Origin of the sequence: Microbacterium sp. EYE_78, from assembly GCF_023149035.1 — a bacterium.
Lineage (GTDB): Bacteria > Actinomycetota > Actinomycetes > Actinomycetales > Microbacteriaceae > Microbacterium.
Window position 1 is genome coordinate 845,808 of record NZ_JAHXMY010000001.1, and the last position, 57,001, is coordinate 902,808.

Annotated in this window: 53 protein-coding genes and 1 tRNA gene (1 of these 54 running past the window's edge); 31 read left to right on the forward strand and 23 right to left on the reverse strand. The window is 69.7% G+C overall.

What is annotated here, in order from left to right:
- Window positions 1–73: transfer RNA gene (locus tag KZX17_RS04055), tRNA-Ile, on the reverse strand (it extends 1 nt beyond the left edge of the window).
- Window positions 74–187: 114 nt separating this feature from the next.
- Here KZX17_RS04055 and KZX17_RS04060 point away from each other — a divergent pair.
- Entirely contained in the window at window positions 188–898 is a 711-nt protein-coding gene (locus KZX17_RS04060) for a VIT family protein (protein WP_248170622.1), read from the forward strand.
- A gap of 21 nt (window positions 899–919) precedes the next feature.
- Here the strand turns inward: KZX17_RS04060 and KZX17_RS04065 are convergent, their stop codons facing one another.
- The 7 genes from KZX17_RS04065 to dnaA all read right to left on the reverse strand — a co-directional run bounded on the left by KZX17_RS04065 (window position 920) and on the right by dnaA (window position 10,839).
- Window positions 920–1,327 carry a DUF3566 domain-containing protein gene (locus KZX17_RS04065; RefSeq protein ID WP_248170621.1) on the reverse strand — a complete coding sequence of 136 codons (408 nt, stop codon included), beginning with the start codon at window positions 1,325–1,327 and terminating at the stop codon, window positions 920–922.
- Window positions 1,324–3,915, reverse strand: coding sequence for a DNA gyrase subunit A (gyrA, locus tag KZX17_RS04070; protein ID WP_248170620.1), 2,592 nt, complete (start codon window positions 3,913–3,915; stop codon window positions 1,324–1,326). Before gyrA ends, KZX17_RS04065 begins: the two co-directional genes overlap by 4 nt.
- A gap of 44 nt (window positions 3,916–3,959) precedes the next feature.
- Complete coding sequence (gene gyrB / locus KZX17_RS04075) at window positions 3,960–6,002, reverse strand: DNA topoisomerase (ATP-hydrolyzing) subunit B (protein WP_248170619.1); 2,043 nt, start codon at window positions 6,000–6,002, stop codon at window positions 3,960–3,962.
- A gap of 123 nt (window positions 6,003–6,125) precedes the next feature.
- Complete coding sequence (locus KZX17_RS04080) at window positions 6,126–6,632, reverse strand: DUF721 domain-containing protein (RefSeq protein ID WP_374107901.1); 507 nt, start codon at window positions 6,630–6,632, stop codon at window positions 6,126–6,128.
- Entirely contained in the window at window positions 6,625–7,791 is a 1,167-nt protein-coding gene (gene recF / locus KZX17_RS04085) for a DNA replication/repair protein RecF (RefSeq protein WP_248170617.1), read from the reverse strand. Before recF ends, KZX17_RS04080 begins: the two co-directional genes overlap by 8 nt.
- 41 nt (window positions 7,792–7,832) lie before the next feature.
- Window positions 7,833–8,975: a DNA polymerase III subunit beta gene (gene dnaN, locus KZX17_RS04090; protein WP_248170615.1), complete on the reverse strand. Its 1,143-nt coding sequence runs from the start codon at window positions 8,973–8,975 to the stop codon at window positions 7,833–7,835.
- Between the two features lie 439 nt (window positions 8,976–9,414).
- Complete coding sequence (gene dnaA, locus KZX17_RS04095) at window positions 9,415–10,839, reverse strand: chromosomal replication initiator protein DnaA (RefSeq protein ID WP_248170613.1); 1,425 nt, start codon at window positions 10,837–10,839, stop codon at window positions 9,415–9,417.
- A 305-nt stretch (window positions 10,840–11,144) separates the two neighbouring features.
- Here dnaA and rpmH point away from each other — a divergent pair, with 305 nt between their 5' ends.
- From rpmH to KZX17_RS04145, 10 genes are all read left to right on the forward strand, one after another.
- Window positions 11,145–11,282, forward strand: coding sequence for a 50S ribosomal protein L34 (rpmH, locus tag KZX17_RS04100; RefSeq protein WP_064002918.1), 138 nt, complete (start codon window positions 11,145–11,147; stop codon window positions 11,280–11,282).
- 10 nt (window positions 11,283–11,292) lie between these two features.
- Window positions 11,293–11,631, forward strand: a complete 339-nt coding sequence (rnpA, locus tag KZX17_RS04105; protein WP_248170612.1) for a ribonuclease P protein component — start codon at window positions 11,293–11,295, stop codon at window positions 11,629–11,631.
- A 68-nt stretch (window positions 11,632–11,699) separates the two neighbouring features.
- On the forward strand, window positions 11,700–11,984 hold the full coding sequence (gene yidD / locus KZX17_RS04110) for a membrane protein insertion efficiency factor YidD (protein WP_248171659.1): 285 nt from the start codon (window positions 11,700–11,702) through the stop codon (window positions 11,982–11,984).
- A gap of 7 nt (window positions 11,985–11,991) precedes the next feature.
- Window positions 11,992–13,083, forward strand: coding sequence for a membrane protein insertase YidC (gene yidC / locus KZX17_RS04115; RefSeq protein ID WP_248171658.1), 1,092 nt, complete (start codon window positions 11,992–11,994; stop codon window positions 13,081–13,083).
- Between the two features lie 19 nt (window positions 13,084–13,102).
- A complete protein-coding gene (locus KZX17_RS04120; protein ID WP_248170611.1) occupies window positions 13,103–13,606 on the forward strand; it encodes a R3H domain-containing nucleic acid-binding protein in 504 nt (167 codons plus the stop codon).
- Complete coding sequence (gene rsmG / locus KZX17_RS04125) at window positions 13,599–14,249, forward strand: 16S rRNA (guanine(527)-N(7))-methyltransferase RsmG (protein ID WP_248170610.1); 651 nt, start codon at window positions 13,599–13,601, stop codon at window positions 14,247–14,249. Before KZX17_RS04120 ends, rsmG begins: the two co-directional genes overlap by 8 nt.
- Before the next feature lie 1,367 nt (window positions 14,250–15,616).
- Entirely contained in the window at window positions 15,617–16,540 is a 924-nt protein-coding gene (locus KZX17_RS04130) for a ParA family protein (protein WP_248170609.1), read from the forward strand.
- Complete coding sequence (locus tag KZX17_RS04135) at window positions 16,540–17,586, forward strand: ParB/RepB/Spo0J family partition protein (RefSeq protein WP_248170608.1); 1,047 nt, start codon at window positions 16,540–16,542, stop codon at window positions 17,584–17,586. Before KZX17_RS04130 ends, KZX17_RS04135 begins: the two co-directional genes overlap by 1 nt.
- 51 nt (window positions 17,587–17,637) lie before the next feature.
- A complete protein-coding gene (locus tag KZX17_RS04140) occupies window positions 17,638–17,973 on the forward strand; it encodes a tryptophan synthase subunit alpha (RefSeq protein ID WP_248170607.1) in 336 nt (111 codons plus the stop codon).
- 55 nt (window positions 17,974–18,028) lie between these two features.
- Window positions 18,029–19,249 (forward strand): hypothetical protein, encoded by a 1,221-nt coding sequence (locus KZX17_RS04145; protein WP_248170605.1) that lies wholly within the window; start codon window positions 18,029–18,031, stop codon window positions 19,247–19,249.
- Between the two features lie 53 nt (window positions 19,250–19,302).
- Here the strand turns inward: KZX17_RS04145 and trxA are convergent, their stop codons facing one another.
- The 4 genes from trxA to KZX17_RS04165 form a co-directional block, all read right to left on the reverse strand.
- On the reverse strand, window positions 19,303–19,626 hold the full coding sequence (gene trxA, locus KZX17_RS04150) for a thioredoxin (RefSeq protein ID WP_248170603.1): 324 nt from the start codon (window positions 19,624–19,626) through the stop codon (window positions 19,303–19,305).
- A 74-nt stretch (window positions 19,627–19,700) separates the two neighbouring features.
- Complete coding sequence (trxB, locus tag KZX17_RS04155) at window positions 19,701–20,693, reverse strand: thioredoxin-disulfide reductase (RefSeq protein ID WP_248170602.1); 993 nt, start codon at window positions 20,691–20,693, stop codon at window positions 19,701–19,703.
- An 85-nt stretch (window positions 20,694–20,778) separates the two neighbouring features.
- Window positions 20,779–22,395, reverse strand: a complete 1,617-nt coding sequence (murJ, locus tag KZX17_RS04160) for a murein biosynthesis integral membrane protein MurJ (RefSeq protein WP_248170601.1) — start codon at window positions 22,393–22,395, stop codon at window positions 20,779–20,781.
- The gene (locus tag KZX17_RS04165) at window positions 22,395–24,521 is read right to left on the reverse strand and encodes a DUF6049 family protein (protein WP_248170600.1); all 2,127 of its coding nucleotides are present in this window, start codon (window positions 24,519–24,521) and stop codon (window positions 22,395–22,397) included. The genes murJ and KZX17_RS04165 overlap by 1 nt, the downstream gene beginning before the upstream one ends.
- A gap of 127 nt (window positions 24,522–24,648) precedes the next feature.
- Between KZX17_RS04165 and KZX17_RS04170 the strand changes: the two genes are divergently transcribed.
- Both KZX17_RS04170 and KZX17_RS04175 read left to right on the forward strand, forming a co-directional pair.
- Window positions 24,649–26,172, forward strand: a complete 1,524-nt coding sequence (locus tag KZX17_RS04170) for a methyltransferase (RefSeq protein WP_248170599.1) — start codon at window positions 24,649–24,651, stop codon at window positions 26,170–26,172.
- Window positions 26,173–26,219: 47 nt separating this feature from the next.
- A complete protein-coding gene (locus KZX17_RS04175) occupies window positions 26,220–27,647 on the forward strand; it encodes a CCA tRNA nucleotidyltransferase (RefSeq protein WP_248170598.1) in 1,428 nt (475 codons plus the stop codon).
- Window positions 27,648–27,650: 3 nt separating this feature from the next.
- Here KZX17_RS04175 and KZX17_RS04180 read toward each other — a convergent pair whose 3' ends face one another.
- Together KZX17_RS04180 and KZX17_RS04185 are read right to left on the reverse strand one after the other, a co-directional pair.
- Window positions 27,651–28,046 carry a hypothetical protein gene (locus KZX17_RS04180; protein WP_248170597.1) on the reverse strand — a complete coding sequence of 132 codons (396 nt, stop codon included), beginning with the start codon at window positions 28,044–28,046 and terminating at the stop codon, window positions 27,651–27,653.
- A 95-nt stretch (window positions 28,047–28,141) separates the two neighbouring features.
- Complete coding sequence (locus tag KZX17_RS04185) at window positions 28,142–28,789, reverse strand: FMN-dependent NADH-azoreductase (RefSeq protein WP_248170596.1); 648 nt, start codon at window positions 28,787–28,789, stop codon at window positions 28,142–28,144.
- A 72-nt stretch (window positions 28,790–28,861) separates the two neighbouring features.
- On the opposite strand from KZX17_RS04185, the gene KZX17_RS04190 reads away from it, so the two are divergent.
- The 4 genes from KZX17_RS04190 (at window position 28,862) to KZX17_RS04205 (ending at window position 32,748) form a co-directional block, all read left to right on the forward strand.
- Window positions 28,862–29,191 (forward strand): helix-turn-helix domain-containing protein, encoded by a 330-nt coding sequence (locus KZX17_RS04190; RefSeq protein ID WP_248170595.1) that lies wholly within the window; start codon window positions 28,862–28,864, stop codon window positions 29,189–29,191.
- Between the two features lie 69 nt (window positions 29,192–29,260).
- Window positions 29,261–30,574 carry a GAF domain-containing protein gene (locus tag KZX17_RS04195; RefSeq protein WP_248170593.1) on the forward strand — a complete coding sequence of 438 codons (1,314 nt, stop codon included), beginning with the start codon at window positions 29,261–29,263 and terminating at the stop codon, window positions 30,572–30,574.
- A 226-nt stretch (window positions 30,575–30,800) separates the two neighbouring features.
- Window positions 30,801–32,351, forward strand: a complete 1,551-nt coding sequence (locus KZX17_RS04200) for an aldehyde dehydrogenase family protein (RefSeq protein ID WP_248170592.1) — start codon at window positions 30,801–30,803, stop codon at window positions 32,349–32,351.
- 10 nt (window positions 32,352–32,361) lie between these two features.
- Entirely contained in the window at window positions 32,362–32,748 is a 387-nt protein-coding gene (locus tag KZX17_RS04205; protein WP_248170590.1) for a DUF779 domain-containing protein, read from the forward strand.
- Window positions 32,749–32,811: 63 nt separating this feature from the next.
- On the opposite strand, the gene KZX17_RS04210 is transcribed toward KZX17_RS04205, so the two are convergent.
- Window positions 32,812–33,351 (reverse strand): hypothetical protein, encoded by a 540-nt coding sequence (locus KZX17_RS04210; RefSeq protein ID WP_248170588.1) that lies wholly within the window; start codon window positions 33,349–33,351, stop codon window positions 32,812–32,814.
- Window positions 33,352–33,552: 201 nt separating this feature from the next.
- Here KZX17_RS04210 and KZX17_RS04215 point away from each other — a divergent pair, with 201 nt between their 5' ends.
- The 5 genes from KZX17_RS04215 (at window position 33,553) to KZX17_RS04235 (ending at window position 39,391) form a co-directional block, all read left to right on the forward strand.
- A complete protein-coding gene (locus KZX17_RS04215) occupies window positions 33,553–34,530 on the forward strand; it encodes a glycosyltransferase family 2 protein (RefSeq protein WP_248170587.1) in 978 nt (325 codons plus the stop codon).
- The gene (locus tag KZX17_RS04220; RefSeq protein ID WP_248170585.1) at window positions 34,527–35,885 is read left to right on the forward strand and encodes an alpha-2,8-polysialyltransferase family protein; all 1,359 of its coding nucleotides are present in this window, start codon (window positions 34,527–34,529) and stop codon (window positions 35,883–35,885) included. Before KZX17_RS04215 ends, KZX17_RS04220 begins: the two co-directional genes overlap by 4 nt.
- 5 nt (window positions 35,886–35,890) lie before the next feature.
- On the forward strand, window positions 35,891–37,078 hold the full coding sequence (locus KZX17_RS04225) for an acylneuraminate cytidylyltransferase (RefSeq protein WP_248170584.1): 1,188 nt from the start codon (window positions 35,891–35,893) through the stop codon (window positions 37,076–37,078).
- A 100-nt stretch (window positions 37,079–37,178) separates the two neighbouring features.
- Entirely contained in the window at window positions 37,179–38,051 is an 873-nt protein-coding gene (locus tag KZX17_RS04230; protein WP_248170582.1) for an N-acetylneuraminate synthase family protein, read from the forward strand.
- Window positions 38,048–39,391 (forward strand): DUF6716 putative glycosyltransferase, encoded by a 1,344-nt coding sequence (locus KZX17_RS04235; protein ID WP_248170580.1) that lies wholly within the window; start codon window positions 38,048–38,050, stop codon window positions 39,389–39,391. Before KZX17_RS04230 ends, KZX17_RS04235 begins: the two co-directional genes overlap by 4 nt.
- Here KZX17_RS04235 and KZX17_RS04240 read toward each other — a convergent pair.
- Window positions 39,381–40,295 (reverse strand): LysR family transcriptional regulator, encoded by a 915-nt coding sequence (locus tag KZX17_RS04240; RefSeq protein WP_248170579.1) that lies wholly within the window; start codon window positions 40,293–40,295, stop codon window positions 39,381–39,383. The two genes, KZX17_RS04235 and KZX17_RS04240, sit on opposite strands and share 11 nt — an antisense overlap.
- A 144-nt stretch (window positions 40,296–40,439) precedes the next feature.
- Between KZX17_RS04240 and KZX17_RS04245 the strand changes: the two genes are divergently transcribed.
- Both KZX17_RS04245 and KZX17_RS04250 read left to right on the forward strand, forming a co-directional pair.
- The gene (locus KZX17_RS04245) at window positions 40,440–41,822 is read left to right on the forward strand and encodes an MFS transporter (RefSeq protein WP_248170578.1); all 1,383 of its coding nucleotides are present in this window, start codon (window positions 40,440–40,442) and stop codon (window positions 41,820–41,822) included.
- Window positions 41,819–42,565, forward strand: coding sequence for a 3-hydroxybutyrate dehydrogenase (locus KZX17_RS04250; protein ID WP_248170577.1), 747 nt, complete (start codon window positions 41,819–41,821; stop codon window positions 42,563–42,565). The genes KZX17_RS04245 and KZX17_RS04250 overlap by 4 nt, the downstream gene beginning before the upstream one ends.
- A gap of 88 nt (window positions 42,566–42,653) precedes the next feature.
- On the opposite strand, the gene KZX17_RS04255 is transcribed toward KZX17_RS04250, so the two are convergent.
- From KZX17_RS04255 to KZX17_RS04265, 3 genes are all read right to left on the reverse strand, one after another.
- The gene (locus KZX17_RS04255) at window positions 42,654–43,769 is read right to left on the reverse strand and encodes a hypothetical protein (RefSeq protein WP_248170575.1); all 1,116 of its coding nucleotides are present in this window, start codon (window positions 43,767–43,769) and stop codon (window positions 42,654–42,656) included.
- The gene (locus KZX17_RS04260) at window positions 43,766–44,659 is read right to left on the reverse strand and encodes a hypothetical protein (protein ID WP_248170574.1); all 894 of its coding nucleotides are present in this window, start codon (window positions 44,657–44,659) and stop codon (window positions 43,766–43,768) included. The genes KZX17_RS04255 and KZX17_RS04260 overlap by 4 nt, the downstream gene beginning before the upstream one ends.
- 91 nt (window positions 44,660–44,750) lie before the next feature.
- Window positions 44,751–45,215, reverse strand: coding sequence for a VOC family protein (locus KZX17_RS04265; protein ID WP_248170572.1), 465 nt, complete (start codon window positions 45,213–45,215; stop codon window positions 44,751–44,753).
- 93 nt (window positions 45,216–45,308) lie between these two features.
- Here KZX17_RS04265 and KZX17_RS04270 point away from each other — a divergent pair, with 93 nt between their 5' ends.
- The 6 genes from KZX17_RS04270 (at window position 45,309) to KZX17_RS04295 (ending at window position 49,210) form a co-directional block, all read left to right on the forward strand.
- Window positions 45,309–46,277, forward strand: coding sequence for a YafY family protein (locus KZX17_RS04270; protein WP_248170571.1), 969 nt, complete (start codon window positions 45,309–45,311; stop codon window positions 46,275–46,277).
- 112 nt (window positions 46,278–46,389) lie between these two features.
- Entirely contained in the window at window positions 46,390–46,755 is a 366-nt protein-coding gene (rpsF, locus tag KZX17_RS04275; RefSeq protein ID WP_308194503.1) for a 30S ribosomal protein S6, read from the forward strand.
- A gap of 5 nt (window positions 46,756–46,760) precedes the next feature.
- Window positions 46,761–47,279, forward strand: a complete 519-nt coding sequence (locus KZX17_RS04280) for a single-stranded DNA-binding protein (RefSeq protein ID WP_248170570.1) — start codon at window positions 46,761–46,763, stop codon at window positions 47,277–47,279.
- Window positions 47,280–47,332: 53 nt separating this feature from the next.
- Window positions 47,333–47,587 carry a 30S ribosomal protein S18 gene (rpsR, locus tag KZX17_RS04285; protein WP_005054609.1) on the forward strand — a complete coding sequence of 85 codons (255 nt, stop codon included), beginning with the start codon at window positions 47,333–47,335 and terminating at the stop codon, window positions 47,585–47,587.
- An 11-nt stretch (window positions 47,588–47,598) separates the two neighbouring features.
- On the forward strand, window positions 47,599–48,051 hold the full coding sequence (rplI, locus tag KZX17_RS04290) for a 50S ribosomal protein L9 (protein ID WP_248170569.1): 453 nt from the start codon (window positions 47,599–47,601) through the stop codon (window positions 48,049–48,051).
- A gap of 139 nt (window positions 48,052–48,190) precedes the next feature.
- Window positions 48,191–49,210: a WD40 repeat domain-containing protein gene (locus KZX17_RS04295; protein WP_248170567.1), complete on the forward strand. Its 1,020-nt coding sequence runs from the start codon at window positions 48,191–48,193 to the stop codon at window positions 49,208–49,210.
- 278 nt (window positions 49,211–49,488) lie between these two features.
- Here the strand turns inward: KZX17_RS04295 and KZX17_RS04300 are convergent, their stop codons facing one another.
- Window positions 49,489–51,462 carry an LPXTG cell wall anchor domain-containing protein gene (locus KZX17_RS04300; protein WP_248191809.1) on the reverse strand — a complete coding sequence of 658 codons (1,974 nt, stop codon included), beginning with the start codon at window positions 51,460–51,462 and terminating at the stop codon, window positions 49,489–49,491.
- Between the two features lie 110 nt (window positions 51,463–51,572).
- A complete protein-coding gene (locus tag KZX17_RS04305) occupies window positions 51,573–52,622 on the reverse strand; it encodes a hypothetical protein (RefSeq protein WP_248170564.1) in 1,050 nt (349 codons plus the stop codon).
- 610 nt (window positions 52,623–53,232) lie between these two features.
- Between KZX17_RS04305 and dnaB the strand changes: the two genes are divergently transcribed.
- Window positions 53,233–54,603 (forward strand): replicative DNA helicase, encoded by a 1,371-nt coding sequence (dnaB, locus tag KZX17_RS04310; RefSeq protein WP_248170563.1) that lies wholly within the window; start codon window positions 53,233–53,235, stop codon window positions 54,601–54,603.
- Between the two features lie 39 nt (window positions 54,604–54,642).
- On the opposite strand, the gene KZX17_RS04315 is transcribed toward dnaB, so the two are convergent.
- Complete coding sequence (locus tag KZX17_RS04315) at window positions 54,643–56,037, reverse strand: NAD(P)/FAD-dependent oxidoreductase (RefSeq protein ID WP_248170561.1); 1,395 nt, start codon at window positions 56,035–56,037, stop codon at window positions 54,643–54,645.
- Window positions 56,034–56,915 (reverse strand): UbiA family prenyltransferase, encoded by an 882-nt coding sequence (locus KZX17_RS04320; protein WP_374107922.1) that lies wholly within the window; start codon window positions 56,913–56,915, stop codon window positions 56,034–56,036. Before KZX17_RS04320 ends, KZX17_RS04315 begins: the two co-directional genes overlap by 4 nt.
- Between the last annotated feature and the right edge of the window lie 86 nt (window positions 56,916–57,001).

Sequence of the window (57,001 nt, forward strand, 5' to 3'; positions counted from 1 at the left end):
GGGGCTACCAGGACTTGAACCTGGGACCTCTTCATTATCAGTGAAGCGCTCTAACCGCCTGAGCTATAGCCCCGTCGTTGCCGGCTCACGCCTGCAACCTCCAAGACTTTACCCGAAGAGGGCGCCGTTTGACGAATCCGGACGGACGGCGACCCGGGGCATCCCGGTGTTCTGGTTCACTGGCGTCATGAGCGCCCCCACCCACGTCGAACCGCACGCCGCGAACATCGGTCAGCGTCTCAACTGGCTGCGGGCGGGGGTGCTCGGGGCGAACGACGGCATCGTGTCGGTTGCGGCCGTCGCGGTCGGCGTGGCCGGCGCAACCGCGGACCTCGGTCCCATCGTCACGGCATCGTCGGCAGCCCTCGTGGGCGGTGCGATCTCCATGGCCCTCGGCGAATACGTCTCGGTGAGCAGCCAGCGCGACACCGAGCGCGCACTCATCGAGAAGGAGAAGCGCGAGCTCGCCGAGATGCCTGAGCAGGAACTGGCCGAGCTGACCGAGCTCTACCGCGAGAAGGGGCTCTCGGACGAGACGGCTCGGCGGGTGGCGGAGGAGCTGACGGCCCACGACGCGCTCGGTGCGCACCTCGATGCGGAACTCGGTATCGACCCCGACGAGCTGACCAGCCCGTGGCAGGCAGCCCTCTCGTCCGCGATCTCGTTCACGCTCGGAGCGCTGCTGCCGTTCCTGGCGATCCTGCTGCCCCCGGCGGAATGGCGTGTGCCCACGACGTTCGTCGCGGTGCTGATCGCGCTCGCACTCACCGGGACCATCTCAGCCGTGCTCGGTGGCGCCGGCAAGGTCCGCGCCGTCACCCGGCTCGTCGTCGGCGGCGCACTGGCCCTCGCCGTCACCTGGGCCCTTGGGCTGCTGCTGGGCACGTCCGTCCTGTGACGGGATGCCGCGGCATCCCGCTCAGTTCGAGGTGAAGCCGACGAGCAGTCCGCCGGTGACCTTGACCATCAGGTTGTAGATGCCGGCCATGACCGCGCCGAGCACCGTCACGACGATCAGGTTCAAGATCGCGACGACGGCCGCGAACGCCATCACCTGCGGCAGGTTGATCACCGAGGCGAGCGTGAAGCCGCTGTCGCCGTTGATCGCGCTGAGCAGCTCGTCGACCTGGCCGATGAGGCCGGTCGAGCTGATCACGAGGTAGACGAGGAACGTCGAGACCACGGTGACGATGGCGAGCGCCACCGCCGCGAGGAACGACAGCTTCACAGCCGACCAGAAGTCGAGGTACACGAGCCGCAGGCGGACCTGCTTCGCGGTCGTCCGGCTCGAGGACTTCTTGGCCAGCTTGTCGGCTACGGAGCTCATGCGTCACTCTCTTCGGGGGTCTCGGGGGCCGCAGTGGTGTCCGCGTCGGCAGGGTTCACCGCGTCGGCGGGGGCGTCGGGATCGGCGACGTCGGCCAGTCCACGCTCGCCGTTGCGTGCGATCGCAAGGATCCGGTCATCGTCGTCGGGCCGGGCGAAGACCACACCCATCGTGTCGCGGCCCTTCGCAGGCACCTCGGCAACGGCCGAGCGTACCACCTTGCCGCTGGCAAGAACCACGAGGACCTCGTCGTCGGCGCTGACGATCAGCCCGCCCGCGAGTTCGCCGCGGTCATCGTGCAGCTTGGCGACCTTGATGCCGAGGCCGCCGCGACCCTGGACGCGGTACTGGTCGACGGCGGTCCGCTTCGCGTATCCGCCCTGGGTGACGACGAACACGTAGCCCTCGTCACGGACGACGGATGCCGACAGCAGGCTGTCCGACTCGCGGAACGACATGCCCTTCACACCCTCGGTCGAGCGACCCATCGGGCGGAGCGACTCGTCGCTCGCGGTGAAGCGCAGCGACATGCCGAGGCGGGAGACCAGCAGGAGGTCGTCGGTCGAGTCGACGAGCATGGCGCTGACGAGCTCGTCGCCGCCCTCCTCGTCCTGCCCGCGCAGCCGGATCGCGATGATGCCGCCCTGACGGTTCGTGTCGTACTCGGTGAGCGCGGTCTTCTTGATCTTGCCGTCACGGGTGGCGAGCACTAGGTACTCGGCGGCCGCGTAGTCGCGGATGTCGAGGATCTGCGCGATCTCCTCGCCGGGCTGCAGGGCGAGGAGGTTCGCGACGTGCTGACCCTTGGCATCCCGACCGCCCTCGGGCAGCTCGTAGCCCTTCGCGCGGTAGACGCGGCCCTTCGTCGTGAAGAACAGGAGCCAGTGGTGCGTCGTCGAGACGAAGAAGTGCTCGACCACGTCGTCCGCGCGCAGCTGCGCGCCCTTCACGCCCTTGCCGCCGCGGTGCTGCGACCGGTAGTTGTCGCTGCGCGTGCGCTTGACGTAGCCGTTGCGCGTGACGGTGACGACGATCTCCTCTTCGGGGATCAGGTCCTCCATCGACATGTCGCCGTCGAAGCCGTGCAGGATGTGCGTGCGGCGCTCGTCCCCGAACTTCGCCACGATGTCGCCGAGCTCCTCGGCGATGATCGTGCTCTGACGGTCGCGCGAGGCGAGGATGTCGTTCAGGTCGGCGATCTTGATCTCGAGCTCGTTCGCCTCGTCGACGATCTTCTGCCGCTCGAGAGCCGCGAGTCGACGGAGCTGCATCGACAGGATGGCGTCGGCCTGCGCGTCGTCGATGTCTAGGAGTGACTTGAGTCCCTCGCGGGCCTCGTCGACGGTCGGCGAACGACGGATGAGGGCGATCACCTCGTCGAGCGCGTCGAGCGCCTTCAGGTATCCGCGCAGGATGTGCATGCGCTTCTCGGCCTCGCGCAGCCGATAGCGGGTGCGGCGGACGATGACCTCGAACTGGTGGGTCAGCCAGTAGCTGATGAATCCGTCGATCGGCAGCGTGCGCGGGACGCCGTCGACGATCGCCAGCATGTTGGCGCCGAAGTTCTCCTGCAGCTGCGTGTGCTTGTACAGGTTGTTCAGTACGACCTTCGCGACGGCGTCGCGCTTGAGCACGATGACCAGGCGCTGGCCGGTGCGATCACTCGTCTCGTCGCGGATGTCCGCGATGCCGCTCAGCTTGCCTTCGCGGGCGAGCGTCGTGATCTTCGCGGCGACGTTGTCGGGGTTCACCTGGTACGGCAGCTCGGTGATGACGAGGCAGGTCCGGTTCTGGATCTCCTCGACGCTCACGACGGCGCGCATCGTGATCGAGCCGCGGCCCGTGCGGTAGGCCTCGCGGATGCCCTTGGTGCCGAGGATCTGCGCGCCGGTCGGGAAGTCGGGACCGGGGATGCGCTCGAGGAGTGCGTCGAGCAGCTCCTCGCGGGAGGCATCCGGGTTCTGCAGCGCCCAGAGCGCGCCGTCGGCCACCTCGCGGAGGTTGTGCGGCGGGATGTTCGTCGCCATGCCGACCGCGATACCGACGGAACCGTTCACGAGGAGGTTCGGGAAGCGGGCGGGAAGAACCGCGGGCTCCTGCGTCCGACCGTCGTAGTTGTCCTCGAAGTCGACGGTCTCCTCGTCGATGTCGCGGACCATCTCGAGGGCGAGCTGGGCCATCTTCGTCTCGGTGTATCGCGGGGCGGCGGCACCCATGTTGCCGGGAGAGCCGAAGTTGCCCTGCCCGTCGGCGAGCGGGTACCGCAGCGACCACGGCTGCACGAGGCGGACCAGCGCGTCGTAGATCGCGCTGTCGCCGTGCGGGTGGTACTGACCCATGACCTCGCCGACGACGCGGGCGCACTTGGAGAACGCCTTGTCGGGACGGTAGCCGCCGTCGTACATGCCGTAGATCACGCGGCGGTGCACGGGCTTCAGACCGTCCCGCACATCCGGCAGCGCACGGCCGACGATGACGCTCATCGCGTAGTCGAGGTAGCTCCGCTGCATCTCGACCTGGAGGTCGACCTGATCGATGTTCCCGTGCTGGTAGCCGGCGTTCGGGTCCGGGCGCTCTTCGTCAGCCATGTTCTCTCAGTCTTCGTTCGTCGTCTCGTGCCGGGTGGGCGGACTCAGATGTCCAGGAAGCGGACGTCCTTCGCGTTGCGCTGGATGAATCCGCGCCGCGCTTCGACGTCCTCGCCCATCAGCACCGAGAAGATCTCGTCGGCGGCAGCGGCGTCGTCGATGGTGACCTGACGCAGCGTGCGCGTCTCGGGGTCCATCGTCGTCTCCCACAGTTCCTTGGCGTTCATCTCGCCGAGACCCTTGTAGCGCTGCACGCCGTTGTCCTTCGGGATGCGGTGACCCGCCGCCACGCCCTCGCGCAGCAGCGCATCGCGCTCGGCGTCGCTGTAGACGTACTCGTGCGGGGCATTCGACCACTTGAGGCGATACAGCGGCGGCTGCGCCAGGTAGACGTAGCCGGCTTCGACCAAGCCGCGCATGTACCGGAACAGGAGCGTCAGCAGGAGCGTCGTGATGTGCTGCCCGTCGACATCGGCATCCGCCATGAGGACGACCTTGTGATACCGCGCCTTCGCGACGTCGAAGTCCGGGCCGATGCCGGCGCCGAACGCCTGGATCATCGCCTGGATCTCGGCGTTGCCGAGGGCGCGGTCGAGACGCGCCTTCTCGACGTTGAGGATCTTGCCGCGCAGCGACAGGATCGCCTGGCGCTCGGGATCGCGCCCCGAGACGGCCGAGCCGCCGGCGGAATCGCCCTCGACGAGGAAGATCTCGCTGATGGACGGGTCCTTGCTCGTGCAGTCCTTGAGCTTCTCAGGCATGGATGCCGACTCGAAGACGCTCTTGCGGCGCGCCGTCTCGCGGGCCTTGCGCGCGGCCAGGCGCGCGGTGGCCGCCTCGAGGGCCTTCGTGATGATGAGCTTCGCCTGCGCGGGGTTGCGATCGAGCCAGTCGCTGAGCTGGTCGCCCACGACCTTCTGCACGAAGGCCTTCGCCTCGGTGTTGCCGAGCTTCGTCTTCGTCTGTCCCTCGAACTGCGGTTCGGAGAGCTTCACGGAGATGACGGCGGTGAGCCCCTCTCGGATGTCCTCGCCCGCGAGGTTCTCGTCCTTCTCCTTGAGGAGGTTCGCCTGGCGCGCGTAGCGGTTGATGTACATCGTCAGCGCGGCCCGGAACCCCTCTTCGTGGGTCCCGCCCTCGTGCGTGTTGATCGTGTTCGCGAAGGTGAAGACGTTCTCGGTGTACCCGGAGGTCCACTGCATCGCGAGCTCGAGCGAGATGTGTCGGACGGTGTCCTCGGACTCGATCTCGATGATCTCGTCGTTGACGACCTCGGCCTTGCGGACCTTGTTGAGGTACTCGACGTAGTCGACGAGGCCGCGCTCGTACAGGAAGTCGTCGCGGCGCTGACGCGTCTCGGACCCGCCCTCCTCGAGATCGACGACGTCGATCGCCTCGGGACGCTCGTCGGTGAGGATGATGCGCAGGCCCTTGTTGAGGAACGCCGTCTGCTGGAAGCGCGTGCGCAGCGTGTTGTAGTCGAAATCGACGGTCTCGAAGATGTCGGCGTCCGGCCAGAAGGTGACCGTCGTGCCGGTGGTCTCGCTCTCCTCGCCCTTCACGAGCGGGCCGTCGGGCTTGCCGCCCTTCGAGAAGCTCTGTCGCCAGACGTGGCCCTGCCGCGAGATCTGCACCTCGAAGCGGGTCGACAGCGCGTTCACCACGGACGATCCGACGCCGTGCAGACCGCCGGAGACCGCGTATCCGCCGCCGCCGAACTTGCCACCCGCATGCAGGACCGTGAGGACGACCTCGACGGTGGACTTGGTGGGGTCCGACGAGTGCGGGTCGACCGGGATGCCGCGACCGTTGTCGACGACGCGGAGACCGCCGTCGGCGAGGATCGTCACGCTGATCGTGTCGCAGTAGCCTGCGAGCGCCTCGTCGACGGAGTTGTCGACGATTTCGTAGACGAGATGGTGCAGCCCTCGCTCACCGGTCGAACCGATGTACATGCCGGGTCGCTTGCGGACGGCTTCCAGACCCTCGAGGACCTGGATCTCGTCGGCCCCGTACTCCGCGGGAATCCGGGGGCTGGAAGCGGGAGCGGGATCCTCGGGGAGGTTGTCGGGGGTATCTGACGTCATCGGTTTCGCGCGCTCCACATCCATCGTCTGGGCTTGTCCCCAGTCTAGTGCCTTGCGGGCCTCCTCCGCCTCTGCGCGGCGCTGTGGCGCCCGCAAATCGTCCGCAAGGCTGCGGGACGTGGGTCAGCCGTAGGTATCGCGAGGGCCCCGCCCTGGAACGGCTCTGGGGCCCCATTTCCACGAGGGGACGTCCGGCCCCACGAACCGCACCGACTCGACACCCGCCTCGGGGAAGCGTCGGATCAGCTCCGTGACGATCGTCGTCCGCATGAGGTGGAGGTTCTTGGCCCACGCCGTCGAATCGCACTGCACCGTCAGCACGCCATCGCTCAGCGCGACGGGATCCGCGTGGCGCGCCGTCTCCTCGCCCGCGACCTCGGCCCACTGCAGCACGAGGTCCTCCTTCGCCAGCTGGACGTCCCAACCGGACTGCCGCGTGAGATCGGCGAGCAGGTCTCCCACGCCCTTCGGGTCGCGACCGGCGGTGAAGGGCTGGTTCTCGTCGTCGTCGTTGCGGCGACGGCGGCGGCGCTTCTTCGCCGCGGACGGCTCGAGACCGCGCAGGCGGAAGTAGGTCGCGATGGTGAGGGGGACCTCGGATGCCTCGGGCGAGGTCGATGCGTCAGCCATCGGCATCCATCACGATCGTCCCCGCCTCGACGCGGACCGTGCGGGCACGGAGCGGCTCCGGGACGTCGGTGTCGACCGCCGCGGTCACGATGACCTGTTCGAAGTCCGCCACCACGCCGGCGAGGCGAGCCCGGCGATCGGCATCGAGCTCGGCGAACACGTCGTCGAGGATCACGATGGGATCGCCCAGACGCAGTTGGTCGCGCAGGAGCTGCGCCGACGCGAGTCGCAGCGAGAGCGCGGTCGACCAGGATTCGCCGTGCGAGGCGTAGCCCTTCACCGGCAGCCCGCGGAGGCGGAGGAGCAGATCGTCCCGGTGCGGACCGACGAGCGTCACGCCGCGATCCAGTTCCTGCACGCGCTTGGCAGCGAGTGCGGAGCGGAAGGATGCCTCGAGCGCCTCGACCCCACCGGGGAGGGGCTCGTCCGTCGATGCGGACGCGTCCTCCTCGGGATCCGCACCGGCGACGCTCAGGACCCACTCGAGTCTGGGGTCGTGGTCCGCCCCGGCGATCGCCTCATAGGCATCGCGCATCGGCTGGGCCAACTCGTCGGCCACGCGCAGCCGGGCGCGGATGATCTCCGTACCCAGCGAGACGAGTTTGTCGTCCCACACGTCGAGGGTCGTCAGCTGGTCCGCCTTCATCCCACGGGCCCGCGCCGACTTCAGCAGCGCCGTCCGCTGTTTGAGGACCCGGTCGTAGTCGCCGAGCACGCCGGACATGCGCGGCGCGCGCTGCACGAGCAGCTGATCGGCGAACCGGCGCCTCGCCGACGGGTCGCCGCGGACGATCTGCAGATCCTCCGGCGCGAAGAGCACGACCTGCGCGTAGCGCGGCAGCTCCGAGGTCCGCACCGGCGACCCGTTGACCCGCGCCTTGTTCGACCCGGATCGGTTCAGCTGCGCCTCGAGCTGGATGCGACGCTCGCCGTAGCCAAGTCGCGCCCGCACGAATGCGGCATCCGCCCCGTAGCGCACCATCGGCGCATCCTGCGAGACGCGGTGGGATCCCAGCGTCGCGAAGTAGCCGATCGCCTCGGCGAGGTTGGTCTTGCCCTGACCGTTGCGGCCCAGGAAGACGTTCGGTCCCGGCACCAGGGTCACGTCGGCAGCCGCATAGTTGCGGAAGTCCACGAGACTCAGGTGCTCGACGATCACCGGTTCAGCCTATGTCGGGAGTCCGACGCCCCGGTCGGGCGTCAGCGCAGCAGCAGGTTCGGCTGGAGCAGGTACTTGAACGTCTCGGGTGTGCCGGAGGTCTGCGGGGTGATGAGCACCGGGCTGAGCTTGTTCGCGTTCTCGCTCGAGGTGAACGTGACGCGCGTGAACTCGCTCTTGACCGCACCGAGGGCTTCGAGCAGGTACTGCGGGTTCAGGCCCAGCGTGACATCCTCGCCGGTGAGCGTCGCGTCGACCGATTCGGTGGCGCGGGCCTGCTCGGTGCCGGCGGCATCCATCGACACGCCCTCGTCGGTGAACGTGAACCGCAGCGGCGCTGAGCGGTCGAGGACGAGCGACACCCGACGGACGGCCTCGGCGAGTTCGGCGGTGTTGACCACGGCGTAGTGCTCGGTCTGTGCGGGGAACAGCCGCCGGACCGGCGGGAAGTTTCCCTTGATCAGCAGCGAGGTGACCGTCTTGTTGCCCGCGGTGAAGGCGATGATCTCGCGGTCACCCGAGCCGGAGAACGACACCTGGATGTCGCCGGAGTGCGAGAAGGTCTTGCCGACCTCGGTGAGCGTGCGGGCCGGGACCAGCGCGGTGGTCGCCTCTTCGCGTGCGACGGCGCCGCTGTCGAAGGTGATCTCTCGCAGCGCGACGCGGTAGCGGTCGGTTGCGACGAGACTCAGCTCGTTGCCGGTGACCTCGAGCTGGACGCCGGTGAGGACGGGCGTGACGTCGTCACGGGATGCCGCGAAGGCCACCTGCGCGATGGCGGTGGAGAAATCGTCGCCGGGGACGAGTCCCGAGTCGCCGGAGACCTCGGGGATGGCGGGGTATTCCGCCACCGGCATGGCCGCGAGGGTGAAGCGCGCCGACCCGCAGGTCAGGAGGATCTCGCCGTCGGCGTCCTGCGTGATCTGGATCGGAGCGTTCGGCAGCCGGCTGGCGATCTCGGACAGCAGTCGACCGTGCACCAGGATCGTGCCGGGCTCGTCGACCGTCGCCTCGATGACCGTGCGGGCGGATGCCTCGTAGTCGAACGCGGCGAGTGACAGGCCCTCATCCGTCGCCTCGATCAGCACGCCGGCCAGGATCGGCTGGGGATTGCGCTGCGGGAGCAGTTTCACGACGAAGGACACGGCTTCGCTGAATACGTCGCGGTTGACGTGGAACTTCACTGATGCTCCCTTGACGTGGGGATGGGCCCTCTCATGCTAGTGCCCAGGTACCGCCGGTTCGGAAGCCGACGAGCATCGGTCTTCGGCACGCCGTCGTCCCCTCGGTGTGATCGGACCGGGTTTCAATTCAAGAGTTCTCTGTCATGGTGTTAACAGCTGTGGAAACTGTGGATAAGTCGGTGGATAGCAGTCGACGAGCCGGAACCACACGCGTGTAACTTGTGAGCGACTTGCGGAAAGACGGGCGCGAACTGCCGCCCGCCGTCCGACGCCGAGACCGACTCATCCACAGGCGGATGCCGTTCGTTCACATTCGAAGCGGCGCGGCGCACAGTTATCCACAGGCTTTCCACACTGTGGGAAACGGGCATTGTGGGGGTGCGGGAGTCCCCCTGTCAAATGCGCGGACGCGCACGGGCGTGCCGCGCCCGGCATCGGCTCAGCGGGCGGAGCGGCCGAGCTGCGAGGTGATCTCGGAGACCTGGTTGTAGATCGAGCGCCGCTCCTTCATGAGCTCGCTGATCTTCTTGTACGCGTACATGACCGTCGTGTGGTCGCGGTTGCCGAAGAGCTGCCCGATCTTCGGGAGCGACAGACTCGTCCGCTCGCGGCACAGGTACATGGCGATCTGACGAGCCGTGGCGACCGACTGCGACCGGCTGGAGCCGTAGAGGTCGTCGACCGTGAGACGGAAGTACTGCGCGGTCGCGGAGATGATGTCGGTCGGCGAGATGATGTTCGCGTCGTCCTGGTCGACGATGTCGCGGAGCACCGTCTGCGCAAGGGAGATGTCGAGGTTCGACCGGTTGAGGCTGGCGAAGGCCGAGACCCGGATGAGGGCGCCCTCGAGTTCGCGGATGTTGCTCGACACCTTGGTCGCGATGTATTCGAGCACCTCGTCCGGGACCTGCAGACGCTCGGACTGCGCCTTCTTGCGGAGGATCGCGATGCGGGTCTCGAGGTCGGGCGCCTGCACGTCGGTGATGAGGCCCCATTCGAAGCGGCTCCGCATCCGATCCTCGAAGCCGGTGAGGTGACGGGGCGGGACGTCGCTGGTGATCACGACCTGCTTGTCGTGATCGTGCAGCTGGTTGAACGTGTGGAAGAAGGCCTCCTGCGTCTCGGCGCGACCCTGCAGGAACTGGATGTCGTCGATCAGGAGGATGTCGACGTCGCGGTAGCGGGCCTGGAAAGCGGAGGCGCGGTTGTTCACGATCGAGTTGATGAAGTCGTTCGTGAACTCCTCGCTCGAGACGTACCGGACCTTGATCCCCGCGTAGAGGTTGATCGCGTAGTCGCCGATGGCGTGCAGGAGGTGGGTCTTGCCGAGGCCGGAGTCGCCGTAGATGAAGAGCGGGTTGTAGGCCTTCGCGGGCGCCTCGGCGACGGCGACGGCGGCCGCGTGGGCGAAGCGGTTGGACTGGCCGATGACGAAGTTGTCGAAGGTGTACTTCGGGTTCAGTCGGGTGTCGTTGCGGGATGCCGGGGCCGCGGGTTCGGCGTAGTCCTCGGCGCTGGGACGCGTCGGGGTGGATGAGGTCGGTGCCAAGGCGGACTGCACGGGGACCGGCGCGGTGAGGTGCGCGTCACCGAGCTCCGGGTTGACCACGACGCGGAAGGTGCTGGCGGCAGGCTCGGCGTGGACCTGCGCGAGCGCTTCCATGATCGGACCGCGGAGGCGCTTGTTGAACTGGCCGGCGGTGAGATCGTTGGGGACGTCGAGATACAGCGTCCCGCTCATGACCCCCTGCGCGACGGCGAGGTTCACGAAGCCGTGCAGCTGCGGGGTGACCCTGTCATCGTGTGCCAGGACGTCGAGCACGGCGGTCCAGACGGGGACATCTGGAAGATCGCGCTCGGACATGGCCCTCCCGGGTGTGGAGAAAGATGTGCAGGGGTCTGTGCACAACCTGTGGATAAGTATCCGCATCACGCTAGTCACCGGCGACGCGCAAGGCAAAATCAACTGTAGAACCGGCCCGCGTGTCGTCGCCAGCGCCTGTGTACAACCAGTGCATACTGGCGGGTCGGCCGGGCGGGTTTGGGATCTCGGGGAAGTCGACGTATCCTAGGTCGGTTGACTTATGCCCGTCCGGCGTGAGTCCCCCATGTACCTGTGTCCCCGGTCTTAGAGCGTTCGGGTGACCCCGCCCATCCGGAGTGATCTTCATGAGCAAGCGCACGTTCCAGCCCAACAACCGCCGCCGCGCCAAGAAGCACGGCTTCCGCGCCCGCATGCGCACGCGCGCCGGCCGCGCCATCCTTTCGGCTCGCCGCTCCAAGGGGCGCACCGAGCTCTCGGCCTGACCCGCAGACGGTGCTGGCGCGCGGGAACCGCATCACCCGCGGGACGGACTACCGAGCCGTCGTCCGCGGCGGTGCCCGGTGCGCCGCAGCGCACACCGTGACCCACGTGGTCGCCACGTCAGAACAGCGCCCCCCACGCTTCGGCTTCATCGTGAGCAAGCAGGTGGGGGGCGCTGTCGTGCGCAACACGGTGCGCCGCCGGCTGAAGGCCATCTGCGCCGAGGTGCTGCCCGAGGTTCGGGTCGGTGCCGACGTCGTGATCCGAGCACTGCCGGCGTCGGCATCGGCGGACTTCGCGACGCTGCGGTCCGAGGTCGTCCGGTGTCTCGAGCGCAAGGCGGCAGCGTGAGCAGTGCTCCCCTTCCGTCGTACACGCGAGGCCACGCGGGGCTCGACGGCGCATCCGTCATCGGTCTGATGGCGCTGGTCCCGCGGAACGCCCTCATCGGCGTGCTCCATGGCTATCGGGCAACGGTCTCCCAGCTGTACGGCGATGTCTGCAAGTACTATCCGTCGTGTTCGGCCTATGCCCTGGGTGCCGTGCAGCAGCACGGCGCGGTCAAGGGGGCGGCGCTCACCGCGGCGCGGCTCGCACGGTGCCACCCCTGGGCGGCAGGCGGGATCGACGACGTCCCCCCGCACTCGCATTTCCGACACGACTTGACTCCGCACGGCTTCGTCGTGCCCCTGAGAAAGGACTGATCCCTTGTTGGATCTCTTCGCGGCGACGCTCGAGCCGCTCCCGAATCCCACGACGCCCCGTCCCGGTGATCTCGACTTCTTCAGCATCATCCTGTGGCCGTTCAAGTTCGTCGTCGAGGCGATCCTCGTCTTCTGGCACTGGATCTTCACGTCGATCGGTCTTGCTCCGGATGCCGGTCTGACCTGGGTTTTGTCCATTGTCGGGCTCGTTGTCGTCGTCCGGGCCGCCCTCATCCCGCTCTTCGTCCGGCAGATCAAGAGCCAGCGCAAGATGCTCGAACTCGCCCCCGAGATGCGGAAGATTCAGGAGCGCTACAAGGGCAAGCGCGACCAGCTGTCACGAGAAGCCATGAGTCGGGAGACCATGGCGATGTACAAGAAGCACGGCACGACACCGCTGTCGAGCTGCATGCCGCTGCTGGTGCAGATGCCGATCCTGCTCGGCATGTTTTACACGCTCAGCGAGGTGAAGCGTCACGCGGAGTGGGGCGTGGGTGGCACCGGGCTGCTGAACGCGACCTTGACGCGCGAGTTCTACAACGCCGAACTCTTCGGTGTGGCGCCGCTCCACGTCAACATGATCGATGCGATCAACACGAATCAGACGGCGACGGTCGTCATCCTCGTGATCCTCGTCGTCCTGATGATCGTCTCGCAGTTCTTCACGCAGTTGCAGATCATCTCGAAGAACCTGTCGCCCGAGGCCAAGACGGGCCAGGCGTACCAGATGCAGAAGATCATGCTGTACGTCCTCCCCCTGGCGTTCATCTTCTCGGGTGTCTTCTTCCCGCTGGGTGTGGTCATGTACTGGTTCGTGTCGAATCTCTGGACCATGGCGCAGCAGTTCATCGTGATTCGCAACCTGCCGACCCCCGGCTCGGAAGCCGCGAAGGCCCGCGACGAGCGTCTCGCACGCAAGGGCAAGGCGCTCGACGCGAACGGCAAGGTGATCCCGCTCGAGAAGTACGAGGCTGAGCAGCGCCGTCTGTTCGAAGAGGCGGAGCGGGTGAAGGCGGAGGCACCGAAGCGACAGCAGCCGGTGAGCAAGCAGCGCGCGAAGAAGCAGGCCCAGAAAGGCAAGCAGGACCCCGCGTCCTGACTCGGATCGAAGGAATCCCATGACGCAGACCGACAACACCCTCGACTCCCGCTCGACCCCGACCGTCGAGCAGCTCGAGCAGGAAGGCGATGTCGCGGCCGATTTCGTCGAAGGCATCCTGGACATCGCCGATATCGACGGTGACCTCACGCTGGACGTGCGGGCGGGGCGGGCGTACGTCTCCGTCGAGAACGAACAGCCTCAGGCGCTCTCACTGCTGTCGGATCCGGACACGGTCCAGGCATTGCAGGAATTGACCCGGATCGCAGTCCAGACCAAGACCGGCCGCTTCTCGCGGTTGATCCTCGACGTCGGTGGATCTCGTGATGCTCGTCGCGGGCAGCTACAGAAGCTCGTCGAGCGCGCGATCGAGCGCCTCGAGGACGGTGCGTCCCAGGCGTCGCTTCCGGCCATGTCGAGCTACGAACGGAAGCTCATCCACGACATCGCTGCTGAGCACGGGCTCGTCTCCGAGTCGTACGGCGAGGGTGCAGACCGCCACACGGTCCTCCGCCGTGCCTGACGTTTCACGTGAAACCACCGGCGTAGAAGCGGAGCCGGCGTCGGCGTCCGTCCTCTTCGGTCAGCGCGTGGAACTCGCCCGCCGGTTCACTGCCGCGTTGGCGGAACAGGGTGAAGAACGCGGACTCATCGGCCCGCTCGAGCTGCCCCGGCTTTGGAGTCGCCACATCCTGAACAGCGCTGTCGCGGCTCCGCTGTTCTCCGCGGGATCCCGGGTCGGCGACATCGGCTCCGGTGCCGGTCTGCCGGGTATCGTGCTCGCGATCGCACGACCGGATGTTCGGTTCGTGCTCATCGAACCGATGGAGCGCCGCATCGCCTGGCTCACCGAGCAGACCGAAGCGCTCGAGCTCGACAACGTCGAGGTCGTGCGCGGGCGCGGTGAGGACTGGACCGAGGGTGCGGTGCTGGACGCCGTCACCGCACGAGCTGTCAGCGCCCTGCGCACACTCATCCCGATCACCGCGCCGCTGGTGCGGGACGGCGGTGAACTCGTGCTCCTGAAGGGAGCGAACGCGGCGAACGAGATCGCCGCAGCGGAGAAGGCCATCCGCCGTTTCCGTCTCTCCGATGTGCGTGTCGAGCCGGTCGGTGAAGGCGTCATCGACGAACCCACTCGGGTCATCCGCGCAACGGTCCGCTGACGCGCAACGGGGCGTTCTCGGCCCCGCCCCCGCTGACCGATCCGCGCTGAGGATCGCGCTCAGTGTCTCGTTTTCGGCGAAACAGCAGATCAGCTGTCTATTCTGCCGTGTCGGAATTCGATGCATTCGGGCTGATTCGAGCTCACGGGGTGCCGTGACACACACGATGTGTTCCGTCGTGAAATCGATTCGACCTCGCCCGACTCGCGCGCTGTTCTCCCCCATGACACCGGCGTTCCGCGGCACCGATCCGTGCGAGTACCACGTTGAGGGCCCTCCGATGTCGCGCTGGACCGTTACACAGCGGCGGCGGCATCCACCTGACGGCGCACACTGGTGGTGGGTGTGTTGCACGAGCACCTCACGCATGGTCACGGGAGTGACCGGCGGCGTGAGCAACTGAGACTGCACGACCTCGGGAGTGAGATCGTGGAGGTGCGACCGACCTGCGATCTCGTCATGGTGCTGGAGGTTGGTGCAGGCGGCGGACGGCGTGTTTCACGTGAAACACCGAAGCTGCGCCGCCAATGGGACACCTCAGCTGCATTGCGCGACATCGACGACTCGGTTGTCGACGCAGCGCGGGTGCGAGATTGCGACGCGGACGAACGTCTCACGTGAAACGCGAGCCGTTTCCTGTGTTCGTGCCGATCTACTGGGTTGGGCGTCGTACGGGACCGATGGATCGAGGGGTCGTGGGTTGCACCGCAGTGCGGTGGGTTCAGACCGGGTCGACGTTTGATGTAACGGTCACGACGACGATCCACGTGAAACGTAAGTCTTGGCTGCTTGCGCGCGCGCTGTTGACCGGGTCGAGCCTCAGACAGGACCGAGGTGGTCAGAGGGTCGTGACTCGCGCGGCAGCGGGTGACCATGCACTGAGCCGACGTCGGATGACACGCTCGAGACGACCGTTTCACGTGAAACGCTGGATTCGAAGAAACAGCGCGGTGAGTCGGTCCGGCGTTCACCCCAAGTCCACATCCGCTTCCGCGGAATGGCTCGCGTCGACTTGGACCGCTCCGCTGAACGCGTCGCCCACTGCTGCGACGATGAAGCACTGTCCCGCGGACGCCGACGGGGTGGGCCCCGGCCCTCGGCGACGCGTGACCACCGGCCGCCTACCGGGCGCCCTATCGATGTTTCACGTGAAACAATAGCGGCTCGTCACTCTCCACTAGTGCTCGTGCAACCCCGGCTCACAAATGTTTCACGTGAAACAGAAACGCCGGAGCGCCCATGATCGGCGTTGAGATGGCAGCAGCCGCCGATGTTTCACGTGAAACCCCGCCACGAACTGCCGGGTCCCGCGGATGTGGGGGCCCTCGACTACAGTGGGAGAGTCCTCGACGCGACAGGAGTTTCAGGTGCAGGAATCGGAGAACGCGACCTCTCCCGCACCCTTCTCTCTCGACGACAGTCCCATCGCCCGACAGCTCGCTGATCTGACCTCCCGGCGCAAGGTGCTGGAGGACACCCGTGTGGAGTTCGACGGCACGACGCGCGTCCTCACGGTGTCCAACCAAAAGGGCGGGGTCGGTAAGACGACGACCACCGTCAATCTCGCCGCCGGTCTCGCGTCGGTGGGAGCGAAAGTCCTCGTAATCGACCTGGACCCGCAGGGGAACGCCTCCACCGCGCTCGGAGTACCCCACAGTGCCGATGTCCCGAGTGTGTACGACGTCCTCATCGACGAGGAGCCACTGGCATCCATCATCCAGACCAGTCCTGAGTCGGACAATCTGCTGTGCGCGCCGTCGACGATCCATCTCGCAGGAGCGGAGATCGAGTTGGTCTCGCAGGTCGCCCGTGAGCACAGGCTTCGGACGGCACTGGATGCCTACCTGAGCGACCATCACGTCGATTTCGTGTTCATCGACTGCCCGCCGTCGCTCGGCCTGCTCACGATCAACGCCTTCACGGCTGCCTCCGAGCTCCTGATCCCGATCCAGTGCGAGTACTACGCGCTGGAAGGGCTCAGCCAACTGCTGGGCAGCGTGTCGATGATCCAGAAGCACCTGAACCGAGACCTCCACCTCTCCTCGATCCTCCTCACGATGTACGACGGCCGCACGAGACTGGCACAGCAGGTCGCGGACGAGGTGCGGACGCACTTCCCGGAACGCGTCCTCAGCACCGTCATCCCGCGTTCGGTCCGGGTGTCCGAGGCGCCGAGCTTCGGACAGACGGTCATCGCGTACGACGGGCAGTCCGCCGGAGCGGTCGCGTACCGCGAAGCAGCTGTGGAGCTCGTTCGTCGGGGACAACAGCACAATGAAGGGGCACACTGATGGCCAAGCGAACCGGACTGGGCCGAGGTATCGGCGCCCTGATCCCCACCTCCTCCGAATCTGCAGAGGCTCGGCCCGTCGACGTCTTCTTCCCGGGCGCCTCGCTGACCGAGAAGAACAAGGCGAAGGCCGAGTCGAACGGGGCGGGGGATGCCTCGGAGGTCACGGTCGCCGTCGATGCGCCGCCGGCTGCGCCGGACGAAGCCCCGGAACGGGAGGAGGCGACCCCGGACCTCGTCGTCATCCCGGGGATGCGCCTCATCGAGGTCGATCCTCAGTCGATCGTCCCGAACCCGCGCCAGCCGCGGTCGAACTTCGATCCCGATGATCTTGCTGAGCTCGTGCACAGCGTCCGCGAGTTCGGCGTGCTGCAGCCGGTCGTCGTCCGGCGCAACGACGACGGGGACTACGAGCTCATCATGGGTGAGCGTCGCACCCGAGCAGCGCGCGAGGCGGGTCTCGCCAGCATCCCGGCTGTCCTTCGCGAGACCGAGGATGAGAACCTCCTGCGCGACGCGCTGCTCGAGAACCTGCACCGTTCGCAGTTGAACCCCCTCGAGGAAGCCTCCGCCTATGCGCAGCTGCTCGAGGACTTCGGGATCACGCAGGAGGAGCTCGCGACCCGCATCGGGCGGTCCCGCCCGCAGATCAGCAACACCATCCGTCTGCTGAAGCTCCCCGTGCCGGTGCAGCAGCGGGTCGCCGCCGGCGTCCTGAGCGCCGGCCACGCTCGCGCAATCCTGTCGGTCGACGACCCTGATGGCATGCAGCGGCTGGCGGACAAGATCGTCAACGAGGATCTGTCGGTCCGAGCGGCCGAGGCCGCGGCGAAGACCATCGGCAACCGCGTGCGCCCGCTCCCGAAGGCGGGCACGCGTCGCGCGCACCTGGATGACGTGGCCGATCGTCTTGGTGACCGTCTGAACACGAAGGTCCGCATCGCCCTCAGCGCTCGGAAAGGCCAGATCAGCATCGATTTTGCGACGATCCAGGATCTCAACCGGATCCTTGGCGAGCTCGGCGAGACGGAGTACGGCGCAGTCTGACGTCCTCGTCGGCACCGCCTCGACGACCGCGTCGGCGCGTAGGCTGGGAGGGTGACCGACACTCCGAACCTGCCGAGACGCGCCAGTCTCGAAGTGTTGCGCGCGGAGGCGTCGGATGAGCTCTCGGTCCTGGTGGAGGAGCGATTGCGTGACGGCGAGGATCCCTGGGACTTCATGGAGGACCTCCCCAGCGTCGATGAACTCGTCGTCCTGACGCTCCGTGCCGAGAACATCGCCGCCGACGGCGGCCAGCGTCCGACGCAGTCCCGGAACTACCGCGTCCTGCGGCAGATCGCGCTCGACTACCCGGCGCTCAGCACGGCCGTGTGGCGGCTTCTGGGCAGCGAGCCGCACCGCACCTGGAACGTCTCGGTCCGCGCGTCCTGACCCCCGTGGGATGTTCCACGTGAAACACGTCGTCTCGTCTCCGTAGGCTCGACACGTGGACCCTGCTGACCTCCTCGCGGCCGATCTCACCATCACGCCCGCGCCGCGGCCGGCAGCGATCGCGGACGCGCTGCGCGATCGCCGCATCCCCGGTGTCGTCGGGGCGTCGTCCGCGACCGTCGCGGTCACCCTGGACGGACGACTGGTCGTGATGGATGCCGACGGTCACCTCGCGGCGACAGATGCTGACCCGGTGGTCGCTGCCCTTGCGGCTCGCTGGGGCGCCGACGTCATCCTCGACGGGGAGACGATCTTCGCAGCGGCGTCGGGCGGCGCGAGAACCGACGCTGAGACGCGCAGCCAGGACGGCGTCGAGATGCGCAGCCAGGACGGCGCCGACCGCGTCTACATCGTCCGCGGCGAGCTCCCCGCCGATCCCGCGCGGCGCCTCGAGCTGGTAGCGCAACTGGAGGCATCCGTCAGCATCGTCACCGTCGACGGCGTGCACCTCGTGGTTGGTCACTCGCCGGTCCGGGACTACTGGCCACCAGCCCAGCGACCGGTCATCGTCCTCGAGCGAGGAGGGGAGGGCCTCCGGCTGGAGGTCTACAGTCGCACGGCGCTCACCGTCGGCGGGGTGCGGGATCGCCTGGCGATGCGCGGGATCCCCGACATCGAGGCGACGTGGCCGGCTGCCGTGACCCCGGTCCTCGAAGACTCCGGCGCAGACCGGCGCGACGTCCGGGACGTGCAGCGGATGCTGCGCGGCGGCCGGGTGCGCATCGGGACCGTGACGGGCGATCACCCCGACCCCGCCGCTGCGCTGGCCGAGGTCGGTGCGACAGCCGCCGACCTGGCACGACTCGCGCGACACGGCGGTGAAGAACTGCTGGTGAACGCGATCGGAGACGTGCTCGGCCTGCCAGCGGAGGCCGCGGACCTGCTGCTCCGTCGGATGCGCGTCGACGATCTGCCCGGAGCGCAGCACATCGAGCGCACGGGGGCGGCGCGGATCGTGTGGGAGCAGGTCATGTCCCCGCCCGCCGGGGCATCGCTCTGGCGTCGCTGGCGGCGTCTGGCGTTCACGAGGCCTCGTCTGGCCGCGACGCTGACGGTCATCGAGGCGGGTCTCACGGCGGCACTGATCGCGTACCTGCTGTGGGCCTCGCCCGCCGCGCCGTGGAACGTGGTGCTGTGGATTGCGGCATCCGTGCTCGTGGTCGACGTCGCGACCGACGTCATCGTGCTCCTCGCGATCCGACGACGTCGCGACTGACACGCCGAAGGGCCCGGCGACCGTGGTCGCGCGGGCCCTTCGGAGCGAAGTGCTCAGCCGATGTAGTCGGCGAGGTCCTGCTGGAGCGCGTGCTTCGGCTTCGCGCCGATGATGGTCTTCTCGACCTCGCCCTTGTTGAACACCTTCATCGCCGGGATCGACGTGATCTGGTACTCCATCGCGAGCTGCGGGTTCTCGTCGACGTTGAGCTTGAGGACCGTGATCTTCTCGGGGTTCTCAGCCTGGATCTCGTCGAGGATCGGGCTCACCATGCGACAGGGGCCGCACCACGCCGCCCAGAAGTCCACCAGGACGGGGCCTTCGGCGTTGATGACGTCCTGCTGCCAGGTGCTCTCACTCGTGGCCTTGGCGGTCATATGTCAGTCTCCTTCGGGGTCGACACGATCGTGTCAGTGGAAGATAACGCGGTGGATGCCGCGGGTGTTCCCGCTCAGGCGACGCCGACCTCGGCGTCCGCGCGGTCCTCGATGAGCGCTTCGGTCGCGGCCGGCGCCCCCGCGTCGCCGCGGGCGGCGAGGTAGTGCTCGAGGTCGAGCGCCGCGACCGTGCCGCTGCCGGCTGCGGTGACCGCCTGGCGGTAGGTCGGGTCGATGACGTCGCCGGCCGCGAACACACCCGGGACCGAGGTCTTGGAGGTGCGCCCGTCGACCCAGATCGTGCCGTGCTCGGTGATGTCGAGCACGTTGTGCACCAGGTGCGTGCGGGGGTCGTATCCGATCGCGACGAACACGCCGTCGAGGGCGAGGTCGCGCTCGGCGCCGTCGACCGTGTCGCGCAGGCGGACGCCGGAGACGGCGTCGTCACCGAGGATGTCGACGACCTCGCTGTTCCAGACGAACTCGATCTTCTCGTTCGCCCGCGCACGGTCCTGCATGATCTTCGATGCGCGCAGCTCACCGCGGCGGTGGATGACGTAGACCTTCGAGGCGAACTTCGTCAGGAACGTCGCCTCCTCCATCGCGGAGTCGCCGCCACCGACGACGGCGATGACCTTCTCGCGGAAGAAGAACCCGTCGCACGTGGCGCAGTACGAGACGCCGCGGCCCGACAGGCGGGCCTCGCCCTCGATACCGATCTTGCGCGGGGCGGACCCGGTTGCGAACACGACGGCCTCGGCCTCGTGGGTGTCGCCGCGACCCAGCGTGACGCGCTTGGTGTCGCCGCTGACGTCGAGCGCCGTGACGTCGTCGTAGACGACCTCTGCGCCGAACTTCTCGGCCTGCTCCTGCATCTTCGTCATGAGGTCGGGGCCCATGATGCCCTCGGGGAAGCCGGGGAAGTTCTCGACCTCGGTCGTGTTCATCAGCTCACCGCCGGCTTCGACCGAGCTCGCGATCACGAGGGGGGAGAGGTTGGCGCGCGCCGCGTAGATCGCCGCGGTGTAGCCCGCCGGACCCGATCCGATGATGATGACCTTGCGCACGTTGAATCCTCTCTTCGTCAGGGCGATGTTCGCGCCCAGACAGTCCAACCAATGGTAGCCGCGTGGCATTCCACGCCGGCGGGGCTCACCGCCCGGGCAGGAACCTCCGGAGCGCACGCCCCGCCGGGGCCAGCTCGGGGGTGCGGAAGAGGGCGAGGATGGCGGCGTAGACGAAGAGCGTCACCCCGCCGATGAGGGCCGCGCCGAGGAAGCCGAGAAGGCGCTCTGACACCGTCCAGCCCTCGACGCCGCCGAGGAGGAGGAATACGCCCCAGCCGGCGGCGGCGGCGGGGATCGCCGCCATGCCGAACCGCAGGATGCCGCGGAATGCCGCGCCCAGGCCGAGGGGGCCGATCCTGCGCCGCAGGAGGGTGATCGCGAGCGCGAACTGCACGATGTTGGCGACGGACTGCCCGAGGGCGATCGTGACGGCCAACCATTCGAGCGGGAGGATGCCCGCGGTGAGGAGGGCGGAGGCGGCCAACGCCGTGGCGATGACGATGACGGCCTGGACGAGCGTGTACAGGAACGGTGTGCGCGTGTCCTTCAGCGCGTAGAACGTGCGCTGCAGGCCGAACTGGAACGACAGCGGCAGCAGTGCGACGAGGTAGGCGCAGAGCACCCACGCGAAGGCCACGGCGTTGTCGGGGGTCGTGGTGAACAGCCGCGCCAGGGGGACGGCGGCCACCGTCATGGCGGCGAGGACGCCCACCATGAAGATGCCGACGGTACGGGTGAGGGACGACAGGTCGGCGGTCACGGCATCCGTCCGTCCCTCGGCGACGTGCTCACTCAGCTTCGTGTAATACGGGGTGCCGAGTGAGAGCACGATGACCGAGAACGGCAGCATGAACAGCAGCCAGGCGTTCTGCAGGGTCGCCCCGGCGGCACCCTCGCCCGAGGCTGATCCGACGATGTTGACCTGGAACGCGCCGGCGATCTGGCCGACGACGACCATGAGGAACGTCCAGCCGGCGAGCCGCCCGATCTGACGCAGACCGATACCCCGCCAGCGGAAGTCCGGCCGCACGTGGAGACCGGCGCGACGCCAGAACAGGAACAGGATGCCGGCCTGGATGACGATGCCGAGGGTCGCCGTGCCGCCCATCAGCGCGATCATGCCCGCGGTCCACCCGCTCGCCGTCTCATACGTCCCGAACAGGGCGATGAAGACGCCGAAGCCGGCGATGGACACGAGGTTGTTCACGATGGGCGACCAGGCGAACGGTCCGAAGATGCGGCGCGCGTTCAACACCTCGCCCACCAGGGCGTACAGGCCGTAGAACAGCAGCTGCGGGAGGCACCAGTAGGCCAGGGCGAGGGTCAGCGACTTCGCCTCTGCGGTGAACTTGCCGGCGTAGATCTCGACGAGCAGAGGCGCGGCGACGACAGCCGCCGCCGTGACGACGGCGAGGGCGAGCACGCCGAGGGTCAGGAGCTTCGAGACGAACGCGCTGCCGCGGTCGTCATGGGTCTTCACGGCCTTCACGATCTGCGGCACGATCACGCCCGCGAGGAGGCCGGACGAGATGAGGGCGAAGACCGAGTTGGGCAGCTGGTTCGCCACGGCGAACGAGTCGGCGGCTTTCGCGCCGACGGTGCCCACCGCGATGGTCAGCACGATGTTGCGGATGAGCCCCGTGATCCGCGACGCCATCGTCCCGGCCGCGACGGTCGCGCTCGCGCGCCCGAGACCGGCCATCAGGAGACCATCTCGAGGAGGCGGCGACGGCGGCGACGCACGGTGCGGACGACGCCGAAGACCAGGAGGCCCGAGACGAGGACGGAGAGGATGACGATGGCCACCGATTCCCATTCGGCCCGCACCGAGACCGCGACCCGCTCGGTGTCGCCGAGGATCACGCCGGTGGGGCTTCGCAGTTCGAGGTCGACGGAGGACTCCCCGCTGCCGACGAGGGCGGTCACGGGCACTTCGACGCGGGTGGTCTGCTGTGCGCCGACCTCGACCGGCGTCTGGCCGGTGATGACGAGGCGGGCATCGTTCGGTTCGGCGCGCAGGTCGACGCGGGCAGGCCACGGCAGGTCGTTGCGGACCGTGAAGACGAGCGCCGCGCTGGAGCCTGCCAGGGTGATGTCGCCGGCGAGGACGAGCGCGACGCCGTCCGTCCAGGTGGCGATGCGCTCGCGCTGCGCAGCGAGGGCTTCGGCCCATCCCTCGGGGTCGTCGAGCCACGCGTTGCCCATCAGCTGCATCTCGGTCGCCCGCTCCGACGACAGGACGACGGACGGGTCGTCGAGCACCGACGAGACGCGGATGAGGCCCGGCTGCGCGTCGCGGAAGGCCTCGAGGGCCGCGACGCGGTCGGCGTCGGGCGCCACGTCGTCGAGCTCCACGACGTCGGCGGGCGTCGCCAGCAGATCGCTGAGACCCGTGGCATCCCGACCGGGCAGGTCGGTTGCGGCACGGATCGTCTCGCTGAGCGCCGCGGACGAGCGGCCGGTCGCTCGATCGACCGTGACGAGGAGCGGCTCGCGCGGTGACCCGAGCGTCGCGCGAGCTGTGACCTGGGCCAGGAGCGCCGCGCGGTTCGTTCGGGCGTCCGTCGTCGACGCCTCTTCGAGCAGGCCGGACAACCGGTCGTCGTACACGAGGAGGTCGGCGCCGCTTGCGCGGGCGTGGACGGCCGCTTCCGAGCGGACGACGGAGCTCGGCACCAGCGTGACGGGTGCGTCCTCCGCTCCCGTCAGCGCGCCGAGCGCCGCGACCGTCGCTGCCCCCGCTGTGCCGGTCGCGGGCCAGAACACGCTGTCGCGCCCTGCGCCAATGTCGGTCAGTTCGTCGAGGGTCGGCAACGTCGGCACGGCGGGCGTCGGCGTGGGGGCGGGCGTCGCGTCGTCGTCGGGTGCGGGTGCGGTGAAATTCGCCGGGTCGAGGTACGCCGAGAACGACGGGACTTCGAGCAGGGATGCCCCGTCTGCTGCGACCTGCGAGGCGAGATCGGCGTCGCCGTACTGCAGCGCGAAGCGGTCGTTCGGAAGGGCCATCAGATCCTCGAGCCATTCGACGGCGTCGGCCGGGGCGGCGGACCCGAGCGCGCGGATCGAGGCGGGCAGGGCGGGGTCGACGGCGAGGATCGCCGACGTGGCGGTGACCCCGTCGAGGAGCTCGCGGAGGTCGCCGTCCTCCGCCGTGAGCGCGGCGAGGGCGTCGGCGCTGAGCACACCCGTGGACTGCGGTCCCGCCGAGACGGGGACGACGACGCCGATCGGTGCCGGCGGGTTCGTCACGCCGGGGATGACGACGACCGAACGCGCGCGCGCGGACTCGTCGCCGGTCGTGTAGGTGCCGCGGATCGGATACACACCGGGTGAGCGGTCCTCCAACCCGGTGTCGGCCGGCGTGATCGAGACGGTCTGGGACACCGCGTCGTCCGCGGGGACCTCGGCGATGTCGTCGCGCGACACCTCGTCGAAGCCGCCGTTCGCCGCACCCGCGTCCAGCCAGGAATCCAGGGCGGTCGTCGTGGTCAGGGGCCGTTCGCCGATCTCGACGATCACCTCGCCCGGCGCGAGGGGCGCGTCGCCCGGGTTGCTCGCATCCACGGACAGGATGAGGGACCGCCCCTCACCGACGACGCCGTCGGCTGTCGGAGCGAGCGCGAGGTCGATCTGCGTCTGCGCATCGCCGTCGGTCGCGGCGACGGCGGCCGGTGCCGCGCCCAGGGCCACGAGGAGCGCGGCCAGCGCAGCCGCCGGTGCGATGTGACGCACACGACGACGCGGCGTCGACGCCGACGAGGGGCGCGGCGGCGCGGTGTCGGGGTGACCCGCAGCAGGGCGACCCGGAGCAGGCGGAGTGAAGGTCATGGTGAGGTCTGTTCCGGTGCGATCCATGACCGCACGTCTCGACAGATTCTAGGGTCCCCCTCCTTGGAAGCCCCCGATTGCACGGGCGGGGCGGTGGGACCGGGCCGTCGGACGGTTGAATGGGAGGGTGAGCGACACCCGGTATCCCGACCCGTCCGTCATCGAGGCGCTGCGGGCGGACCTGTCCGCGGCCGGCTACACCGCCGACGCGGTGCGGGGTGCGTGGGGGCCCGTCGCCGACACCGCCACCGGTCACGGCCTGCTCGGGCCTGCGCGGCGAGCACTGGCCGGGCGCACCGATCCGCTCGCGGTGCTGTGCCGCACGCTCTTCCTCGGCGACGCTGCGCCCCGCGCCGACGTCGACGCCGCGCTCCCGACCGCGCGGGCCGACGGGCTCGTCGCGCTCGACCTGGCCCGCATCGACGGCGAGGTCGTCACCCCGACCGCCCTCCTGCGGCCGCAGGACTTCGCGGATGCCGGGGGCACCGGCGGCTGGTGGATCGCCAGCGACCTCGACGAGGCGGCGCTCGGCGGCGCGCTGCCGACCGGGCACGTGCTCGGCATCGGCGGGGCATCCCTCACCCTGGCCGGCCTGCAGCTCGACACCCCCGCGCGCCGGGTGCTGGATCTCGGGACGGGATGCGGCATCCAGGCGCTCCGCGCACGCCGCATCGCACCCGAGGTCGTCGCGACGGACGTGTCGGAGCGCGCGTTGCGGTTCACCCTGCTCAACGCCCGCCTGAACGACCTCACCGGCATTGAGGTGCGCCACGGGAGCCTGTTCGAACCCGTCGCCGGCGAGGAGTTCGATCGCGTCGTCTCGAATCCGCCGTTCGTCATCACGCCGCGGGTCGCGGGCGTCCCCGAGTACGAGTACCGCGACGCCGGGTTCGCCGGCGACGACCTCGTCGCGGCGTTCGTGAGCGGTGTCGGCGGGGTGCTCGCGCCCGGCGGCACGGCACAGCTGCTCGGGAACTGGGAGTACCGGGACGGGCAGGACGGCCTCGACCGCGTCCGCACCTGGGTCGCGGCATCCTCCCATCCGCTCGACGCGTGGATCGTCGAGCGCGAGCAGCTCGACCCGCTCGCGTATGCGGAGCTGTGGGTGCGCGACGGCGGCACGACGCCCGGGAGCGCCGAGTACGAGCGACTCATCGACGCGTGGCTCACCGACTTCGCGGCACGGGGGGTGACTGCGGTCGGATTCGGGTACCTGCTGCTGCGGAGGACGCCGATCGGGATGCCGCCCCTCGTCCGGTACGAGCGCGTCGCCCAGCCGGTCGCCGGGTCGCTCGGCCCGCACCTCGGCGCAGCGCTCGCCGCGTGGGACCGGTTGGGGCTCCTGGACGACACGGCGCTGGCGGAGTCGACGGCGATCGTCGCCGAGGACGTCACCGAGGCCCGCCACCACCGGCCGGGCGCCGAGGAGCCGTCGGTGATCGAGCTGCACCAGGGCGGCGCCTTCGCGCGCGTGCTCGATGTCGACCCGGCGCTCGCTGCGCTCGTCGGCGCCTGCGACGGCGATCTGCCGCTCGGCGTGTTGATCGACGCGATCGGCGATCTGCTCGATGTGGATGCCGGGGCGCTCCGCGCCGACCTCCTGCCGCGGGTGCGCGAACTGCTGTTCACGGGATTCCTGCGGCTTGCGTGACGCATCGGGCACGAGCCGCGCAGACGGCGCACCGTAGGCTCGAAGGCATGCTGAACATGGCCGAGGGTCTCGCGCGCCTGGGCGCGCTCGCCGACGCTCCCGTGTCGGCCGCGCTCGCCGATGCCTTCTCGGATGCCGAGTTCGAACTCGCGATCGTCGGCGGGCCCGTCCGCGACGCGCTGCTCGGCCGCGCCGTCAACGACCTCGATTACACGACGAACGCCCGACCCGACGACATCCTGCGCATCGTGAAGCCGCTCGCGACGGCGACGTGGGACATCGGCCGCGCGTTCGGCACGATCGGCGCGAAGATCCGAGGCGAGCAGGTCGAGATCACGACGTACCGCGCCGACAGCTATGACGGCACGACCCGCAAGCCCACGGTCGAGTTCGGCGACACGCTCGAGCAAGACCTGGTCAGGCGCGATTTCACGGTCAACGCGATGGCGCTGCGGATCCCCGGCCCCTCGCTCGTGGACCCGACCGGCGGCGTCGAGGACCTCGTCGGCCAGACGCTGCGCACGCCCACCGACCCCGACGTCAGCTTCGGCGACGACCCGCTCCGGATGCTGCGCGCCGCCCGCTTCGCGAGCCAGCTCGGCATGGACGTCCATCCGGCGACCCTCGAGGCGATGAGCCGCCTCGCGTCGAGCCTGTCGATCGTGAGCCCCGAGCGGGTGCAGGGCGAGCTCGTGAAGCTGCTCTCGACCGAGGCGCCGGACCGCGGCATCCGTCTGCTCGTCGACGCCGGCCTCATGGAGCAGTTCCTGCCCGAGGTCCCCGCGCTCCGCCTCGAGGTCGACGAGCACCACCACCACAAGGACGTCTACGAGCACTCGCTCACCGTGCTCGCGCAGGCGATCGACCTCGAGCGGCAGCGGCACCCGGGCCAAGCGCCCGACGTGACGCTCCGCCTCGCGGCCCTGTTGCACGACATCGGCAAGCCGGCGACGCGCAAGCTCGAGCCCGGCGGTGCGGTCAGCTTTCATCACCACGACGTGAAGGGCGCCCGCATGGCGCGGAAGCGCCTGCAGGCGTTGCGGTTCGACGGTGCGACGACGGATGCCGTGTGCCAGCTCATCGAGCAGCACCTGCGCTTCTTCGGGTACGCCGAGGGCGCCTGGACCGACTCGGCCGTGCGCCGCTACGTCCGAGACGCGGGTGAGCAGCTCGAGCGGCTGCACATCCTGACGCGGGCCGACGTGACCACGCGGAACAAGCGCAAGGCGACCCGGTTGCGCACGGCCTATGACGACATCGAGACGCGGATCGCGCAGCTCGCCGAGCAGGAGCAGCTCGAGGCGATGCGTCCGGCGCTCGACGGCAACCGGATCCAGGAGATCCTCGGCATCCGCCCGGGTCGCGAGGTGGGCGAGGCGTACCGGTATCTGCTCGACATCCGCCTCGATGAGGGCGTCATCGAGCCTGCGGTCGCGGAGCAGCGTCTGCGCGACTGGTGGGCCGCGCGCGGCTGACGCTCAGCGCAGTCGCCGGGCGGCCGTCAGGTCGATGACGAACAGGGCGGCCCCCTGGATGACGATCGCGAGCCCGTGCCCGCGCGCGGCCGTAGGACTGAGGCGCCCCCCGAAGGACGGGGTGCGCGCGGCGAGGTGCCCGCCGGCGGCGATGTAGCCGACGTCGAGAGCGGCGTTCACGAGGAGGATGCGGCGCAGCATCCGCTTCTTCGGAACGGCGTCCTGCCGTCGGGTGACCCCCGCGAGAGCGATGTCGATGGCCCCCCACATCAGGTTCTGCAGGCCGAAGGCGCGGGTGCGTCGTGGCAGGGCAAGCAGTCCGCCGAGGACGACGGATGCCGTACCCCACCGTGTCAGACGGCGGACGACGGTGGCGGCGGCGGTCTTCGGGGAGCTCATGGCTTCATCATCGCGCCGCCAGGGCACCCGAGGGCCGTTCGCCCGTCACGATCTGCGGCCCCCGACGGCGCGTGGTGACGGGCGAACGACGCATGTCACGCTGCGCGCGAGGCTGCCAGCGTGCGGCCGGCATCGACCGCGGCCTGCTCGGCACCGGCCTTGAGTTCGGCGGCGGCGTCGGTGAACGCGTCGAGGGCGGGGTTGACGCCCACGAGGGTGAAGGGCCGGTGGACGACGGTGAGGTCCAGTCCCCAGACGTCTTCGAAGACGCGGCGCAGCCACCCGGTCGAGTGGTCCCAGCCCTCCTTCGGGCTGCCCGGCTCGTAGTTGCCGCCGAGCACCGTCACGAGGGTCGCCGGCTTACCGCGGAGCGCGGTGCCCTGCGGGTCGACGCGCGGGTCGGTGTAGGCGAGGTCGAACCACGTCTTCACGTGCTGCGAGACGCCGTAGTTGTAGAGCGGCACGGTGAACAGCAGCGCGTCCGCGCCGATGAGCTCGTCGGCCAGCTCGGTGCGGAGGGCGATCGCCGACCGCTGCCCGTCGGTGTGCTGGTCGGCGGGGGTGAAGCCCGAGGTCACCGAGTCGCGCCACGAGGTGGCGGGGATCGGGTCGGCGGCGACGTCGCGGCGGACGACGTCGCTCGAGGGATGGGCGGCGAGCCATTCGGCCTCGACGAGGTCGCCGAGCTCGCGACTCGCGGACGTGGCGGGCAGGATGCTGGCATCCAGACGGAACAGGGTCATGTGCTTCTCCGATCAGAGTCACTAAGAAAAACGAAGCGGCTCCGGGAACGCTAGCACACGTACGATGGAGGCATGGCCGAGGGACATGACGCGCGACAGTGCGACGCCGCGGTCTCCCACGCGTTCTCGGTGCTCGGCAAGCGCTGGAACGGGATGATCCTCGACGTCCTCAGCGACGGTGAACTCTCGTTCTCGGGAGTGCGCCGTGCCGTCTCGGGCATCAGCGACGCCGTCCTGTCCGACCGACTCACCGAGCTCGCCGACGCCGGCCTCGTCGCGCGCCAGGTCGAGCCGGGTCCGCCGGTCGCCGTCACGTACGCGCTGACCGAGGCGGGGTGCCGTCTCGCGCCGATCCTGACCCAGCTTGGCGAGTGGGCAGAAGGCAACCTCCTCCGGCGCTGAGCCCTGTCGCCGCGCGACGCGCCGACCTAGACTGACCGGCACAGCTCCTTCGACGAAGATCGGAGCCCCATGAGCTCGCCGTGGTCCACCCGCGTCGAGGTCGCACCCGCCACCTCGCGCCTGCTCATCGAGCGCGCGCACGAGGAGCTGCTCGCCGGGAACGCCGGCGACCCCCGCCTCGAGGACGTCCGTCCGCTCGTGCGCGAATCGTGGCGCCGCTCGCTCGCCTCGGATGCCGCCGCCGAAGGACTCCCGCGGCTCGACATGACCGCCGACGAACTCGAGGCCTACCGTCGCGCCCATCCGCTCGCGGGCGTCATGGAGATGGTCCGCTCGCTGCTGCTCCCCGGGTCCCCGGAGGACTCCGGCGTGATCGTCGCGGTCGGGGACGCCTCGGGCCGCCTGCTCTGGGTCGAGGGCGATCGCGGCATCCGCACCCTGACCGGCGACATGGGCTTCGTCGCGGGCGCGGACTGGGCCGAGGCATCCGTCGGCACATCCGCACCGGGCACCGCGCTGGCCCTCGACCGCGCCGTGCAGATCCGTCAGGCGGAGCACTTCAACCGCTTCGTCCAGCCCTGGTCGTGCACCGCGGCGCCCGTCCACGACCCCGAGACGCGGCGGTTGATCGGCGTCATCGACGTCACCGGCGGCAGTGAGGCCGTCACGCCGCAGGCGCAGCTGCTCGTCGACGCGGCGGCGCGTGCGATCGAGGGCGAGCTGCTGGTCGGTCGGCTGCGCTCCCGCGCGGAGGCACCCCGGCGCCGCGCCGCACGGACCGTCGCAGGCGGGCACGCGACCCTTCGGGTGCTCGGACGCGACCGGGCGCTGCTCGAGACCGAGGGGGATGCCGCGGCATCCGTCACCGAGCTGAGCGCACGCCACGCCGAGATCCTGCTCATGCTCGCCAGCCACCGCGAGGGGCTGTCGGCCGAGGTGCTCGCCGACCTCGTCTACGGCGAGCCCGCGGTCGAGACCCTCCGGCCCGAGATGGTCCGGCTGCGGAAGGTGCTCGAGAAGCGCGCGCCGCAGCTGGTCCCGCTGTCGCGCCCGTACCGGCTGCCCGTCGAGCTCGAGACCGACGTGCAGCACGTCGTGTCGCTGCTCGGGCGCGGCGCCCACCGCGTCGCGCTGACGACGTACACCGGGCCGGTGCTGCCGGACTCCGTCGCCCCGGGCGTCGAGGAGCTTCGGGCGTCGGTGCGTGCGACTCTGCGCGAGACGATGGTCGGCGAGGCCGGTGTCGAGGCGCTGCTCGCGTACGCCGACAGCGCCGACGGACGCGAGGATGCCGAGGTGCTCCGCCTGTGCCTGCGGATGCTGCCCGCGCGCTCGCCGCGGCGGGCCGGGCTGGTCGCCCGGCTGCAGGCGCTCGGCGCCTGAGTCATCGCGGCCGGCCCGCGTTCGGCGTCGGCCCGCGTTCGCCGATGCAATGGATCCGGGGCGACACGCCGGGGTGGGATGCCGGGGCGCGGCGTGTCGCGCGAGATCCATTGCATCCGCGCACGGCGCACGGCCCCGCAACCGGATGCAACGTCGCACGGCGTAGCGTGCCCGGCATCCGATCCGCGGCGACGTCGCCGCATCCATGTCCGTCGAAGGAGACAGCATGACCATCGTCGAAGAGGGCGTCTCGAGCGTCTACGCCGCACCCGGCCAGCGGGGAGCGGTCGCCGAATACCGGGCGCGCTACGGCCACTACATCGGCGGCGAGTTCGTCGAGCCGGTGAAGGGCCAGTACTTCGAGAACATCACCCCCGTCACCGGAAAGCCGTTCTGCGAGGTCGGCCGCGGCACCGTCGAAGACATCGACCGTGCGGTCGACGTCGCGTGGAAGGCGTTCGCGTCGTGGAAGAAGACGACGCCCGCCGAGCGCGCCGTCATCCTCAACAGGATCGCCGACCGCATCGAGGAGAACCTCGAGAAGATCGCCGTCGCCGAGACGTGGGAGAACGGCAAGCCGGTGCGCGAGACGCTCGCCGCCGACATCCCGCTCGCCGTCGACCACTTCCGCTACTTCGCGGGCGTCCTGCGGGCACAGGAGGGCACGCTCAGCCAGCTCGACGACGACACCGTCGCGTACCACTTCCACGAGCCCCTCGGTGTGGTCGGACAGATCATCCCCTGGAACTTCCCGATCCTCATGGCGACGTGGAAGCTCGCCCCGGCCCTGGCGGCCGGCAACTGCGTCGTCCTCAAGCCCGCCGAGCAGACCCCGGCATCCATCCTGTTTCTGTTCGAGCTCATCGGCGACCTGCTGCCGGCGGGCGTCGTGAACATCGTCAACGGGTTCGGCATCGAGGCGGGAGCCCCGCTCGCATCGCACAAGCGCATCCGCAAGATCGCGTTCACCGGCGAGACCACGACCGGGCGCCTCATCATGCAGTACGCCTCGCAGAACCTCATCCCGGTGACGCTGGAGCTCGGCGGGAAGAGCCCGAACCTTTTCTTCGAGGACGTCGCCCGCAGCACCGACGACGCCTACTACGACAAGGCGCTCGAGGGCTTCACGCTGTTCGCCCTCAACCAGGGCGAGGTCTGCACGTGTCCGTCGCGCTCGCTCATCCAGCGCTCGATCTACGACTCCTTCCTCGCCGACGGCCTCGAACGCGTCGGGAAGGTCGTCCAGGGCAACCCGCTCGACCCGGCCACAATGATCGGCGCGCAGGCGTCGAACGACCAGCTGGAGAAGATCCTGAGCTACATCGACATCGGGAAGCAGGGCGGCGCCAAACTGCTCACCGGCGGCGAGCGGGTCGACCTCGGCGGCGATCTCAGCGGTGGGTACTACGTCGCCCCGACCGTGTTCGAGGGCACGAACGACATGCGGATCTTCCAGGAGGAGATCTTCGGCCCCGTGCTGTCGGTGACGAGCTTCGACGACTTCGACGACGCGATCTCGATGGCCAACGACACGCTCTACGGCCTCGGCGCCGGCGTCTGGAGCCGCTCCGGCGACATCGCCTACCGCGCGGGCCGTGCGATCGAGGCCGGCCGCGTGTGGACGAACACCTACCACCAGTACCCGGCGCACGCCGCGTTCGGTGGGTACAAGCAATCCGGTATCGGTCGCGAGAATCACCTGCGGATGCTCGACCACTACCAGCAGACGAAGAACCTGCTCGTGTCCTACGCCGAGGGCGCGATGGGCTTCTTCTGAGCCGACACCCATGACCGACACCACCTTCAGCAGGGTCGCCGTCTCCGACGAGGCGGCGGCCCTGCTGCGCACCCTCACTGCGCAGCACGGTCCGCTGATGTTTCATCAGTCGGGTGGATGCTGCGACGGCAGCAGCCCCATGTGCTATCCCGTCGGCATGTTCCTCACCGGACCCGGCGACGTGAAGCTCGGCGAGGTCGACGCGGCCCTCGACGATCCGATCGAGGTCTACATGTCGGCATCCCAGTTCGAGTACTGGAAGTACACGCATCTCACGATCGACGTCGTCCCGGGCCGCGGCGCCGGGTTCAGCGTCGAAGGGCCGACCGGGATGCGGTTCCTCATCCGGTCGCGGATGCTCACCGAGGAGGAGCTCGTCGCCTTCGGGCTCGCGTGAGAGGCCCTGCAACGCAACGCGCCTCCCGGCCGTCGGACCGGGAGGCGCGTCGCGTGACGGGTGTCAGCCGTTGCACGCCTCGGTGATCTCGCCCGCAGCGTCGGTGAAAGCGGTGATGCCGTCGTTCAGACCGCCGGCCGCGGCCTGGATGCCCTCCTGGTCCTTCGCGTCGACGGCGTCGCTCAGGTCGACGAAGACGGACTCGAAGTCGCTCCAGGCGGTGGAGTAGGAGTCGAACGCGGCGGAGACCTCCGGGTTGGTGATCTTGCCCGCGACCTCGTCGATCTTGGTGCCGATCGAGGTGAACGTCTCGCGGGCTGCGGTCGTGTCGCCGGACTGGACCGACTCCGAGAGCTCGCCGCTGGCGGCGTTGATCTCGGAGCTCAGGTCGCTCATCTCGGTCTGGAGCAGCGAGCAGGCATCCGCGACGCTCTGGTCGCCGGCGGGGGCTTCGGCCTCTGCCGATTCCTCCTCGGCGGGGGCCGAGCTCACCGGCGCGGGAGTGGTGGTCGTGCCCGACTCTGCCGACCCGCAGCCGGTCAGGGCGAAGAGTGCGAGGGTGGCGGCGGCGAGGCTCGCCGAGACGGTGTGCGTACGCGACATGTGTTCTTCTCCTTGGTGGGGTGCCGACGAGGACGCGCACCAGGACGAAGCGCCCCCCGACGATCCCCGACTCTAACCGCCGCCTCTCGGATCGAGGACGGCGTGGACCGGGGCGGCCTGCTGTGGTAGCCCGGACGCAGCGTCAGCCGCCGTTCACCCCGAGGCCACCTTCCGGACAGACCCGCTTGTTTGGATCGCGGCGTGTCCACACCGCTCGTCACCGTCATCCTGCCGGCGAAGGACGCGGGTCCTTACATCGGCACCACGATCACGACCCTCCGTCGCCAATTCGACGACCCCGCCGATCTGCGGCTCGTCGTCATCGACGACGGGTCCCAGGACGACACGCGCGCACAGGTCGAGCACTTCGCCGCAGGGATGCCCCGGTTCGACGTCGTCACCAACGCCGAGCCCGTCGGCCTGGCCGCCGCCCGCAACCAGGGCCTCGACCTCGTCGACAGCGAGTTCTTCTGCTTCGTCGACGGTGACGACTGGATGCAGCCCGGTCGCCTCGAGAGCCTCGTCGCGTCGATGCGCCGACTCGAGTGCGACTTCGTCCGGACGGACCACGTGACCGACACCGACGGCCGTCGCAAGCTCATGCGGGCACCCCACGGGTGGCGCGGACGCGTGCTCTCGCCGCGTGACGCGATCCTCCCCGCCGACGAGACGACCATGGTCGACTACCCCTATGCCTGGGCCGGCATGTTCCACCGGCGCATCCTCGACGATGGGCTCGCCCACTTCGAACCAGGGCTGTTCACCGCCGAGGATCGTCCCTGGATCTGGCGACTCCACCTGCGCGCCCAGTCCTTCGCCGTCGTCGACGCCCCCGCGATCCTCTATCGCCGCGGGGTGACCACGTCGCTGACGCAGATCGTCGACCGCCGTCGGCTGGACTTCCTGCCGGCGTTCGCCGAGGCCCTCCGCGTCGTCGAGGAGGATGCCGAGGCGGACCGCTTCCTGCCGAAGATCGCGACGACCACGATGTCGGTCTGCGCCTATCACCTGTTCCGCGCCCGGGCGATGGCGACGGCGGACCGGACCGAGCTGCGGCGCGGCATCCGCGAACTGCTGCGCGCGATCCCCGCCGATCAGATCGACCCCGCGCTGTCGCGCCTGTCGGATCGTCGCCGGCGCATCCTCGCCCGACTGGTCCGCGAGGTACGTACGGCATGACCCAGGTCTTCGTCCTCAATTCGGCCTACGGCCTGATGACGGCGGTCGCGGCGATGGATGCCGGTGCGATCCCGGCATCCGGATCCGGCCGCATCCTCGTGACGGTGAACGCTGCCATCATCCCCGAAGCCGCCGACGGCATCGACACGGCGGCGCATCTCGCGACGCTCCGTGCACGGTTCGACCGGGTCGTCGACCTCAACGAGCTCCTCGCCCCCGAGCGGCCTCCGCACTGGCGTGTCAGCGGAGGGGAGGCCCCCGTCCTCGAGCGTCTGCTGCGTCAGGCGTGGCGGATCGGCGACGGCGAGGTGCACCTGTACCTGCAGAGCCCGCAGGTCGCGCCGTCGCGCGTCTTCATCGACATCTTCGCCGGAGCGCCGGTGACGATCGTCGGCGACGGACTGATGACCTACTCGCCCATCCGCAACCGCTGGCCGCACTCGGTCGCGGGGCGCGTGGTGGGAGTCGTGTACGCCGACACCGTGCCCGGTGTCGCGCCGCTGCTGTTCGCCGAGTCGGGGGCTGCCCGCATCCCGGTGCCGCCCCCAGCGCTCCGGGCGGTCGTGGGCGAGGTCGCGGACGCGACGGCGGACCCTGCGATCGACGCGCTCACGGGACTTCCGCGCCCGGCGCTGGTCCTCGGGCAGTACCTCGCCGCGCTGAAGCTGATCAGCGTCGAGGAGGAGCTGCAGATGCAGCGGGAGATGATCGACGCGGCGATGCGGTGGCGACCGTCGGCGATCGTCTTCAAACCGCATCCGTCCGCGGCACCGTCGGTGATCGACGAGCTCGCCGACCACGCACGGGTCCGCGGCGTCGCGTTCGAGGTGTTCCGCGGGACGACACCCGCCGAGGTGCTCGCCCTGCGCCTGCCGTTCGTCGGTGCCGTGGCCGGGTTCTCGACCGCGCTGCCCACGCTGCAGGCGCTGAACGGATCGCCGATCGCCGCGGTCGGGACCGAGCTGCTGTTGCAGCGACTGACACCGTACGAAAACGGGAACCGCATCCCCGTCACGATCATCGACGCCCTGACCCGCGCGGATTCCCCCTATCGGGGCGAGCGGATGCAGGAGCTCGTCGACGCCGTCGGCTACGCGATGCAGCCGCTCATCGCCGACCACCTGCGGCCGCGGGCAGAGGCGTTCCTCACCTCGGCGCCGACACGCGAGCGGGAGCGCTACTTCGCGCAGGCCCGGCTCACGTCCCTGCAGCTGCCCGGGGGCGGGCGACCGGGGCTGCTCGCGCGCGTCACGGCGCGCCGCGACGGCGCGAGCCGGATTACCGAGGCGACCCTCGCCGTACGCGGCGCCCAGCGTCGCAGCCGACGGGCGTGGAAGGCCCTGCGAGGAGGATGATCGTGATGGGCAACATGGTGAAGCACACGGCGCAGCAGCGAGCGGTCGAGACCATCGCCGTGATCCCCGCCCGCGGCGGATCGAAGGGCGTCCCGGGGAAGAACGTGCGGCGCGTGGGCGGGGTTCCGCTCGTCGCACGGGCGGTCGCCGCGGCCCGACGGTCCGAGGCGGTCGACCTGATCGTCGTGTCCACCGACGACGCTGCCATCGCCGCTGTCGCCGAGCAGGCGGGCGCCCGGGTGGTGCACAGGCCGGCGGAGCTGTCGGGCGACACCGCGACATCCGAGAGCGCGCTGCTCCACGCGCTGGACGTCCTCCGAGCCGACGGTGTCACCCCTCGGGTGACCGTCTTCCTCCAGGCCACGAGCCCGTTCATCCCCGCAGCGGCGCTCGCTGATGCCGTCGCGGCCGTTCGCGACGGAGCGGCGGACAGCGTCTTCTCGGCGCGGGAGAGCTACGAGTTCGTCTGGCGCCGCGACGCCGACGGGCTGGCCGAGGCGGTCGGGCATGAGGCCGACCGGCGGCCCCGGCGGCAGGACCGCGCCCCGCACTACGTCGAAACGGGCGCGTTCTACGTCTTCGACACCGACGGCTTCCGCCGGGCCGGGCACCGGTTCTTCGGGCGGACGCGGATCGTCGAGGTGCCCGAGGCGACGGCGATCGAGATCGATGAGCCCGCGCAGCTGCGGATCGCGCAGGCCGTCGCGCCGCTCGTCGACCCGTCCGAGCCGATCGCCGCATCCGTCGTCGTCACCGACTTCGACGGCGTGCACACCGACGACACCGCATTCGTCGACGCAGCCGGCAACGAGCACGTGCGCGTGAGCCGGACGGACGGCATGGGGGTCGCGATGCTGCGTCGCGCCGGCATCCCCTTCCTCATCCTCTCCACCGAGGAGAACCCGGTCGTGCGTGCCCGGGCCGACAAGCTGCGGGTCGACGTCCGTCACGGGGTGCAGGACAAGGCCGCCGCGCTCCGGGAGTGGGCCGATGAGCACGGGCACGCCCTCGAGGACATCGCCTACCTCGGCAACGACGTGAACGACCTGCCCGCCATGGGTCTCGTCGGCTGGCCGGTCGCGGTGGCCGATGCCCGGCCGGAGGTCCTGGCGGTCGCGCGGGTCGTCCTCGTCCGGGCGGGTGGTGCGGGCGCCGTCCGCGAGCTCGCCGATCGCGTGCTCGACGCGCGCTGAACGGACTCGACAGCCAGACGTCCGGCGTCGGCCATCGTCGGTTCATCCGTCATTCACGGTCGGCTCTCACGCTGAGTGGGACGCAACGAAAGGACCAGCCATGACGGTCACCATTGGGAACAACGTCCTCGGGGGCAACCACCCCGTCTACGTCATCGCCGAGATCGGACTGAACCACAACGGCGACGTCGAGCTGGCCAAGCAGCTCATCGACGTCGCCGCCCGCGCCGGCGCGAACGCCGTGAAGTTCCAAAAGCGCACGCCCGAGATCGCCACGCCGCCGCACATGCGCGACACGCCCCGCGAGACGCCGTGGGGGACGATGACCTACCTCGAATACCGTCACCGCGTCGAGTTCGGCCGCGACCAGTACATCGAGATCGGCGACTACGCCACCCTGCACGGCCTCGACTGGTTCGCCTCGCCCTGGGACGTGCCGAGCGTCGAGTTCCTCGAGGACCTGAACGTCGTCGCCCACAAGGTCGCCTCGGCCAGCCTCACCGACCTCGAGCTGCTCGAGGCCCTCCGTGCCACCGGCAAGCCCGTCATCCTCTCGACCGGCATGTCGACGATCGAGCAGATCGACCGGGCGCTGAGCGTGCTCGGCACCGACCGCACCGTCCTCATGCACGCGACCTCCACCTATCCGATGGAGCCCGACGAGGCCAACCTCACCATGATCCGCACCCTGCGCGACCGCTACGCCGGCATCCCGGTCGGCTACTCGGGTCACGAACGCGGTCTGCAGATCTCGCTCGCCGCCGTCGCGCTCGGCGCCGTGGCCGTCGAGCGTCACATCACGCTCGATCGCACCATGTGGGGCTCCGACCACGCGGCCTCCCTCGAGCCCGGCGGCCTCGAGCACCTCGTCCGCGACATCCGCGTCATCGAGACTGCGCTGGGCGACGGTGTGAAGCGGATCTACGACGGCGAGCTCGCTCCGATGGCGAAGCTCCGGCGCGTCCCGGCATGACCGTGCGCGGGGACCGCCCGGGACGCCTGCGGGTCGTCGCGATCGCCGATGCCGACTCCTTCGTGAAGTGGTCGGCGGCGCTCATCGACTCCGCTCCGTCGGTCGATCCGCATCTGCTGCTCGTACGCACACCGCTGACCGTCAGCGTGGCACAGGAGCATGCGGCACTGGCGGGCACCGGCATCCGTCCCGAGGCGGTCTCCCGCGTCGGCCACGATGACATCGCGGACTGGCTCTCGCGCGATCGTCCCGACGTCGTCGTCATCGCGGGCCGCGGCCCGTTCGTCCGCCTCGTCACGCGCCAGATCGACCGGGTCGCCCGGCGGCCGGTCGTGGTCTCGGGGCTGCCGGGCATCTCGATCCCCGCACAGCGCGGGGCCGCGACCTACCGGCGGCACTGCGACCTGATGGTGGTGCACTCGCAGCGCGAGCTGCGCGCGTTCCGGCAGCTCGCCGAGCACCTCGGCATCGATCTGCGGCTCGGTCTGGCGACCCTGCCGTACGCCCGGCCCGCGGCATCCGACGGCGGCGGCACCGACCTCGTGTTCGCAGCGCAGGCGATCGTGCCGCGGGAACCCGCCGACCGCGCTGCGTTGGCGGGGATGCTGCGCGCCGCGGCGCTCGCCGATCCGTCGCGTCGCGTGGTCGTCAAGCTGCGGTCCCGCCCCGAGCTCGGCGAGACCGAGACACACCTCGAACGCACCGAGCTGACGGAGCTGCTGCGCGACCGCCCCGACAACCTGGTCTTCTCGCACGAGCCGATGTCCCAGGCCCTCGCTCGCGCCGAAGGGCTCGTGACGGTCAGCTCGACCGCCGCGATCGAGGCCATGGCCGCCGGCGTGCCGGTGATCGCGCTCGACACGTTCGGCGTGTCGAAGACCCACCTCAACACGGTCTTCAACGGCAGCGGCGTCCAGGGGACGGCCGAGGACGTCATCGCTCGGCGGTTCCGGCATCCGAACCAGCGTTGGCTGGCCGACAACTACTTCCACGACCCGGAGCGATCCACGTGGTGGAACGAGGTCGAGCGTCTCGTGTCGCTTCGGCGTCGCGGCCTCCTCGCGCCCCGCTTCGTGCCGGCGGCCCGCGGCGGCGCGCTGCACGAGGCGTGGCAGCGCAAGGCGGTCCTCGGCGATGAGGACCGATCGGTCTCCGGCACGGTCGCCCTCCTCGTGGGGGGACCGCTGGTCTGGTCGATCCTCACCGCGCGACGCGCGCTCGGCAGACGCGGTCCGGGCACGTGGTTCGACGACGCGACCGACATCACGGTGACGCCGGCCCGCTATCAGGACCCCATCGTGCGGCCGCGGCGAGCGGCCCTCGTCGGTGTCATCGACTGAGTCGTCCGGCGAGCATTCCGGCCGCGTCGGCGGTCGCCTCGCGCAGTTCGTCGGCGAGCGCGGCGACAGCGGGGATACGCAGGGACTCCGGGCGCACGATCATCCAGTACGGCAGCCGCTCGGCGAACTCGTCGGGCAGGAGGCGAACGAGGTCGTCGTGACGGTCGGCGACGAAGCACGGCAGCAGCCCGATCCCCGCCCCGGCGCGGGTCGCCTCGACGTGCACGAATACGTTCGTCGAGCTGAGACCGTCGCGCATCTCGGGCACGAGGCGTCGCGGCAGGTCGAGGGCGTCCACTTGCAGGATCGCGTCGACGAAGTAGACCAGCGGATGCCGCATGAGCTCGGCGGCGTCCCGCGGCATCCCCTCCCGTTCCAGATAGGCCCGCGAGGCGTACATCCCGAGCGTGTAGGCACCGAGCTCCACGCCCTGTGCGCGTCGGGACTGCGGGGCGCCGACGACCACCTCGATGTCGAGGCCGGGCCGGTGGGCGGCGGCCCGTCGCGTCGCGGTCACGATCTCGACGCTCAGGCGCGGGTGCTGCCGGCGCAGCCGCGCGACGGCGGGAGCGGCGATGAAGGCGCTGAAGCCGTCCGTCGCTGACATCCGCACGACGCCCGCGATCGGGTCGTGGTCCTCACCGGCTCCCGCGAGCTGCGTCAGCGCGGACTCGATGCGCCCCGCCGTGTCGACGGCCTGCCGACCGAGGGTGGTGAGCTCCCACCCGCCGCCGGCCTGCGCGACCAGGCGCCCGCCGACCGCGTCCTCGAGGGCTGCGATGCGCCGCGCGACCGTGGTGTGGTCGACGCCGAGCGCGTTCGCGGCCGTGGTGTAGCGACCCGATCGCGCGACGGCGAGGAGCACGAGCAGATCATCGGCGCGGAGGCGACCACGGGCATCCATGTGTGCAATTCTGCACATGCGAGGTGCAGGACTGGGCATTGATCACCATGGCATCCGCTCCGCAGACTGTGGGACGGACGCCACCGCGTCCCTCGTCAGCGCAGACCACCCCGGATGTCATCGACGACATCGATCGGAGAACCCATGTCAGCCCCCACCCGTGCCGCCGACCCCGCGGCGTCCGCCACCCCGTCCGGCCTCCGCCGCGTCGTCGCCGCCTCGATGGCCGGCACCGTCGTCGAGTGGTACGAGTTCTTCCTCTACGCCACCGCCGCGAGCCTCGTGTTCGGCACCTACTTCTTCCCGCAGACGGGGTCCTCGCTGGACGGGATCATCGCCGCGTTCGTCACGTACGCGGTCGGTTTCGTCGCGCGTCCGCTCGGCGGTGTCGTCTTCGGTCAGATCGGCGACCGCTTCGGCCGCAAACCGACGCTGCAGGCGACGATCATCATCGTCGGTGTCGCGACGTTCCTCATGGGCTGCCTTCCCGGCTTCGTCGAGATCGGCTATTGGGCCCCCGCGCTGCTGGTGGCGCTGCGCTTCCTGCAGGGCTTCGCCGTCGGCGGCGAATGGGGCGGCGCGGTGCTGCTCGTCGCAGAGCAGAGCCCGAACCGGTCCCGAGCGTTCTGGTCGAGCTGGCCCCAGGCGGCGGTGCCCGTCGGCAACCTGCTCGCGACGCTGGTCCTGCTCGTGACGTCGTGGGTCCTCAGCTCCGAGGACTTCCTCGGCTGGGGATGGCGCATCGCGTTCTGGCTGTCCGCCGTCATCGTCCTCGTCGGCTTCTACATCCGCCGCCACGTCGAGGAGGCGCCGATCTTCCTCGAGGCCAAAGCGCAGGTCGAGGCCGAGAAGGCCGTCTCGTACGGCGTGGTCGAGGTGCTGCGCCGCTACCCGGTCGGCGTGCTGCAGGCCATGGGCATCCGCTTTGCGGAGAACATCGTCTACTACATCGTCGTCAGCTTCTCGATCGTGTACCTGAAGACCGTGCACGAGTACGACACCAGTCAGCTGCTGCTCGCCCTCCTCGTCGCGCACGTCGTGCACTTCCTGGTGATCCCGCAGGTGGGTCGCCTCGCTGACCGGTTCGGCCGGCGCCCGGTTGCGCTGACCGGTGCGATCCTCAGCGCGACGTGGGCGTTCTTCGCCTTCCCGCTGTTCGACACGCTGAATCCCGCCCTCATCGTCCTCGCCGTCGCCGTCGGCCTGACCTTCCACGCCTTCCTCTACGCGCCGCAGCCGGCGATCATGGCCGAGCTGTTCCCGACCCGCATGCGGTACTCGGGTGTCTCACTCGGCGCGCAGGTGACCGCCATCGCGGCCGGCTCGCTGGCTCCGATCCTCGCGACGCAGTGGCTGCGCGACTTCGGGTCGTGGACGCCGGTGTCCATCTACATCGCGATCGCCTGCCTCATCACCGGCACCACGATCGTCCTGATGCGCGAGACCAAGGGCGCCTCGCTGCAGGCGATCGACGACGCGGATGCCGCCCGCACGGCCGAACTGCGCCGCGAGAAGGAGCGCGCATGACCGACCTGACCGGTCGGAGCGCACTCGTCACGGGTGGCGCGAGCGGCATCGGGGCGGCGTGCGCCTCGGCGCTCGCCGCCGCCGGTGCCCGGGTGACGGTCGCGGACCTCGACGCCGACGGCGCGCAGCGTGTCGCTGCCACCGTCGGCGGCGAGGCCTGGCACGTGGACCTGAGCGACACGGGCGCACTCGCCGACCTGCGGCTCGACGTCGACATCCTCGTCAACAACGCCGGCATCCAGCACGTCCGCCCGATCGAGGAGTTCGAGCCCGAGCGGTTCTCGTTCATGCTGCGGCTCATGCTCGAGGCGCCGTTCCTGCTCATCCGGGCGGCGCTCCCCGCCATGTACGAGCGCGGGTTCGGCCGCATCATCAACATGTCGAGCGTGCACGGACTCGTGGCATCCCCCTACAAGTCGGCCTACGTCGCGGCCAAGCACGGTCTCGAGGGGCTGTCGAAGGCGACCGCGCTCGAAGGCGGCGCGCACGGGGTGACGAGCAACTGCATCAATCCCGGGTACGTGCGCTCGCCGCTGGTTGAGACGCAGATCGCCGACCAGGCGAAGCTGCACGGGATCAGCGAGGACGAGGTGCTGTCGCAGGTGCTCCTCGCCGAGGCCGCCGTGAAGCGGCTGATCGAGCCGTCGGAAGTCGCCTCCCTCGCGGTGTGGCTCGCGGGGTCGGATGCGGGCATGGTCAGCGGCGCGAGCTACTCGATGGACGGCGGCTGGTCGGCCCGCTGAACCGAGCGCCGTTCCCCCGTCGCGACCTGCGGCACGGGGCCGCCGTTCGCGACGGGCGAGCACCGGGCCGGACGCCCGGACAACCGCCTCAGCGGAAGAACGCCCCGAAGATGCCGCTCTGCAGGGCGAAGAAGCCGACCGCGAACACGCCGACGACGACGATCGCAGCCCACGGGATCCCGGTCTTCAGGCGCTGTCCGCCCGCGGCGACACCGGGCGGCGGACGCAGCGCCTCGACGGGCGGTGCGAACGGGAGGGTGCCGGATGCCGCCGCCGCGGTCGCCGACTGGGTGAGGCGGTCGTCGCGCCAGCGCTCCCACTGCGCGAGCTTGTCCAGCAGCGCCCCGACGACGGAGAACAGCCACGCCCAGGTGTTCGGGTCGAGCGTCGAGAAGTCGCGCTTGGCGTAGAGGAAGAGCCAGTCGTCGACGATCTCGACGTCGAGCTGCGCGGCGTGGTCGATGAAGCGCGCCATGATGTCGGGCGTGAAGAGGTACAGGGCGTCCTGCTCGTATCCCTGCGGGCAGTAGAGGGCGAAGTGGCGGTCGAAATCCCCCTCGAGGCTCAGCCGCTGATCCTTGTCGAACACCTGCGGCAGGTTCGAGCCGAAGAGACCGTTGTTGCCCTCCGCGTCGAGCACGATGTGCGGCAGCGGTGTCGCCAGCTTGATCGCGACGTACCCCCAGCGGTGCGTCGTCCGGTTCTTCCCGGACCCCGTCGTGAAGCGGTAGTTCGCGAACTCCACGAAGCGCGGTCGCTCGCCGCGCAGGATGTCAGAGGCCGTGCGCGAGCTGCCTCGCGAGAAGATCATGCCCGGCAGGGGCGGGTTGGATGCCTTCGCGAACCACGTGAGACCGTTCGCCCGCGCGAACCGGTCGAGGCGGTAGATCCGCGTGTGCGAAGCCTTCACACCGCGGACGATGAGCGAGATGATCCCCACGGCCATCACGGCGACGACGACCACGAACCCGATCGACACGGGGCTCCCGCCGGTCCGGGCGAACGAGGTCAGCAGACTGATGAAGACGTTCAGGATGAAGAAGCCGACGAACAGGAACACCGCGACGGCGATGACGATGCCGACGGTGCCGCCGCCGCCCGAGGGCAGTCGCCCTGCCGCGAGGAGTTCCTTGCGGTGCGCCGCGACGGCCGCTCGATCGATTGGTTCGGTGAGCGGTCGCGGGTCGAACGTGGACGTGCTCATCTGTTCTCCTCGTCGGAGTCGTCGGTCAGCGCTGACCCGGCCGGGATCTCGAACGCCTCGAGCCCGGGGGCGGCGGTCACCGCGGTGATCACGTCTCGTGAGCCGCCGACGATCGTCGAGTCGGCGTCCACCTCGGACACGAGCACCCAAGCGCGGTCGTCGGGCCAGACGAGACTCGGGCTGAGTGCGGACGCCTCGAACCCGTGTTCCTCGGCGGGGAGGTCGCGCCACGGGACGTCGAGGAACCAATCGGGTCTCGCCAGCTCGGCGACGCCGCCCCGGAACAGCACATGGGAGCGGCCGGGCAGCTCGAACCGGTCGGCTTCCGAGATCTCGCGGGACAGGACGCCCTCCTGCCACGTCTCCCGGCGGAAGACGTTGTTCCACGGGTCCTTGACACTCCCGGTCAGCATCTCGTTGTGGCGAGCGAGTACGGGGTCGGTCGGGTCGCCGAGTTGGAAGAACGTCCGCGACGGACCTACTCCCATGTGGCCGAGCAGCCCGCCGTGCCCCTCCCACAGTGCGACGATCCCGGCATCCGGTGTCGTCGTGTGCCGCGCCAGGATCGCCGCGACCAGCGCCAGCAGGTCGGGCTCGAGGCCGCCCTGCACCGGCGGATCGAACGACCGGCCGTCGGGCGCCTCAGCGGGGGCGCCGTCGTTGATCCGGCCGGTGAGCCCCTGCCACTGCGAGACCGGGTGGAACAGGGATCCGAATGCTCGGGCGGCTTCGGACCACGACGATCGCCGGTCGTCGGCGAGCGGCGGGTGGAACACCCGGGCGTACGCCTCGAACCCGCGCGGCACGACGTCGTGCATCGTCCAGGTCCACGGGTCGTCGATGCGCTCGCGCAACCAGTCGCCGGCCGACACGTCCGCGGTCCACTCCATGACGGCCACGGTACCGGCCGGCCGCTCCCGGGAGCGGGACGGATGCGGCGAGGCACCGGCATCCGTCCCGCCCGTCATCAGGCGGGTCCGGTCAGGCCGGCTGCGGGGCGCGGACGTCGACGACCCAGGTCACGCCGAAGCGATCGGTCAGCATCCCGAACCCCGCACTCCATGCGGATGCCGCGAGCGGTTCGACGATCGTCGCGTCCTCGGCGAGACCGGTCCAGCGTGCCGTCACCTCGTCGAGGGTGTCGCCCTGCAGCGAGACGAAGAAGGCGCGGTCGGTGATCGTCAGGCCGTTCTCGCGGTGCGTGGTCCCCGCGACCGCGTCGGCACCGGCGTCCTCGCCGGGGACGTCGTAGGCCATGAGGCGGAACCCGTCCGCCGCGACGAGGATGCCGAAGACGACCGTGTCGGCGCCGGGTGCGTCCGCCGGCATCCCGAGGTCGGAGTAGGTCGTCACCGTCGCCTGGCCGTCGAAGATGCGGGCGTAGAACTCGAGGGCCTCACGTGCGGTGCCGCGGAAGTTGAGGTGGGTGGTGGTCGTGAGGGTCACGGTGCGTCCTTCGTTCGGGGTGGGTGTCGTGCGGATACCACGCTCCTCCCGGTAGAGGTCGGATCCTGTCCGCTTCTCGCGCAGGATGGAGGCATGCCCTCTCCGTCGCAGCGGATGCTGCACCTGCTGTCGGTTCTGCAGTCGCGTCGCGACTGGGGTGGCCAGGAGCTCGCCGATCGGCTCGGCGTGACGGTCCGCACGATCCGGCGCGACATCGACCGCCTGCGCGAACTCGGGTATGCCATCGCGGCGGTCAAGGGGCCGTTCGGCGGGTACCGGCTCTCGTCGGGCGAGGAGCTGCCGCCGCTGCTCTTCGACGAGGAGCAGGCGATCGCGATCGCCGTCGCCCTGCAATCCGCTTCCGGCGTCGACATCGCGGATGCCGCGGCCAGGGCACTCGCCACGATGCGACAGGTGATGCCATCCCACCTGCGGCACCGGATCGACGGGATCCGGTTCGAGACCGAAGCGTCGGCCGACCAGGCAGCGCCGGGGGTGGTGGAGGCGGTGAGCGCCGGTGCGCGCGACCGCCGGACCCTGCGTGTCGACTACGGCGACGGCGACCGGTCGCGGCGCATCGAGCCGCACGCCGTCGTGTCACGGGACCGGCGGTGGTACGTCGTCGCGTGGGATTTGAATGCCACGGACTGGCGCATCCTGCGGCTCGACCGCCTGCGCCTGCGGCAGGGCGGCGGGGTCCCGTTCGAGGAGCGCGAGATCCCGACCGGCGATGCGCGCACCTACCTCGCGGCCCGGTTCAAGGGTGCGGAAGCCGAGGACCGCTGGCCCGTGACCGCCGACCTGATCCTGTCGACGCCCGCGCAGCGGGTCGTGCCGTTCCTGGGCGACGCGGAGCTCGAGGACCTCGGCGACGGGCGCACGCGCGTGCGGGTCGGCTCCTGGTCGTGGGTCGGCGCGCTGGCGTGGGCGCTGCGGTTCGACGCCCCCCTCGAAGTCGTCGGGCCGCCAGAACTGGCGGAGGCGGCGGCCGCGCTCGCGCGGCGACTGCTCGATTCCGCGGCGGGGCTGCTCGATTCCGCGGCTGGGCTGGGCGTCCGCTAGACTGTTGTGGTTGTCCGTCTGCGCTCCCGCGCGGAATCACCGGACACGTGCATCAACCCTCCTGATGCCGGGAAACGCCCGGCATCCGTTCTAGTCCGAAGGAGGTGGGTTAGTGACGCACATCCACCAGTACGAACTCATGGTGATCCTCGACCCCGAGATCGACGAGCGCCAGGTCGCTCCCAAGCTCGACGGGTTCCTGAAGGTCATCACCGCAGATGGTGGCTCGATCGACAACGTCGATGTCTGGGGCAAGCGCCGTCTCGCGTACGAGATCCAGAAGAAGACCGAGGGCATCTACGCCGTCGTCAACTTCACCGGCACCAGCGACGCCACCAAGGAGCTCGACCGTCAGCTCAAGCTGAACGAGCAGATCATGCGCACCAAGGTCCTCCGTGCCGAGGAAGCGATCGCTCAGGTCGCCGCCGAGAAGGAGCGCGCCGACGCCAAGGCCGCCCGCAAGGCAGCGAAGGCCTAAGGCTCATGGCCGGCGAGACCATCATCACGGTCGTGGGAAACCTCACGGCAGACCCCGAGCTGCGCTACACGCAGAACGGCCTGCCCGTCGCGAACTTCACGATCGCGTCGACGCCGCGCAGCTTCGACCGTCAGGCCAACGAGTGGAAGGACGGCGAAGCGCTGTTCCTCCGCGCGTCGGTGTGGCGCGAGTTCGCTGAGCACGTGGCCGGCTCGCTCACCAAGGGCATGCGGGTCGTCGCGACCGGCCGCCTGAAGCAGCGCTCCTACCAGGACCGCGAAGGCAACAACCGCACGGCGATCGAGCTGGAGGTCGACGAGATCGGCCCCTCGCTCCGCTACGCCACTGCCCAGGTCACCCGGGCCGCCTCGAACGGCGGCGGCGGTGGCGGCGGCAGCTTCGGCGGCGGTCAGCAGTCGCGTCCGCAGGTGCAGCAGGACGAGCCCTGGGCCACGCCCGGGTCGGCCGCACCTGACGCGTGGAGCGCGCCCGGGACGAGCTACGGCGACGACACCCCGTTCTGATTCGAATTCCGGATGCCGCGGGCCGCGGCATCCACCTCTCTTAAGGAAGACACATGGCTGGAAAGGCAACCGGCGATCGCCGCAAGCCGCGGAAGGGCGCGAAGAACGCCGCTCCCGCGAAGGCGATCCGCGTCGGCGTCATCGACTACAAGGATGTCGCGACGCTTCGTAAGTTCATCTCGGAGCGCGGGAAGATCCGCGCCCGTCGTATCACCGGAGTCTCGGTGCAGGAGCAGCGTCTGATCGCGAAGGCGATCAAGAACGCCCGCGAGATGGCGCTCCTGCCCTACGCCGGCGCTGGCCGCTGAGGAGCACCGACATGGCAAAGCTGATTCTCACGAACGAGGTCGCCGGGCTCGGTAGCGCAGGCGACGTCATCGAGGTCAAGAACGGGTACGCCCGCAACTACCTCATCCCCCAGGGCTTCGCTGTGGCCTGGACCCGCGGTGGCGAGAAGCAGGTGGCGTCGATCCGCGCCGCCCGCGAGTCCCGCGCGATCCACGACCACGAAGAGGCCGTGGCGCTCAAGAACACGCTCGAGTCGAACACGGTCAAGCTGACCGTCAAGGCCGGCGCTGAGGGTCGCCTCTTCGGTTCGGTGAAGACCGCCGACGTGGCCGACGCCGTCAAGGCCGCCGGTTTCGGTGACCTCGACAAGCGCAAGATCCACATCACCTCGCCGATCAAGGCCGTGGGTCAGCACGAGGCGACTGTCCGCCTGCGTGACGACGTCACCGCCGCGATCACCCTGCAGGTGGTCGCCGCCAAGTAATCCTGGCGCGCGGAACGGATGCCGCGGTCCCACCCTCTTCGGAGGGTCGGGTCCGCGGCATCCGTCGTTTCCGGCGGGGTGTGCATGCGGGCGCTGACTGGCTAGTCTTCGGGCATTGATCCAAACGATGGAGTTCTTCATGAAACGACGTATCGCGGCCGCCCTCGGCGCCCTGTCGGCCGCCGCCCTCATCGCCACGGCGGGCCTTCCTGCGCAGGCGGTGACGATCACGGACGACATCAAGACGAAGGCCTCCTACGCCGTCCCCGACGGAGGCTCGGTGTTGGCTTCCGCGCTGTCACCGGACGGTCGCACCGCCTACCTCGGGACGGCGCAGGGCATCGACGTGGTCGACACGGCGACGGGTGAGCGGACAACCCGCGTCGGCTCGGGCCGCGTGTGGCACATGGCGCTGTCACCCGACGGCACCACACTCGTCGCACTCTTCGACGGCGGCCTGCGGGTCATCGCGACCAGCACTCTCACGGTCTCGCGCACAATCACGATCAAGGACGGCGTCGATACCCTGGCGTTCGGGCCCGGTGGTGTCGGCGTCTACGTGAAGGACGGCAGGTACGGCCTCTCGATCGTGAATACGAGAACGGGTGCCGTGCGCACGCTCACGACGTTCCCGCAGTTCTCGCTCGATGCGCCCTGCGCGTTGCTTCCGACTCCTGACGGCCTCCGGCTGTACCTCGTGGATTGCGGCTACATGGACGGCACGACCAACTTGTGGGCCATCAATGCCAAGACGGGCGCCATCGGCAAGAAGGTGCGGATCCCGGAGAACGGCATCGAGAACGAAATGACCTTCTCCCGGAACGGCAAGGCGCTGTACATCCCGGGCGGCGATATCGACGGCTACACGAAGCGCATCCGCGTCTACCGCGTGCCCGAGGCCACGATCGCCCGCACCGTCGACCTGACCGGTGACGGAGCACCGACGGGCGTGGTGGCGGCAGGAGATGGTCGGAGCCTGTACGTCGCAGGTCTGCCGTATCGAGGTGTCGCCAAGATGACCGCTTCGACCGGTGACATCACCGACTATCACGAGCTCACCGGCTACCTGGACGATCTGCGCATCTCCGCCGACCGCAGCACGCTGCTGGTCGAGGACGTCGAGAACGCGGTCGTGCACTTCCTCTCGACCGGCGAGTAACGCCCGATCGTCGCGAGCGGATGCCGCGGTCCCGCCCTTCCCGGAGGGTCGGGTCCGCGGCATCCGTCGTTCCCGGCTGGGGACCGGGGTGCCGGTGGGGTCCGGCGGGGTGCCGGTGGGGTCCGGCGGGTGTGCGTGATTGCGATGGATCCCGGGCGACACGCCGATCGGTGGGGCCCGGACGCGGCGTGTCGGCGGGAATCCATTGCAATCGTGCACGGGTGCCGACGGATGCCGCGGGGTCAGGACCCGCGGCATTCGCCGGGCAGGTGATCAGATCAGGCGGTGCGGCGGCGCAGCGCGAGCAGTGCTCCCGCGGCGATCAGCCCCGCTGCAGCCAGGGGCAGCCAGGTGGCGGAGGTGCCGCCCGTCTGCGCGAGGGCCCGAGGCGTCTCACCCGCGGTGGCTTGGGGAGCCATCGGGGTGCCGGCGGTGCCGGGGATCTGGTCGTCGGTACCCATCCCGGGGGTGTCACCCGGGGTCGCCGGGGCGGCGGGGTCCGTCGGGTCGACCGGGGTGGTCGGGTCCGTGGGGTCGACCGGGGTGGTCGGGTCCGTGGGGTCGACCGGGGTGGTCGGGTCCGTCGGGTCGACCGGCGTGGTCGGGTCCGTCGGATCCGTCGGGTCGACCGGGGTGGTGGGGTCCGTCGGGGCGACCGGGGTGGTCGGGTCCGTCGGGTCCGTGGGGTCGACCGGGGTGGTCGGGGTGGTCGGGGTCGTGCCCGGGTTGGTCACCGTGCTGTCGCCGATGACCGAGACGGCCGTGTCGCCCACGGTGATGGGGATCCCGATCGGCAGGAGGATCTGCGTCCCGCTCCCGATCCCGTCCTCACCCGAGGTCGAGGGAGAACCGACGGTCCCCCCGCCGGGCGCCGCGGTCGCGCCTCCCCCGATCACGGAGCTGTCGCCGATCACCGAGATCGCGGTGTCGTCCACGGTCACCGGGGCGGTGATGGGGGCGACGACCTGGGTGCCGGAGCCGATGCCGTCGGTTCCGTCGGTGGACGGGGCGCCGGTCGAGCCGGTGGCGGGTGCCGTGGTCGGGGTGGTTCCGGTGTTCTCGGTCGAGCTGTCGCCGATCACGGAGACAGCGGTGTCGCCGATGGTCACCGGGAGGGTGATGGGGGCGACGACCTGGGTGCCGGAGCCGATGCCGTCGGTTCCGTCGGTGGACGGGGCGCCGGTCGAGCCGGTGGCGGGTGCCGTGGTCGGGGTGGTTCCGGTGTTCTCGGTCGAGCTGTCGCCGATCACGGAGACAGCGGTGTCGCCGATGGTCACCGGGAGGGTGATGGGGGCGACGACCTGGGTGCCGGAGCCGATGCCGTCGGTTCCGTCGGTGGACGGGGCGCCGGTCGAGCCGGTGGCGGGTGCCGTGGTCGGGGTGGTTCCGGTGTTCTCGGTCGAGCTGTCGCCGATGACCGAGATCGCGGTGTCGCCGATGGTCACCGGAATCGAGATCGGGGCGATCAGCTGCGTGCCCGAGAGGATGCTGTCCGAACCGCTCGTCGACGGCCCGACCGCCGGCGTGGTGACCGGGGTGGCGTCCGACGACGACGAGCCCGTCGTCGAGCTGTCGCCGATCACGGAGATCGCCACACCGCCGACCGTCACGGGCACGGTGACAGGGGCGACGACCTGGGTGCCCGAGCCGACACCATCCGCACCGTCGGTGGTAGCCGACGACGTGGACGAGGACGGGGCGGCGGGAGCAGCGGCATCCGATCCCTCGGTGGAGCTGTCACCCACGACCGACACCGCGGTGTCCTCCACGGTGACAGGCGCGGTCACGGGCGCGACGACCTGGGTTCCGGAGGCGGCGCCGTCGGTTCCGTCGGTCGACGGCGCCGGCTTCGCGACCGGCGCTGCCGGGGCTGCGGCAGGCGTCGAGCTCGCGCTCGAGCTGTCGCCGACGACCGACACCGCAGTGTCCTTCACCGTCACCGGTGCCGTCACGGGGGCGACGACCTGTGTGCCGGAGCCGACCCCGTCGGAGCCGTCGGTCGTGGCGGCTGCGGGCTGGCTCGCCGGCGTCGAGGTCGTCGCCTCGTCGGTCGAGCCGGTGGACGAGTCGCCGAGCACAGACACCGCGGTGTCGTCGATCGTGACCGGGATGTCGACGTTCAGGATCGCCTGGGTGCCCGAGAGCAACCCGTCCTCGCCTGACGTGGTGGATTCTGCGGCCTGAGCGGCCGCCGCGCCGAAGAGCGTGATGCCCCCCGCCACGAGCGTGCCCAGCAGGGCGCGCGACAACATGGCATTCATTGCATCTCTCCAAAGGATTGGAAGTGGACTGAGGATGGCGCTGGTGCGCCTGCACGCGGGGCGTGCGACTCGTGCCGCGATCGAAGCGCGGCCCGGGTCCGTCAGTCGGGAGAGACGTCGGTGTCGAAGGTGGGGGCCGGGAGGCCGTTCTCATCGCCGGGACCGCCTCGCCGCACCCAGGCACGGTGCGCGACGAGGAATCCGAACGAGAGCACGGCGAGCACGCCGGCTGTCCCTCCTGCGGAAGAAGTGATGCTGGCCGACCCGGCGGGGGCCGCGCTCAGAGGCGGCACCGCGCCAGGGTCGGCGGAACGTTCGAGGGCGAAGACGGGCAGCGCCTCGAGAACGGGGAGGCTGCTGGCGGTGCGCACCAGCGTCATGACCGTGGCTTCGAGCAGCGGGGCCGCGGTCACCGCACGATCCAGCACGGCCGCCACCGCCTCGCTCACGGACTGCGCCGCAGCATCCGGCTCCGAACCCAGCGCCGGCAGACCGAGGCCACCGCCGCCGACGGGAATGGGAGGGATGCCGGGGGTCCCCGGCACGGCGGGCGCACCGCCGCCACCGATCGGCGCCACCGCGTCGGTGACGGGGGCGACGATCGGCGTCACCGCGTCGGTCACCGGCGAGACCACAGGAGTCACCGTGTCGGTCACCGGCGCGAGGATGGGAGCGACCGCATCGGTCACGGGCGCGACGACGGGCGACACTGCCTCCGCGACGGGTTCGACGACCGAGACGACGCCGTCGACGACAGGGATGACGGCGCTGACCACGGGCGTCGCGACCGGCTTCACCGTCTCGACGACCGGCTGGAGGACAGTCTCGGCGACCGGCGCGACGACACTGTCGGCGATCGGCTTCACGATGGTGTCGGTGACGGGCTTCGTGACGGCGCGGACGGGCTCACTGACAGCGCTCACGACCGGCTTCGCGACCTTCTCGGCGACGGGTGCGACAACCTTCTCCGCCACCGGCGCCGCGACGTTCTCGACCGGCGCTGCGACCTTCTCGACGACCGGCGCTGCGACCTTCTCGACCGGCGCCGCAACCTTCTCGGTCACCTGACGCACGGGCGTGGTCACAGCGTCGGTGACCGGCGCGACGACCTTGTCGCCCACGTCACCCACCGTGTCTCCGACAAGCGTCACGACACCCGCCAACACCCCGCGGCGATCTGATCCGTCATCGCTCGCATGGGCCGAGGCGAACGTGGCAGCCGCGCTCAGCACCATCCAGACGAGGGCGAAAGCGACCCCGCACAGCGCGAGGAGAACGAAACGGCTGAGCGTTCGGAGCGTCGAGTGCACAGGTCACCTCCCACGATGGATCATCGGGACGCACGCCACGATGGGCCGCGTCTGCGGGGTGCCTGGACCACACAATTTAGGGAACTGCTGTGAATTTGTAAAGGCCTTCGTCGAGAAGATTCTTACCCTCACCGGCAGCGCTCGACGGCCCGCAACTCTCATTTGACAAACGTGCGTCGATGCCCATGGGTGGGGATAACCCGCCAACCTTCAAGTAGCCGTTGAAGCACGTTTCCATCCACAACCTGTGGGAAAGAGAATCCCAGGTCAAGCGGGTTTCCGAAAGGGTACGTGTGCCGATATCACGCGATTGTCCACAGGTCCTCTACACAGGGCGTGCGGCGTTTCCCGCACGTTGTCCCCAGGGTTATCCACAGGCTGGTTTGCGTGTGTCGGACCCCCTGCCTAGCGTGTGCGAGGGCCTTCCAGCGGGCCCGGAAGAGGGGCATGGATGTCGATCGCGGACCTGTCTGACGACCGCCTCGGCGGATCCCGGGGTCCGGAGCGAACTCCGCCGCACGACATGCTCGCCGAGCAGAGCACCCTCGGTGGAATGCTGCTGTCGGGCGACGCGGTCGCCGACGTCATCGAAGCACTCCGCGGCACGGACTTCTACGTGCCGAAGCACGAGCTCATCTTCGAAGCGGTGCTCTCCCTGTACTCGCACGGTGAACCGACCGACGTCGTCGCCGTCACCGACGAACTCATCAAGACGGGCGATCTGCAACGTGCGGGCGGGGCCGATTACCTGCACTCCCTCACCTCCATCGTCCCGACGGCGGCGAATGCGGCCTACTACGCGTCGATCGTGCGCGAGCGGGCGCTGCTCCGACGTCTCGTCGAAGCCGGTACGCGCATCGTGCAGATGGGCTACAACGGCCAAGGCGAGGCGCTCGACCTCGTGAACAACGCGCAGGCCGAGATCTACTCGGTCACGGGTGCGGAGCAGTCCGAGGACTACGTCCCGCTGCAGGTCGCGGTCGATGCCGCGGTCGAGGAGATCGAGGCGGCGCGAGGTCGCGACGGTCAGATGACCGGCATCCCCACCGGCTTCGCCGCCCTCGACCAGCTCACCAACGGCCTGCACGGCGGACAGATGGTCGTCGTGGCCGCGCGTCCCGCCATGGGTAAGTCGACGCTCGCGCTCGACTTCGCCCGCGCGGCCGCCATCAAGCACAACCGCCCCACCGTCTTCTTCTCGCTCGAGATGGGACGCAGTGAGATCGCGATGCGTCTCATGAGCGCCGAGGGTGCGGTCCCGCTGCAGAGCATGCGCAAGGGCATGCTCGACAGCCGCGACTGGACGACGATCGCCTCGACCCGCGGGCGGATCAATGACGCGCCCCTGTACATCGACGACAGCCCGAACATGACGCTCGTCGAGATCCGCGCGAAGTGCCGCAAGCTGAAGCAGCGCGTGGGCCTCGAGATGGTCGTCATCGACTACCTGCAGCTCATGACGAGCGGCAAGCGCGTCGAGTCGCGCCAGCAGGAGGTCTCGGAGTTCTCGCGGGCCCTCAAGCTGCTGGCGAAGGAGCTGCAGGTTCCCGTCATCGCTCTGTCGCAGCTGAACCGTGGCGCCGAGCAGCGCGCCGACAAGAAGCCCGCCATCAGCGACCTGCGTGAATCGGGCTCGATCGAGCAGGATGCCGACATCGTCATCCTCCTGCACCGTGAGGCCGCCTATGAGAAGGACAGCCCCCGCGCAGGCGAAGCCGACCTGATCGTCGCCAAGCACCGAAACGGCCCGACCGACACGGTCGTCGTCGCCTTCCAGGGGCACTTCTCGCGCTTCACCGACATGGCCGTGGGGATGGACTGAGCCCACCGGCGTCCGCACCGACAGGCCGGCTGCGACAGCTCACGCGGGATGCCGCGCGAGCAGCTTCGACGTGACGATCATCGCGCCGCCGAGCACCGCGGGGATGCCGCCGCCCGGGTGCACCGATGCGCCGACGCGCCAGAGCCACGGCGTCCGCGGATCGTGATGCGCGGGGCGGTGGAACGGACCGCTCATCCAGAGGGGCCGGGCCGCGCCGTACAGCGCTCCGTGCGGCTCGCCGAAGCTGCCGAAGTAGCGCGGGTCGAGCACCGCGGCATCCGTCATCAGCTCGGTGATCGATCCGTCGAGACCCATCGCCCGCGAGATGCGGTCGACCTCGCGCCGGACGAAGGGGTGCTCGAGGCTGTAGTCCGACCCGTCGGCCGGGGCGGTCAGCAGCACCGCGACCGTGCTGCGCCGGTTCGGGTAGGTCTCACCCGCACGGTACAGGTTCACGAATGCCATCGTGTCGGCGGGCTCGTCACCCGCGGCGAGGCTGCGGAACAGCGCCTCGGGCTTCGTGGGCAGGATGACGCTGTGCGCCGCGATGTGCGCAGGCAACGACTCGCGCAGCGCACCGTAGATCGCGACCGCCGAGCACGACAGCGCGCGCGCCGGGCGAGGCCGCCGCCCCCGCAGCTCCGCCACGCGATCGGCGTCGAGTGCGGTGACGACGAGGTCCGCCGCGAACGATCCGCCCGCCGTCGTGACCCGCCCGCGCTCGATGCGCGTGACGGCTTCGCCCGTGCGGATGTCGACACCGGCGGCATCCGCCATGCGTGCCAGCGCGAGCGGGATCTCGTACACGCCGCCGCGCGGCACCCAGACGCCGGACTCGGCCATGACGGCCGGCATGCTGGCGTACAGGGCCGGCGTCTGCGACGGCGAGACGCCGGCGTTCAGCGTGTGGATCGCGATGATCTCGCGCAGGCCGTCGGGCATCCAGGTGAGACCGTCGAGGTAGGCGCGCGTGCTGAGCCGTGCGCCGTAGACGGCGAGCAGCCGGCGCAGCGCCGGCAACGAGCGACGGTCGAGCGGGTCGGCGACCAGGAGCGAGGTCACGTCGCCGGCGAGCGGGGCGTGCAGGTCGCTGAACCGCTTCCACGCCGGGTACCACCGGTGGTCCGGCGGGACGGGGAGCGTGACCTCCTCGCCGTCGAAGTGATAGCGCCCCACTTCGGGGAGCCGCTCCAACTCGATCTCGCCTGCGTCGCCGGCAGCGCCGAGTCGCCGTCGCAACTCGTCCCAGACACCGGGGAAGGTCACGAGCGACGGCCCCGAATCGATGCGCTCGCCGTCCACGTCGAGCCGGCGGCTCTTGCCCCCAACGGTCGATGCCCGCTCGAGCAGGGTCACCTCGTGCCCGGCCTGGGCGAGCAGCGCGGATGCCGCGAGCCCGCCGAGCCCTGCGCCGACCACCACGATCCGGCTCATCCGTACGCCTCGAAGAACATTTTCGCCAGTTGCAGTCCGCTCGCCAGCGACCCGGCGACGTACGGGAACGCGATCGACAGGGGGTACAGGCGGCGGCCGGTGGCGGGGGTGGGGCGCAGCAGCATCCATCCGACGAGGACCCCTGCGATGAGGAGGTTGAGCGCCGCGACCGGGATGCTGACGAGGGCGAACAGCGCGGTGGAGGCGAGCCACCAGACGCCGCTCCACACCGCCGTCCCCCGGGGGCCGAGCAGCACCGGGGTGGTCAGGATGCCCGCCTCGCGGTCCTCGTCGATGTCCTGCACCGCGTCGTAGGCGTGCTTGGCGACGCTCCACGCGAGCAGGCCGATGACGGCGGGCCAGAGCGGCGGCGCCCCGAGCGCGACCGGCACGATGAGCAGGGGCAGGCCGTACGCGGCGTTGCTGAGGGAGTCGACGAACGGGTGCTGCTTGAAGCGCAGCGGCGGGGCGGAGTAGAAGACGAACACCGCCGTGTAGAGCAGGATCAGCGCGTTCGCCGCCGGCGGGTAGGCGATCGCGAACCACACCAGGAACGGGACGTTCGTGATCGCGACCGCCCACACGATGAGCCGCACCTCGCGCGGCTCGATGCGGGCACCCTCGATGGAGCCCTTCCGCGGATTGAGCGCGTCGGTCTCCTGATCGAAGATGTCGTTCACGCCGTAGATCAGCAGGTTGAACGGCAGGGTGAGCCAGAGCAGCAGCGGGATCGCCGCGGCATCCAACAGCTGACCCGTCAGCCACATCCCCAGCACGCCCGTGCCGATCGTGTTGATCCAGAGGACCGGACGCGAGATGTGGACCAGCCGGCCCACGACCGATCGCACGGAGGACGTCGGTGCGCGGTGATGATCGATGGCGGGGCTCCTCGGACGGGGGACGGTGCGGACATCGACCCTGTCCCGCGATTGTAAGCAGGGTGGATGCCTGCGGTTTCGCCCTT

Coding starts and splice junctions, on each gene's coding strand:
- KZX17_RS04060 (WP_248170622.1), top strand. CDS start 188: ATGAGCGCCCCCACCCACGTCGAACCGCACGCCGCGAACATCGGTCAG.
- KZX17_RS04065 (WP_248170621.1), bottom strand. CDS start 1,327: ATGAGCTCCGTAGCCGACAAGCTGGCCAAGAAGTCCTCGAGCCGGACG.
- gyrA (WP_248170620.1), bottom strand. CDS start 3,915: ATGGCTGACGAAGAGCGCCCGGACCCGAACGCCGGCTACCAGCACGGG.
- gyrB (WP_248170619.1), bottom strand. CDS start 6,002: ATGACGTCAGATACCCCCGACAACCTCCCCGAGGATCCCGCTCCCGCT.
- KZX17_RS04080 (WP_374107901.1), bottom strand. CDS start 6,632: ATGGCTGACGCATCGACCTCGCCCGAGGCATCCGAGGTCCCCCTCACC.
- dnaA (WP_248170613.1), bottom strand. CDS start 10,839: ATGTCCGAGCGCGATCTTCCAGATGTCCCCGTCTGGACCGCCGTGCTC.
- rpmH (WP_064002918.1), top strand. CDS start 11,145: ATGAGCAAGCGCACGTTCCAGCCCAACAACCGCCGCCGCGCCAAGAAG.
- yidD (WP_248171659.1), top strand. CDS start 11,700: ATGGCGCTGGTCCCGCGGAACGCCCTCATCGGCGTGCTCCATGGCTAT.
- KZX17_RS04120 (WP_248170611.1), top strand. CDS start 13,103: ATGACGCAGACCGACAACACCCTCGACTCCCGCTCGACCCCGACCGTC.
- KZX17_RS04135 (WP_248170608.1), top strand. CDS start 16,540: ATGGCCAAGCGAACCGGACTGGGCCGAGGTATCGGCGCCCTGATCCCC.
- trxA (WP_248170603.1), bottom strand. CDS start 19,626: ATGACCGCCAAGGCCACGAGTGAGAGCACCTGGCAGCAGGACGTCATC.
- murJ (WP_248170601.1), bottom strand. CDS start 22,395: ATGGCCGGTCTCGGGCGCGCGAGCGCGACCGTCGCGGCCGGGACGATG.
- KZX17_RS04165 (WP_248170600.1), bottom strand. CDS start 24,521: ATGACCTTCACTCCGCCTGCTCCGGGTCGCCCTGCTGCGGGTCACCCC.
- KZX17_RS04175 (WP_248170598.1), top strand. CDS start 26,220: ATGCTGAACATGGCCGAGGGTCTCGCGCGCCTGGGCGCGCTCGCCGAC.
- KZX17_RS04180 (WP_248170597.1), bottom strand. CDS start 28,046: ATGAGCTCCCCGAAGACCGCCGCCGCCACCGTCGTCCGCCGTCTGACA.
- KZX17_RS04185 (WP_248170596.1), bottom strand. CDS start 28,789: ATGACCCTGTTCCGTCTGGATGCCAGCATCCTGCCCGCCACGTCCGCG.
- KZX17_RS04190 (WP_248170595.1), top strand. CDS start 28,862: ATGGCCGAGGGACATGACGCGCGACAGTGCGACGCCGCGGTCTCCCAC.
- KZX17_RS04195 (WP_248170593.1), top strand. CDS start 29,261: ATGAGCTCGCCGTGGTCCACCCGCGTCGAGGTCGCACCCGCCACCTCG.
- KZX17_RS04200 (WP_248170592.1), top strand. CDS start 30,801: ATGACCATCGTCGAAGAGGGCGTCTCGAGCGTCTACGCCGCACCCGGC.
- KZX17_RS04205 (WP_248170590.1), top strand. CDS start 32,362: ATGACCGACACCACCTTCAGCAGGGTCGCCGTCTCCGACGAGGCGGCG.
- KZX17_RS04210 (WP_248170588.1), bottom strand. CDS start 33,351: ATGTCGCGTACGCACACCGTCTCGGCGAGCCTCGCCGCCGCCACCCTC.
- KZX17_RS04220 (WP_248170585.1), top strand. CDS start 34,527: ATGACCCAGGTCTTCGTCCTCAATTCGGCCTACGGCCTGATGACGGCG.
- KZX17_RS04225 (WP_248170584.1), top strand. CDS start 35,891: ATGGGCAACATGGTGAAGCACACGGCGCAGCAGCGAGCGGTCGAGACC.
- KZX17_RS04230 (WP_248170582.1), top strand. CDS start 37,179: ATGACGGTCACCATTGGGAACAACGTCCTCGGGGGCAACCACCCCGTC.
- KZX17_RS04235 (WP_248170580.1), top strand. CDS start 38,048: ATGACCGTGCGCGGGGACCGCCCGGGACGCCTGCGGGTCGTCGCGATC.
- KZX17_RS04240 (WP_248170579.1), bottom strand. CDS start 40,295: ATGGATGCCCGTGGTCGCCTCCGCGCCGATGATCTGCTCGTGCTCCTC.
- KZX17_RS04245 (WP_248170578.1), top strand. CDS start 40,440: ATGTCAGCCCCCACCCGTGCCGCCGACCCCGCGGCGTCCGCCACCCCG.
- KZX17_RS04250 (WP_248170577.1), top strand. CDS start 41,819: ATGACCGACCTGACCGGTCGGAGCGCACTCGTCACGGGTGGCGCGAGC.
- KZX17_RS04255 (WP_248170575.1), bottom strand. CDS start 43,769: ATGAGCACGTCCACGTTCGACCCGCGACCGCTCACCGAACCAATCGAT.
- KZX17_RS04260 (WP_248170574.1), bottom strand. CDS start 44,659: ATGGAGTGGACCGCGGACGTGTCGGCCGGCGACTGGTTGCGCGAGCGC.
- KZX17_RS04270 (WP_248170571.1), top strand. CDS start 45,309: ATGCCCTCTCCGTCGCAGCGGATGCTGCACCTGCTGTCGGTTCTGCAG.
- KZX17_RS04280 (WP_248170570.1), top strand. CDS start 46,761: ATGGCCGGCGAGACCATCATCACGGTCGTGGGAAACCTCACGGCAGAC.
- rpsR (WP_005054609.1), top strand. CDS start 47,333: ATGGCTGGAAAGGCAACCGGCGATCGCCGCAAGCCGCGGAAGGGCGCG.
- rplI (WP_248170569.1), top strand. CDS start 47,599: ATGGCAAAGCTGATTCTCACGAACGAGGTCGCCGGGCTCGGTAGCGCA.
- KZX17_RS04295 (WP_248170567.1), top strand. CDS start 48,191: ATGAAACGACGTATCGCGGCCGCCCTCGGCGCCCTGTCGGCCGCCGCC.
- KZX17_RS04300 (WP_248191809.1), bottom strand. CDS start 51,462: ATGTTGTCGCGCGCCCTGCTGGGCACGCTCGTGGCGGGGGGCATCACG.
- dnaB (WP_248170563.1), top strand. CDS start 53,233: ATGTCGATCGCGGACCTGTCTGACGACCGCCTCGGCGGATCCCGGGGT.
- KZX17_RS04315 (WP_248170561.1), bottom strand. CDS start 56,037: ATGAGCCGGATCGTGGTGGTCGGCGCAGGGCTCGGCGGGCTCGCGGCA.